Raw genomic sequence first — 57,671 nt, 5'->3', positions numbered from 1 at the left:
TCCGGTGAGCCGGTGGCATCCGTGGGGTCCGTGCCCCCGGCGGCGCCGCCAACCGTCTCCGCACCGGCCGCCTCGCCTCCGGAGCCGGTCCCGGTCTCGGGTCCGGCGTCGGGACCCTGCGGCTTGGGCCGCCCCCGGCCGCCCGGGGTGTCGCGCAGGTACGTCCCGGACTCGCCGCTCTCCGTCGCGTGCCCGCCGGCCCCCGACGCGGGACCGCCACCGTCCCGGCGCCGCAGGTACCGCTCGAACTCGCGGGCGATCGCCTCGCCCGACGCCTCGGGCAGCTCGGCGGTGTCGCGGGCCTCCTCCAGCGTCTGCACGTACTCCGCGACCTCGCTGTCCTCGGCGGCCAGCTGATCCACGCCCAGCTGCCACGCCCGCGCGTCCTCGGCCAGGTCGCCCAGCGGGATGCGCAGGTCGATGAGGTCCTCCAGACGGTTCAGGAGGGCCAGCGTCGCCTTCGGGTTGGGCGGCTGCGACACGTAGTGCGGAACCGCCGCCCACAGCGACACGGCCGGTACGCCCGCGTGCGTGCACGCCTCCTGGAGGATGCCGACGATGCCCGTGGGGCCCTCGTACTTGGTCTCCTCCAGGTCCATCGTGCGGGCCAGGTCCGCGTCGGAGGTGACGCCGCTGACCGGGACCGGCCGGGTGTGCGGGGTGTCGCCGAGCAGCGCGCCCAGGATCACCACGAGCTCGACGCCCAGTTCGTGCGCGAAGCCCAGCAGTTCGTTGCAGAACGAGCGCCAGCGCATCGACGGCTCGATGCCCCGGACCAGCACCAGGTCGCGAGGCTTCTCGCCGCCGACCCGGACCACGGACAGCCGTGTCGTCGGCCAGGTGATCTTGCGGACGCCGCCGTCCAGCCACACGGTGGGACGGTTGACCTGGAAGTCGTAGTAGTCCTCGGCGTCGAGCGCCGCGAACACCTCGCCCTTCCACTCCCGGTCGAGATGCGCGACCGCGGCGGAGGCGGCGTCACCGGCGTCGTTCCAGCCCTCGAACGCGGCCACCATGACCGGGTCGACCAGCTCGGGAACCCCCTCGAGCTCGATCACCCAGCGCCTCCTTCCGACGTGTCCTCGCGTACGTCCCAACCTTACGGCGTGCGCGGGGCCCCTCCGCAGCCCCCTTGCACGGGGGCGTGAACGGATCACTGCCCCGAACACCGCCCCCGAACACCCGTCAGTCATCCGAGCTGTGCCCGCTCCGCCCGGCAGCTCTCCGGCGAGGCCGGCGTCAGCGGCGGGCCCGCCGGCTCAGAGCGCCGACCGCAGCCACCGCTCGACGCTCGCGATGTGCACCGTGGCCCACGACCGGGCGGCCTCCGCGTCCCGGTCGCGCAGCGCCCCCAGGATCGCCCGGTGCTCGCGCAGCGTGCGGCCGGCGGCGTCCTCCCGGGTCAGTCCGCGCCAGACCCGGGCCCGCGTGGTGGGTCCGGCGAGCCCTTCGAGCAGGGAGCACAGGACCGCGTTGCCGGAGCTGCGCGCGATGGCACGGTGGAACTCCAGGTCGGCGGCGACGAGTTCCTCCACCGAGGGGGCGGGGCCGAGCGCGTCCAGCCGGGCGGCGAGGGTGTCCAGCTCCTCGTCGGTGACGCGCGGGGCGGCGAGCGCGGTCGCGGCCGGTTCCAGGATGCGGCGCACCGCGAGGAACTCCAGGACGGTGTCGTCGCGGTGGAGGTCGACGACGAAACTCAGCGCCTCCAGCAGGACTTGGGGGTCCAGGCTGCTGACGTAGGTGCCGTCGCCCTGGCGCACGTCGAGGATGCGGATGAGCGAGAGGGCCCGCACCGCCTCGCGCAGGGAGTTGCGCGACAGACCGAGTCCGGCGGCGAGTTCGCTCTCCCTGGGGAGCCGGTCACCGGGGCGCAGGGCGCCGGAGACGATCATCTCCTTGATCTTCCCGATGGCCTCGTCGGTGACGGTCATGGCGGGCCCCCCGTCGGTCAGACATCCGATGTCTCACGACAGTATGAGGGGTGCCGTGTCCTCCTCCCACAGGCTGCTCGGCGCCTCCCGCCGTACCACCGGGGCGACTTCCTCCTGGAACCGCTGAAGCGTCTCCGTCTGCTCGGCCGTCGACTGCCCGAAGGCGTCCACGGTGACGGACTGCAGGTCGTGCCGGTACACCTGGTGATACCCGAGGATCTTGTCGATGATCTGCTGCGGCGACCCGATGAGCTGCGGCCCGTCCGCGATCGCGTCCTCGATCGTGCGGAACGGCGTGTTGTAGCCCGCCCGCCCCTCCAGGTGCGGCCGGAAGGACTGCCGCACCTTCGCCTCGTACAGCTCCCGGTAGCGGGCGACGGCCTGTTGGGGCGTGTCCGCGATGAGCAGTCCGCCGGACCCCGCCGCCACCCGGGCGTTCGCCGGATCGTGCCCGTGCGCCTCGAACCGTTCCCGGTAGTGCGCGATCAGCCGGGCGTAGGCGGCCCGCGGCTGCACGGCGTTGGCCGTGAAGAGCGGATCGCCGTGCAGGGCGGCCAGTTCGGGGGAGTTGAGGGAGGTGGCCGAGCCGTGCCAGACACGCGGCGGCCGGCCGTGCGGACGCGGCACGGTGGTCACGCCCTTCAGCGCCGGCCTGAACTCACCCTCCCAGTCGACGTTCTCCTCGCGCCACAGTCGGCGCAGCAGCTCGTACTTCTCCTTCTGGAGGTCCCACTGCCGTTCCTCGTCGAGTCCGAAGAGGCCGAAGTGGCCGGCCTCGGCGCCCTTGCCGATCACCAACTCGACGCGGCCCCGCGAAAGTTGGTCGAGTGTGGCGTAGTCCTCAGCGACCCGCACCGGGTCGAGGACGGCCACGACGGTGACTCCGGTGAGCAGCCTGATGCGGCTGGTGCGGGCGGTCAGCGCGCCGAGGACGACGGTCGGGGCGGAGGACAGGAACGGCCCGGCGTGCCGCTCGCCGACCGCGTACGCGTCGAAGCCGAGCCGCTCCGCCGCCGCGCCGACCTCGACGACCTGCGCCAACCGGTCCGCCGGAGTGGGGAGTTCACCGGTCAGCGGATGCGGGGCGTGGCCGATGATGGACAGGACCTGGAACTTCACGGGGTTCCCTCCTGGATGGCGGTGGCGGTGGCGGGGCCGAGGCCGAGGTGGCCGCGCAGGGTGCGGGTCTCGTACGCGGAGCGCAGCAGCCCGCGCCGGATCAGCTCGGGTGCGACCCCGTCCGCGAGGGCGTCCAGGTCGTCGGGCAGCACCGCCGGACGGACGCGGACACCGTCGGCACCGCCCTCCCGGTGCCACTCCTCGACGAGGTCCGCCAGCTCCTCCGGCGTCCCGTGGAACACGGCCGCGTCCGAGGTGAAGGGCCCGCCCGCGGCGTCCTCCAGCCGGGCGAGCCGCTCGGCCGCACGGGCCCGGGTGGGCGCGAGGACCACGTTCAGGTCGGCGAGGACCTTGAGGGTGCGCCCCTCCCCGGCGGCGAGCCGGTCGATCTCGGCGCGCGTCGCCCGCAGGACGGCGGTGTCGGCGGGCGTGACGACGACGACGTCGCTGCGGCGGGCCGCGAAGCGGTACGGGACGGTGTCGTGGGCCAGCGAGATCAGCGGCGGACGGCCCTGCGGAGGGGCCGTCGATGCATCGGCGCCGTCCCAGGCGAGGCCCACCCGGCCCAGGAACTCGGCCGCGCGCTCGAAGAGTCCGGCCACCAGGCGGTCGCCGTCGGGTGTCCCGAGGACGGCGAGGATCCGGTCGTGCTCCACGTCGTCCGCGGCGATGCGCGGGCGGACGCCCGCCCGGCCGTGGCTGAGCAGATCGAGCGTGGCGAACCTGGCCGCGTAGGCGGCGGGCTGCCCCAGGGTGGGGCCGAGCGGCACCAGCCCGATCCGTGACGTCTCGCGCGCCGCGACGGCGAGCAGCAGGGCCGAGTCGAGCCGCCCCGGCCCGTCCTCCACGCTCACGAAGTCCAGCAGCGCCGCCTCCGAGCGCCGTACCAGCCGTACGAACTCCTCCACCGTGGGCGGCCCGCCGGGCGCCGCCGGATGCGAGCCGCGGCCGTCGAGCGCGACGCCGAGAATCAGTGAGCCCATACCCGTCTCCCGAGTCCGTCGGGCCCGTCTCCGTCCGCGCGCGGGGCCCGCCTCCCACTCTGGTCCCGGGACGTTGCGGCGGTGTGTAGGGGGCATGGCAGCGTCAGGGGGCGGGCGGCGGAGCCGGGTACGGCAGCGTCGGACGGTGGGCGGCGAAGCCGTCCGGGTACGCGGAAGGGGCGGCTCCCCCCGTGGGAGCCGCCCCTCGTCCCCGCGGGGACGCCTACTTCTTGTCGAGCAGGTCCTGCACCCCGGCGCGGATCTCGTCCGTCGCCAGGCCGCGGATCGTCAGCGTCGTACGGCGGCGCAGCACGTCGTCCGCCGTCTCGGCCCATTCGTTGTCCCGGGCGTAGACGACCTGCGCCCAGATCTCCGGGGCGTCCGGGTGGACGCGCTCGCCGAGCGCCGGGTTCTCGTTCGCCAGGCGGGCGATGTCGAAGGCCAGCGAGCCGTAGTGGGTGGCCAGGTGCCGGGCGGTGTCCGCGGCCATGCGCGGGCCCGGAGCCGGGTTGTCGACCAGGAGCCGGTGCGCCACGGCACGGGGGTTGGCCACACCGGGCAGCGGCAGCTTCTTCGGCAGTTCCTTGACCGGCTCGAAGTCCTCGCCGAGCGGGTGGCCCGGCAGCGACTCCAGCTTCTGCATGACCGTGCGGCCGATGTGGCGGAAGGTGGTCCACTTGCCGCCCGCGACGGACAGCATCCCGCCGCGGCCCTCCGTGACGACCGTCTCCCGCTTGGCCTTGGAGGTGTCGCCGGGGCCGCCGGGCAGCACCCGCAGGCCCGCGAAGGAGTACGTGATCAGGTCGCGGGAGAGCTGCTGGTCCCGGACGGAGAACGCGGCCTCGTCCAGGATCTGGGTTATGTCCGTCTCGGTGACCGCGACCTCGCCGGGGTCGCCCTCGTACTCCTCGTCGGTCGTGCCGAGCAGCAGCATGTCCTCCCAGGGGAGGGCGAAGGTGATCCGGTACTTGTCGATCGGGGTGGCCAGCGCGGCCTTCCAGGGGGAGGTGCGCTTGAGGACCAGGTGCGCGCCCTTGGACAGGCGGATGGACGGAGCCGCGTTCGGGTCCTCCATCCGGCGCAGGTGGTCGACCCAGGGGCCGGTCGCGTTGAGCACGAGGCGGGCGTCGACGCCGAACTCGTCCCCGGTCGTCCGGTCCTTGAGGTCCGCGCCGGTGACCCGGCCCCGGGTGAAGCGCAGGCCGGTGACCTCGGCGTGGTTGAGCACGACGGCGCCGGACTCGACGGCCGCGCGGACCGTCATCAGCGCCATCCGCGCGTCGTTCATCTGGTCGTCGCCGTACACGGCCACGGCCTTCAGGTTCTCGGTGCGCAGCTCCGGGACGTCACGCTGGGCCTTGGCGGGGGAGAGCAGGTGCCCGACGCCGTCGCCGAAGGCGGACAGCGCCGAGTACGCGAACACGCCCGCGCCGAGCTTCGCGGCGCCGTGCGGACCGCCCTTGTACACGGGGAGGTAGAAGGTCAGCGGGTTCGCCAGGTGGGGAGCCACCTGGCGGGAGACCGCACGGCGCTCGAAGTGGTTCTCCGCCACCAGCTTCACCGCGCCGGTCTGCAGGTAGCGCAGACCGCCGTGGAGGAGCTTGGAGGAGGCGGAGGACGTGGCGCCGGCGAAGTCGCCGGCGTCGACCAGAGCCACCCGCAGCCCGGACTGCGCGGCGTGCCAGGCGGTGGAGATGCCCAGGATGCCGCCGCCGATGACGAGGAGGTCGTACGTCGCCTTGGAGAGCTGCTCCCGGGTCTCGGCGCGGCTCGGGGCGGAGCCGGAGGCCGGGTGCGTACCGAGGGCAGGCACGGACTGCAGGGTGGTCTGGGTACTCATGCGGGTCTTACTCCTCGCCAGTGTTTCCATCGTCGAGCCAGCCCATGGACCGCTCCACGGCCTTGAGCCAGCTCTTGTACTCGCGGTCGCGGGTCTCCGCGGCCATGTTGGGAGTCCACTCCGCGGCCCGGCGCCAGTTGGCGCGCAGATCCTCGGTGTTGGACCAGAAGCCGACGGCGAGACCGGCGGCGTAGGCGGCGCCGAGGCAGGTGGTCTCGGCGACCATCGGGCGCACCACGGGTGCGTCGAGGACGTCGGCCAGGGTCTGCATCAGCAGGTTGTTGGAGGTCATGCCGCCGTCGACCTTGAGGGCCGCGAGCTCGACGCCGGAGTCCTTGGTCATGGCGTCGCTGATCTCGCGGGTCTGCCAGGCGGTGGCCTCGAGGACGGCGCGCGCGATGTGCGCCTTGGTGACGTAGCGGGTCAGGCCGGCGATCACACCGCGGGCGTCGGGGCGCCAGTACGGGGCGAACAGACCGGAGAAGGCGGGCACGAAGTACGCGCCGCCGTTGTCCTCGACCGACGAGGCGAGCGTCTCGATCTCGGCGGCCGACTTGATCAGGCCCATCTGGTCGCGCATCCACTGCACCAGCGAACCGGTGACGGCGATCGAGCCCTCCAGGGCGTAGACCGGGTCCTGGTCGCCGATCCGGTAGCCCACCGTGGTCAGCAGCCCGCTGTACGAGTTGATGATCTTGTCACCGGTGTTCATCAGCATGAAGGTGCCGGTGCCGTAGGTGGACTTGGCCTCGCCCTCGGAGAAGCAGGTCTGGCCGAAGAGGGCCGCCTGCTGGTCGCCGAGCGCGGACGCGACCGGGATGCCGCCGAGGAGGTCCCCGAGCTTGCCGCCGGTGATCTCGCCGTACACCTCGGCGGAGGAGCGGATCTCGGGCAGCATCGCCAGCGGGACACCGATGGACTCGGCGATCTTCGCGTCCCACTCCATGGTGTGCAGGTTCATCAGCATGGTGCGCGAGGCGTTGGTCACGTCGGTGACGTGCCGGCCGCCGTTCACGCCGCCGGTGAGGTTCCAGATGACCCAGCTGTCCATCGTGCCGAAGAGGATGTCCCCGGCCTCGGCGCGCTCGCGCAGGCCCTCGACGTTGTCCAGCAGCCAGCGGGCCTTCGGGCCGGCGAAGTAGGAGGCCAGCGGCAGGCCGGTCTCGCGGCGGAAGCGGTCCTGCCCGACGTTGCGGCCGAGTTCCTTGCAGAGGGCGTCGGTGCGGGTGTCCTGCCAGACGAGGGCGTTGTGGACGGGCTCGCCGGTGTTCTTGTCCCACAGCAGCGTGGTCTCACGCTGGTTGGTGATGCCGATGGCCTTGATGTCGTCGCGGGTGATGCCGGCCTTCGCGATGGCTCCGGCGACGACCTCCTCGACGTTCTTCCAGATCTCGGTGGCGTCGTGCTCCACCCAGCCCGGCTTCGGGAAGATCTGCTCGTGCTCCTTCTGGTCGACGGAGACGATGCGGCCGTCCCGGTCGAAGACGATGCAGCGGCTCGACGTCGTGCCCTGGTCGATCGCGGCGATGAAGGGGCCGGCGGTGTGTGCGTCGGTCACGGTGTGCTCCAGGAAGTCTCGGGTGGCGTACTCGGTCCGCCGTCGGCGGTCGGGCGGGGGCTCACTTGAAGGCGAGGTTGTAGAGGCCGCCCGCGACGGCGCCGCCGATGAGCGGTCCGGCCACGGGGATCCAGGCGTAGCCCCAGTCCGAACCGCCCTTGTTGGGCAGCGGCAGCAGGGCGTGCACGATACGCGGGCCGAGGTCGCGGACCGGGTTGATCGCGTAGCCGGTCGGGCCGCCGAGCGAGAGGCCGATGCCGACCACCACGAACGCGGTCGCCATGGCGCCGAGCACGCCCAGTCCGTTGCCGTCGTTGTTGAGGCCCTGGGTCAGGATGGCCAGGACCAGGACGACGGTGGCGATGATCTCGGTGGCCAGGTTCTGCGCCACGTTGCGGATCTCGGGGCCTGTGGAGAAGACGCCGAGCACCGGACCGGCGGCGGGGGCCGCCTTCTGGTCGACGAGCGCCTCCTCGGCCGGCTGCTGGGCCAGGATCTCCGGGTCCGTGAGGTGGGCCTGGAACTGTCCGTAGTACGTGATCCACACCAGGACCGCGCCGATCATGGCGCCGAGGAGCTGCGAGCCGAGGTAGAGCGGAACATCGCTCCACTCGGTGCCGCCCTCGATGGCGAGGCCGATCGTGACCGCGGGGTTGAGGTGGGCGCCGGAGACGCCGCCCGCGAGGTAGGCCGCGGTCAGCACCGCGAAGCCCCACCCGAAGGTGATCGCGAGCCAGCCGGCGTTGAGAGCCTTCGAGCGCTTCAGCGTGACGGCGGCGCACACGCCACCGCCGAGCAGTATGAGTACGGCGGTACCGATGGTCTCGCCGATGAAGATGTCGGAGCTGGACACCCGCGACTCCTTTGTCCTTCGTCCAGGGGAAGCCGAACCCCGGGTCCCTCCGGTGGTTCGTGCTCTCGGGAGGTGAGAGCGATACCGGCCCCTGGCACTGTCACACCTTAACGCTTATTGCCGGTAGGTGTTCGACAATGCCGACCGATGGACGGGAGTCTTGCTCCGCCGTCAGCAGGTCGTCAAGAGTTCTGTTATCGAAAACACGATCGTTATTGATCGCTGCGGGCTATCGGTCCCCGGCGGCCCCGAGCGGGCCTCCCCGGCGGCCCCGGCCAGGCGTCCCCGGCGGCCCCGAGCAGGCGTCCCAGGCGGCCCCGGCCAGCCCCTTTCCGACCCCGTGCCGTGCCGCCTGGGGCCCGCACGACGAAGGCCGGGACGCCCTTGGCGTCCCGGCCTCCTCCCGTGTGTCCGCGGCCCTCAGAACCGCCCGGCGCCCAGATCGCGCGAGACGGCACGGGCGCAGTCCCGCACCGCCGCGATCAGCTCCGGGCGCAGCTCCCCGTCCTTGCAGATGCGCTCCACGGCCCCGGTGATCCCCACGGCGCCGACCGGCATGCGCCGCTGGTTGTGGATCGGCGCGGCCACCGAGGCGACGCCGGTCCAGGTCTCCTCCACGTCGGCCGCGTAACCCCGCGCGCGCGTCAGGTCGAGGACGACCTCGAACTCGTCCGGCTCGCTTATGGTCCGGACCGTGAACGTCTTGCGCTCGGCCTCCAGGACCTCGCTGTGCGCCACGGGGTCGTAGGCCGCCAGGACCTTGCCGAGTGCCGTGGAGTGCAGCGGCTGCATGGCGCCTACCTCCAGCACCTGCCGGCTGTCGTCCGGCCGGAAGACGTGGTGCACGATCAGCACGCCCTGCTGGTGCAGCACCCCCAGGTACACGCTCTCGCCGCTGGAGCGGGCCAGGTCGTCCGTCCACACCAGGGCGCGCGCCCGCAGCTCGTGCACGTCGAGGTAGGTGGTCCCCAGCCGGAGCAGCTCGGCGCCCAGCTGGTACCGCCCGGACGCGATGTCCTGCTCGACGAAGCCCTCGTGCTGGAGGGTCCGCAATATGCCGTGGGCCGTACCCTTGGCGAGGCCCAGCGAGGTGGCGATGTCCGACAGGCCGAGCCGCCGCTCACCGCCCGCGAGCAGGCGCAGCATCGCGGCCGCCCGCTCGAGCGACTGGATGTTCCGTGCCATCGCCGTGCTGCCCTCCGTCCCCTTCGGCCGCCGACGGGCCTGTGCGCTACCGCCGTTCGGCAATGTCGAACACTACCGGTCGTAGCCGACCTCCCGCCAATGCCCGGCGGACATCGCCCGCATCATCTGAGCACGCCCGCGGGCCGCGCCCGGCAGGACACCCCGCCCCGACCCGGTCGCACCGCCCCTCACCGGCCCTTCGTCCCCGCCGCACGCGTCCCACGCCGTGGACGGCCCGTCCACGGCGTGGCGCTCCGGGCTACCCTGACGGCGTGCGCCTTCCATGGGAAGCGCAAAGCCGACAGCCGTCGCACTCCAGGGAGCACCCTTCATGGCCTCGTCGCCGAACCCGTCCCCCTCGTCCGCAGCCTCCGCAAGCCGGACCCGAACCGACGCCCTCCGCCGGGCGCTGGCCACCCGCGTCGTGGTCGCCGACGGCGCCATGGGCACGATGCTCCAGGCACAGGAGCCGACGCTCGAGGACTTCGAGAACCTCGAAGGCTGCAACGAGATCCTGAACCTCACCCGGCCCGACATCGTCCGCTCCGTCCACGAGGCGTACTTCGCCGTGGGCGTCGACTGCGTCGAGACGAACACCTTCGGCGCCAACCACTCCGCGCTCGGCGAGTACGACATCCCCGAACGCGTCTTCGAGCTGTCCGAGGCCGGCGCCCGCATCGCCCGCGAGGTCGCCGACGAGTTCACCGCCTCCAGCGGACAGCAGCGCTGGGTGCTCGGCTCCATGGGCCCCGGCACCAAGCTGCCGACCCTCGGCCACGCCCCGTACACCCTCCTGCGCGACGCCTACCAGCGGAACGCCGAGGGCATGATCGCCGGCGGCGCGGACGCCCTCCTCGTGGAGACGACCCAGGACCTGCTCCAGACCAAGGCCGCCGTCCTCGGCGCCCGCCGCGCCCTGGACGCCACCGGCCTCGACCTGCCGCTCATCGTCTCCGTCACCGTCGAGACCACCGGCACCATGCTCCTCGGCTCGGAGATCGGCGCCGCGCTGACCGCCCTGGAACCGCTCGGCATCGACATGATCGGCCTGAACTGCGCCACCGGCCCCGCCGAGATGAGCGAGCACCTGCGCTATCTGGCCCGCCACTCGCGCATCCCGCTCTCCTGCATGCCGAACGCCGGCCTGCCCGTCCTCGGCAAGGACGGCGCGCACTACCCGCTGTCGGCCCCCGACCTGGCCGACGCCCAGGAGACCTTCGTCCGCGAGTACGGCCTCTCGCTCGTCGGCGGCTGCTGCGGCACCACCCCGGAGCACCTGCGCCAGGTCGTCGAGCGGGTCCGCGAGCTGTCGCCGACCCCCCGCGACCCGCACCCCGAGCCCGGCGCCGCCTCCCTCTACCAGACCGTGCCGTTCCGCCAGGACACCGCGTACATGGCGATCGGCGAGCGCACCAACGCCAACGGCTCCAAGAAGTTCCGCGAGGCCATGCTGGAGGGCCGCTGGGACGACTGCGTGGAGATGGCCCGCGACCAGATCCGCGAGGGCGCCCACATGCTCGACCTCTGCGTCGACTACGTGGGCCGCGACGGGGTCGCCGACATGGAGGAACTGGCCGGCCGCTTCGCCACCGCCTCCACCCTGCCGATCGTCCTCGACTCCACCGAGGTCGACGTGCTGCGCGCCGGCCTCGAGAAGCTCGGCGGACGCGCCGTCATCAACTCGGTCAACTACGAGGACGGCGACGGCCCCGAGTCGCGCTTCGCCAAGGTCACCGCGCTCGCCCGGGAGCACGGCGCCGCACTGATCGCGCTGACCATCGACGAGGAGGGCCAGGCCCGCACCGTCGAGACCAAGGTCGCCATCGCCGAGCGGCTGATCGAGGACCTCACGACGAACTGGGGCATCCACGAGTCGGACATCCTCATCGACTGCCTGACCTTCACGATCTGCACCGGCCAGGAGGAGTCCCGCAAGGACGGCATCGCGACGATCGAGGCGATCCGCGAGCTCAAGCGCCGCCGCCCCGACGTGCAGACCACCCTCGGCCTGTCGAACATCTCCTTCGGCCTCAACCCGGCCGCGCGCGTCCTGCTCAACTCGGTCTTCCTCGACGAGTGCGTCAAGGCGGGCCTCGACTCGGCGATCGTCCACGCGAGCAAGATCCTGCCCATCGCCCGCTTCGACGAGGAGCAGGTCACCACCGCCCTCGACCTGATCCACGACCGGCGCCGCGAGGGCTACGACCCGCTCCAGAAGCTGATGGCGCTGTTCGAGGGCGCCACCACCAAGTCCCTGAAGGCCGGCCGCGCCGAGGAACTCGCCGCGCTGCCCCTGGACGAGCGGCTCAAGCGGCGCATCATCGACGGCGAGAAGAACGGCCTGGAGCAGGACCTGGACGACGCCCTCCAGGAGCGCCCGGCCCTCGACATCGTCAACGAGACGCTGCTCGACGGCATGAAGGTCGTCGGCGAACTGTTCGGCTCCGGCCAGATGCAGCTGCCGTTCGTGCTCCAGTCGGCCGAGGTCATGAAGACCGCGGTGGCCCACTTGGAACCGCACATGGAGAAGACCGACGACGAGGGCAAGGGCACCATCGTCCTGGCCACCGTGCGCGGCGACGTCCACGACATCGGCAAGAACCTCGTGGACATCATCCTCTCCAACAACGGCTACACGGTCGTCAACCTCGGCATCAAGCAGCCCGTCTCCGCGATCCTGGAGGCCGCCCAGGAGCACCGCGCCGACGTCATCGGCATGTCCGGCCTCCTGGTCAAGTCCACGGTGATCATGAAGGAGAACCTGGAGGAGCTGAACCAGCGCAAGCTGGCCGCCGACTACCCCGTCATCCTCGGCGGCGCCGCCCTCACCCGGGCGTACGTCGAGCAGGACCTGCACGAGATCTACGAGGGCGAGGTCCGCTACGCCCGCGACGCGTTCGAGGGCCTGCGCCTGATGGACGCGTTGATCGCCGTCAAGCGCGGCGTACCGGGCGCGGCCCTCCCCGAGCTCAAGCAGCGCCGGGTGCGCCCGACGGCCGACATCGTCACCGAGGAACGGCCCGAGGAAGGCCACGTCCGCTCCGACGTCGCCGTCGACAACCCCGTGCCCGAGCCGCCGTTCTGGGGCTCCCGCGTCATCAAGGGCATCCAGCTCAAGGAGTACGCCTCCTGGCTGGACGAGGGCGCCCTGTTCAAGGGGCAGTGGGGCCTCAAGCAGGCCCGCACCGGCGACGGACCGACCTACGAGGAGCTCGTCGAGACCGAGGGCAGGCCCCGGCTGCGCGGCCTGCTGGACCAGCTCCAGACCGGGAACCTGCTGGAAGCGGCCGTCGTCTACGGCTACTTCCCGTGCGTCTCCAAGGACGACGACCTGATCCTCCTGGACGAGCAGGGCAACGAGCGCACCCGCTTCACCTTCCCGCGCCAGCGCCGGGGCCGCCGCCTCTGCCTCGCCGACTTCTTCCGGCCCGAGGAGTCCGGCGAGACGGACGTCGTCGGCCTCCAGGTCGTCACCGTCGGCTCCCGCATCGGCGAGGAGACCGCCAAGCTCTTCGAGGCCAACTCCTACCGCGACTACCTCGAACTGCACGGCCTGTCCGTGCAGTTGGCGGAGGCCCTGGCCGAGTACTGGCACGCGCGCGTACGCAGCGAACTCGGCTTCGGGGGAGAGGACCCCGCCGCCGTCGAGGACATGTTCGACCTCAAGTACCGCGGCGCCCGCTTCTCCCTCGGCTACGGCGCCTGCCCGAACCTGGAGGACCGCGCCAAGATCGCCGAGCTGCTGCGGCCGGAGCGCATCGGCGTCCAGCTCTCCGAGGAGTTCCAGCTCCACCCGGAGCAGTCCACGGACGCCATCGTGATCCACCACCCCGAGGCGAAGTACTTCAACGCACGCTGAGCCGTCCCCGGGCCCGTCCCCCGGCGGGGGGCGGGCTCCGGCGCGGCCCGTGGCACGCCCGAGGGTGCCCCGAGGCATTTCGACCGGACAAGTCGTACACTGGTCGGTCCATCGCAGGCCGGCTGCCCCTTTCTCGAAAAGGGCAGCCGGCCTGATCGTCCCTCAAGGAGGTGCGCCCGGATGACCAGCACGGTTCCCGCGCTCGGTACCCGTACGGCCGAAGGCTCAGCGCTGCAGGCCGTACTCCTCGACATGGACGGCACCCTGGTGGACACCGAGGGCTTCTGGTGGGACGTCGAGGTCGAGGTCTTCAAGTCCCTCGGCCACACCCTCGACGACTCCTGGCGCCATGTCGTGGTCGGCGGCCCCATGACCCGCAGCGCCGGCTTCCTCATCGAGGCCACCGGCGCCGACATCACCCTGGCCGAGCTGAGCGTGCTGCTCAACGACGGCTTCGAGAGCCGCATCGGCCGCGCGCTCCCGCTGATGCCGGGGGCGGCCCGGCTGCTCGCCGAGCTGGCCGCGCACGGGATTCCCACCGCGCTGGTGTCCGCCTCGCACCGGCGCATCATCGACCGCGTGCTGACCGCCCTCGGCCCCCAGTACTTCAGCCTGACGGTCGCGGGCGACGAGGTCGGGCGGACCAAGCCGTTCCCCGACCCGTACCTGATGGCGGCCTCCGGCCTCGCCGCCGATCCGGCCAGGTGCGCGGCCGTCGAGGACACCGCGACCGGCGTCGCGTCGGCCGAGGCGGCGGGCTGCCACGTGGTCGCCGTGCCCTCGGTGTCGCCCATCGCGCCCGCCCCCCGGCGCACCGTCGTGTCCTCTCTCGAAGATGTCGATCTCCGATTCCTGCACACCCTCATGACGGAAAAGCGCTAGGGCTTCACCCAGCGTGCGGAACCGCGCGGGCCGAAAATCCCGAATGGCCGCCCGGAGAATTCCGAACCAGGTCGGATGGCCGAATTCCGGTACCAGCCAGCCGAGTTGACACTGTGACGTTCGTCACTGATATCGGGGTCGACATCGAGTTCGGATTGTGCTGCTCCCCCCTTTTCGGGGGTGGTTCGTGTGCCCTTGTGTCCTGATTGGTAGAACGCTGCGCGGTTCCTTCCCCTGTCGGGTTTTCGGTGCGTCCGCGCCCGGTTTCGCAGCGTGATGGGAGGGTGGCTCCCGTGCCTGTGAGCCGCCGCGCAGGTGCGGACTAATCTCGTCGCGAGAACCTCGCCACAACTCCCCGTGATCCGCAGCACCACCCCTGCATGCCGGGTACACGGACTCGACAGCTCTGGAGAAACTCGAGCATGAACCGCAAGACTTTGGTGCTGCCGGCGATCGTCGGCCTGCTCGGCCCCGTGCTCGCCGGCTGCGGTGGGTCCGACAGTGGCAGCAAGGACGGCGAAGCGATCGTCGTCGGTACCACGGACCGGTTCACCGTCACGAGCGACGCCCCCGCGCCGCTCGACCCGGCATACGCGTACGACGTCGGCACCTGGAACATCCTTCGCCAGACCGTCCAGACCCTCATGGTGCAGCCGCGTGGCGACGGTGAGCCGCAGCCCGAGGCGGCCGAGAAGTGCGGTTTCACCGACACCGGCAACGAGCGGTTCGTCTGCACCCTGCGCAAGGACCTGAAGTTCTCCAACGGTGACCCCGTCACCGCCAAGGACGTGAAGTTCTCCATCGACCGCGCGCTGTCCCTCAAGGCCGACAGCGGGGTGTTCGCCCTGCTGTCCACCGTCGACACGGTCGAGACCCAGGGCGACCGCGAGGTGATCTTCCACCTCAAGACCGCGGACGCCACCTTCCCCTTCAAGCTGTCGACCCCGGTCGCCGGCATCGTCAACCCCGACGACTACGAGAAGGGCAAGCTCCGCGACGGCTTCCAGGTGGACGGCTCCGGCCCGTACACCCTCGAGTCCGAGGTCAAGGACAAGGAGCTCGTCAAGGCGGTCTTCACCAAGAACCCCCACTACAAGGGCGTTCTGGAGACGAAGAACGACAAGGTCGAGATGCGCTCCTTCACCGGCGCCGACGAGATGGGCACCGCCCTCGACAAGGGTGACATCGACGTCATGACCCGCTCGATGACGCCGAAGCAGATCCAGCAGCTGTCCAAGAAGAACGGCGACATCGACCTGGTCGAGGTGCCGGGTCTGGAGATCCGCTACCTCGGCTTCAACACCGCCGCCTCCTCGGTCAAGTCGAAGGCCGTCCGGCAGGCCGTGGCCCAGCTCGTCAACCGCGGCGAGCTCGTCTCCAAGGTGTACGGCACCCAGGCCGAGCCGCTCTTCTCGATGGTGCCCGCCACCATCACGGGCCACAGCAACTCGTTCTTCAACGAGTACGGCGAGCCGAACACCGCCAAGGCCAAGGGCTACCTCAACAAGGCCGGCATCACCACCCCGGTGAAGGTCACCCTCCACTACACGACCGACCACTACGGCACGGCCACCAAGTCGGAGTTCGAGGTCCTGAAGCGGCAGCTCAACGCCAGCGGGCTGTTCGACGTCGACATCAAGGGCGAGGCCTGGGACAAGTTCCGTCCCGCCGAGATGGCCGGCAAGTACGACGTCTACGGCATGGGCTGGTTCCCCGACTTCCCCGACGCCGACAACTACCTGGCGCCGTTCCTCGACAAGGACAACACCCTCGGCTCGCCGTACGCGAACAGCGAGATCCGCAACACGCTGATCCCCGAGTCGCGCCGCGAGGCGGACCGGCTCAGCGCGTCGAAGAGCATCTCCGAGATCCAGGACATCGTGGCCGCCGACGTACCGCTGCTGCCGCTCTGGCAGGGCAAGCAGTACATCGCCGCACGCGACGACATCACGGGCGCCGAGTGGGCCATCAACTCCTCCTCGACCCTGCAGCTGTGGGAGCTCGGCCGCGGCCTCTGAGCAGCCGGCCCGCTTCCCCCGGCCCGGGACCCTCCACGGCTCCCGGGCCGCCCCATCCCATGACAAGGCACTTGCAAGTGAACATGCGTAACCAGTGGCCGGTCCTGTCCGTCGTGACGGGGCTGGCCGCCGGCCTGCTGACCGGATGCGGCTCGGACACGGGCAGCACCGGCGGCACCGGCTCCTCCGTGGTCGTGGGGATGTCCGACGACGTCCTCGCGACCGACCCCGCCGCCGGCTACGACCCCGGGTCGTGGCTGCTCTTCAACAACGTCTTCCAGTCGTTGCTGAGCTTCCCCAAGGGCGGTACGGAGCCCGAGCCCGAGGCGGCCGAGAGGTGCGCCTTCACGGACACCGGCACCAAGGTCTACACCTGCACCCTCAACGAGGGCCTGAAGTTCAGCAACGGCGACCCGCTCACCTCGAAGGACGTCAAGTTCTCCTTCGACCGCATGCTGAAGATCAACGACCCCGCCGGTCCCGCGATCATGTTCCCCATGCTCGACGAGGTCACCACCCCGGACGCCAGGACCGTCGTCTTCAAGCTCAAGTACGCCGACGCCACCTTCCCGAGCAAGATCGCCTCCGGCGCCGGCTCGATCGTGGACCACCGGCAGTACTCCGCCGACGGACTGCGCACCGACGGCCAGGCGGTCGGCTCGGGCCCGTACGAGCTGGACTCCTTCGACGAGGACCAGGCCGTCTTCTCGGTCAACGAGGACTACCGCGGACCCGCCGAGGCCAAGAACACCGGCGTGACCCTGAAGTTCTTCCACGGCGACCAGCCCGCCCTGAAGAACGCCCTGCTCGCCGACCGCGTCGACGTCGCCTACCGCGGACTCGCCGCGAACGACATCGCGGACCTGGACAACCACACCTCCACCGGCAAGGGCGTCGAGGTCGTCGAGGGCTCCAGCGCCGAGGTGCAGCACCTGGTCTTCAACATGGACGACCCGGTCGCCGGCAAGCTCGGCGTGCGCAAGGCCATCGCCTACCTGCTCGACCGCGAGGCCCTGGTCGGCGAGGTCTACCAGGACACGGCGACCCCGCTGTACTCGATCATCCCGGCCGGCATCGCCGGGCACGACACGGCGTTCTTCGACACCTACGGCGCCCGTCCCTCGAAGGCCAAGGCGCGGGCGGCGCTCCAGGAGGAGGGCATCACCGGCAAGGTGAAGCTGACCCTCTGGTCGACCCCCTCGCGCTACGGCCCGGCCACCGACGCCGAGTTCAAGGCGATCGCCAAGCAGCTCAACGCCAGTGGACTGTTCGACGCCACCGTGAAGTCGGTCGCCTTCGGCCGGTACGAGAAGGACATCGCCAAGGGCAAGTACGGCGTGTACGTGAAGGGCTGGGTCCCGGACTACCCGGACCCCGACAACTTCACCGCCCCCTTCTTCGGCGAGGGCAACGTGCTGAGCAACAACTACACCAACAGCACGATCACTTCGCGCCTCCTGCCCAGGACCGCCGCGCAGAGCGACCGTGCCTCGACCGACTCCGACTACGGCCGGGTCCAGGGCATCGTGGCCGACCAGGTCCCGGTCATCCCGGTGTGGCAGGCCAAGCAGTACGCGGTGGTGCGGGAGCACGTCTACGGAGTCGAGAACTGCCTGGACGCCTCGACCGTCTTCCGCTTCTGGGAGATCAGCAAGAGCTGAGCACGACATGCGTCAGGGGCGCCCCTTCCGGCCGGAAGGGGCGCCCCTGACGCATTCATGTCCGTGTCCCGGGCCGGCCGGACACGGGCGGCAACGGCTACTGGGCGCCGGGGCGCACCAGCCCGCTCTCGTACGCGTACACCGCGGCCTGCACCCGGTCCCGCAGGCCGAGCTTGGTCAGGACGTGCCCCACATGCGTCTTGACGGTCGTCTCGCTGACGAACAGGTCGGCCGCGATCTCCGCGTTCGACAGGCCGCGCGCCACCAGCTTCAGCACCTCGACCTCCCGCTCGGTCAGCGTGTGCAGGGTGTCCGGCACCGGTTCGTCGCCGGACGGCAGATGACCCGCGTACTTGTCGAGCAGCCGGCGCGTGATGCTCGGCGCGAGCATCGCCTCGCCGCCCGCCACGACCCGGATCGCCTGCACCAGCTCGTTGGCCGGAGCGTCCTTCAGGAGGAAACCGCTGGCGCCGGCGCGCAGCGCCTCCACCACGTACTCGTCGAGGTCGAAGGTGGTCAGGACGAGCACCTTCGCCGGACCGTCCCGGCCGGGGCCGGTGATCTGCCGGGTCGCCTCGACCCCGTCCATCCGCGGCATACGGATGTCCATCAGAACCACATCGGGCTGCAGGGCACGTACCTGGTCGAGTGCCTGGAGGCCGTCTCCGGCCTCGCCGACGACCGCAAGGTCCTGCTCCGCCTCCAGGATCATCCGGAAGCCGGTACGCAGCAGCGGCTGGTCGTCGACCAGTAGGACGCGGATGGCCACGTAAGTCTCCTTCGCTAGTCCGGCCCCATTCTGCCCTGCTCGGTCGCACCGGACTCGGGCGCCCTGACGGGGAGCGGATACGGCGGGGGAGTGCCCCCGAACTCCGGGCACACCGCCCGGTGGTCGCACCAGCCGCAGAGCTTCGTCGGCCGCGGCCGCCAGTCGCCCGTCTCGGTGGCCTCCCGGATCGCCTCCCACAGCGCGAGCAGCTTGCGCTCGACGCGCTCCAGGTCCGCGACGACCGGGTCGTACGTCACCACGTCACCGCTGCCCAGGTAGACGAGCTGGAGCCGCCGCGGGACGACCCCCTTCAGCCGCCAGACGACCAGGGCGTAGAACTTCATCTGGAACAGGGCGCCTTCGGCGTACTCCGGCCGGGGAGCCTTGCCCGTCTTGTAGTCGACGATCCGCACCTCGCCCGTCGGCGCCACGTCCACCCGGTCGATGATGCCCCGCAGCTTCAGTCCGGAGTCCAGGCCGGCCTCGACGAACAGCTCCCGCTCGGCCGGTTCGAGCCGGGTCGGGTCCTCCAGCGTGAACCAGCGCTCGACCAGCCGCTCCGCCTCGCCGAGCCAGCGGGCCAGCCGCTCGCCCTCGGGGTCGTCCGCGAACAGCTCCACGACCTCCGGCCGGGTCTCGCGCAGCCGGTCCCACTGACCGGGGATCAGGGACTTGGCGCGCGGGGCGGTGCGCTCCGCGGCCGGTGCGTCGAAGAGGCGCTCCAGCACCGCGTGCACCAGGGTGCCGCGCGTGGCCGCCTCGCTCGGCTTCTCGGGGAGCTTGTCGATCACCCGGAAGCGGTAGAGCAGCGGACACTGCATGAAGTCGCCCGCGCGGGAGGGGGACAGCGACGCGGGGGGCGCGGCCGTGACCGCCACGACCGGACCGGCGGCGGCCACCGCCGACGGGACGACGGCCGACTCGACGACCCCGCCCGTCCCGCCCTCGGCAGGCACGCCCTCGCCCGTGACGCCCTCGGCCGGACCGGCGCCGGGCGGTGCCGGGACGGCGGTCACCGAGGTCGGGACGGTCGCGGCGGCCTCCTGCGGCCCGGCCGGGCCGGGGCTCTCGACGGGGGCCTGCGCGGTGCCGGCCGCGACGGTCTGCGCCGCGTCCTCGGTGCTGGTGTCCATGACGACAGACCATACGGCCCGGCACCGACAGTCCCCCAGCCGCCGCTCGTCCGACGGCACGGAAAACAGAGCGGGTCCCGGGGCGGAACACGCCGCCACGGCCGCATACCATCGACCGGAGACCCTCCAGCCCTGCATGATCGGGACCGGGGAGACGCTTCGAACAAGGGGACATCGTGGACGAGAGCGGCGGGAGCGGGCAGCCGCGGTCCGGCAAAGACGAGGCGACCGAGCGTCACGCGGAACCGGCACCCGAGGCCACCGGGACCGGGCGCCCCGCGACGGAGCAGCACGCCACGCCTCCGGACGCCCCCGACCCGGCGCCCGCCGCCGACGCCCAGGAGCCGGCCCGGCCCGCCGACGAGACGCCCGCGGACACCCCCGAGCCGAGCCCGAGCGACGCCCCGGAGACGGACGCCACCGGCACGCCCCCGGCCACGCCCGGAGCAGCGGACCCCCGCACGCCCGCACCCGCCCCGCAGACCACGGACGGACCGCAGGGAGCCGCCGGCCACCGCCCCCCGGCCGCGCACAGTGAGCAGGCGCCGCCGAGTCCCGCCGACGAGGACGCCCCGGGCACCCCCGGGCAGCCGACAGCAGCGAACCCCCGGACGCCCGCACAGCCCACGCCCGAAGCAGCGGACCCCCGCACGCCCGCACCCGCCCCGCAAACCACGGACGGACCGCAGGCAGCCGCCGGCCACCGCCCCCCGGCCGCGCACGGCGAGCAGGCGCCGCCGACTCCCGCCGGCGAGCACCCGCAGCGCCCCGCCGGACAGCCGGGGGCCGCCGGCCACCGGACCCTCGCCTCGCACGGCGAGCAGGCTCCCGCGGACGACACCCACGCCGGGCAGCCCGGAGCCGCCGGGCACCGGACCCCCGCGCACTCCCACCCGACGGACCCGCGGTCGGCGCCGCACGGCCCGGCCGACCGGTCCGGAGCGGCGGGTCACCGGACCCCGGCCGCCTCCGGACGCAAGGCGCGGCCGCCGCGCCGGGGCAAGGAACCCGGCGGCGGGCTGCTCATGGGGCGGCCCTTCGGCGTGCCGGTCTACGTCGCCCCCAGCTGGTTCCTCGTGGCCGCGCTCATCACCTGGGTGTTCGGCGGACAGCTCGACCGGGTGCTGCCCGAGCTGGGCAACCTCCGCTACCTGGTGTCCCTCTTCTTCGCCGTGGCGTTCTACGCCTCCGTCCTCGTGCACGAGCTGGCCCACACCGTCGCCGCCCTGCGCTTCAAGCTCCCGGTGCGCCGGATCCAGCTCCAGTTCTTCGGCGGCGTCTCGGAGATCGAGAAGGAGTCCGAGACACCCGGCCGGGAGTTCGTGCTGGCCTTCGTCGGCCCCCTGCTCTCCCTGATCCTGGCGGGCCTCTTCTACCTCGCCCTCCTGGGCGTCGAACCCGGCACCGTCCCCGGAGTCCTGCTGGCCGGCCTGATGATCTCCAACCTGATCGTCGCCGCCTTCAACCTCCTCCCCGGTCTGCCCCTCGACGGCGGCCGGATGCTGCGCGCCGTCGTCTGGAAGATCACCGGCCGGCCGATGAGCGGCACCGTCGCCGCCGCCTGGGTCGGCCGCGCGCTCGCCGTCTCCGTCCTGATCGGCCTGCCCCTGCTCACCCAGTCCGGCGCACTCGGCGACGCCCCCGAGGACATCGGCGGCATGGACACCGTCATGGACGCGCTGCTCGCCGCGATCCTCGCCGCGATCATCTGGACCGGCGCCGGCAACAGCCTGCGCATGGCCCGGCTGCGCGAGCACCTGCCCGAGCTGCGGGCCCGCTCCCTCACCCGGCGCGCCGTCCCCGTCGAGAACAGCACGCCCCTCTCGGAGGCCCTGCGCCGCGCCAACGAGGCCGGAGCCCGCGCGCTCGTCGTCGTCGACCCCGACGGCGAACCCCTCTCACTCGTCCGCGAGGCCGCCATCGTCGGCGTACCGGAGCACCGCCGCCCCTGGGTCGAGGTCAGCGGACTGGCCCAGGACCTCACCGAGGGCATGCGCGTCTCGGCCGAACTCGCCGGCGAGGAACTCCTCGACGTCCTGCGCGCCACCCCCGCCACCGAGTACCTCGTGGTGGAGGACTCCGGCGAGATCTACGGCGTCCTGTCCGCCGCCGACGTCGAGCGGGCCTTCGTCAAGGCGATGGCGCGGCCCTCGTAACGATCACCCCGGGCCCGCCGGTCCGGGAAGCCGCCGGGCCGCCCGCCGGGCGCCGCACACGTGGTCCGCGGCCCTCTTCGGGACCGGTAGGCTGGTCACATGTCCGAACCGACCGGTGCCGCCCGCAGGCGCGGGCCCTTCAAGGTCGGGGACCAGGTTCAGCTGACCGACCCCAAGGGCCGCCACTACACGTTCACGCTCGAGGCCGGGAAGAACTTCCACACCCACAAGGGTTCCTTCCCCCACGACGAGCTGATCGGCGCTCCCGAGGGCAGCGTTGTCCGCACCACGGGGAACGTCGCCTATCTCGCGCTGCGCCCCCTGCTCCCCGACTACGTCCTGTCCATGCCCCGCGGCGCCGCCGTGGTCTACCCCAAGGACGCGGGGCAGATCCTGTCCTTCGCGGACATCTTCCCCGGCGCGCGCGTCGTGGAGGCGGGAGTGGGCTCCGGCTCCCTCAGCAGCTTCCTGCTGCGCGCCATCGGCGACCAGGGCATGCTGCACTCCTACGAGCGCCGCGAGGACTTCGCCGACATCGCCCGGCAGAACGTGGAGCGCTACTTCGGCGGCCCGCACCCCGCCTGGCAGCTCACCGTCGGCGACCTCCAGGACAACCTGAGCGACACGGACGTGGACCGGGTCATCCTCGACATGCTCGCCCCCTGGGAGTGCCTGGAGGCCGTCTCCAAGGCGCTCGTCCCGGGCGGCATCCTGTGCTGCTACGTGGCCACCACCACGCAGCTCGCGCGCACCGTCGAGTCCATCCGCGAGATCGGCTGCTTCAACGAGCCGACCGCCTGGGAGACGATGATCCGCAACTGGCACATCGAGGGCCTGGCCGTCCGCCCGGACCACCGGATGATCGGCCACACCGGCTTCCTGCTCACCGCCCGCCGCCTCGCGGACGGAGTGGAGCCGCCCATGCGCCGCCGCCGCCCCGCCAAGGGCGCCTACGGCGAGGACTACGCGGGACCGAACGCCGACGGCGGCACCGGCCGCTGAACCGGCGGGCGTGAACCGCCGACCTCTCCAACGCACCACGGCTGTGGCCGAGTTCCCGGGACCGCCCGGGAACTCGGCCACAGCGCTTTTCCGTTGACGGCCGGCACGAGTACCCACCCCGCGGTTCCGCCTCACTGTGACGTGTGGCACCATGCAGCCACCCCCCACCGGCACAGCCTTCACAGGAGACGCTCCGAGTGCAGCAATCCGCCGTCCCGGAACTGGCACACACCCACACGAGCCCCATCCACTGGCTCGCCACGGCCACCGCCCTCGCGGGAGTCGTCGCACTGTCCTCGATCCTGCAGCCCGACCCGGCGACGGCGGCCCAGGCCGCGGGTACGGACGCGAAGGCCGCCCCGGCCGCCGTGGCGCCCCCGGATCCCGCCGCGGTCACCTTCCCCGTCGAGTGCGGGACCGCGAAGGTCCTGGTACAGAAGAAGGCGTCCGGGGACCTCGACGGGGACGGCCGACCCGAGACCGTGGCCGTCGTCCGCTGCGACGCCGGCTCCGGCACCCCGCCGAACGGCGTCTACGTCCTCACCCAGGGCGAGGGCGCGACCAAGCCGCGGGTGGTGGCCACGCTCGTCGAACCACGCGACCGGCTCAGCGTCTCGGACTTCGCGCTGCGGGACGGAGCCGTCACCGCGACCCTGCTCGGCTACTCCTCGGCCGCCGTGCCCAGTTGCTGCCCGGACGTGAAGGACCGCGCCAAGTGGCAGTGGAAGGGCGGCACGTTCGTCCGCTCCACGCCCTCCGAGGCCCGCAGCGTGTGAGGAACCGGACAGAACAGTGACATCGGGTGACCCTCAGGTCACCCGGCGTCCGGCCCGTACACCTCGACCCTGTCCGAAACACGCCGGACGTGGATGCAGTCACCCGGGCACTCCTTCGCGGAGTCCGCGACATCGCGCAGCAGCGTCAGCGGCACGGGGGTTGTCGCGCCCGGCGCCTGGAGCAGCTCGTCGTCCGAGCTCTTCACGTAGGCCAGGCCGTCGATGTCCAGCTCGAAGACCTCGGGCGCGTACTGGGCACAGATGCCGTCACCGGTACAGAGATCCTGATCGATCCAGACCTCGAGCGCCTCGCCGTCGACTCCTGCCTCCTGCTGCACGGTCATTTCTCCTGCCGTTTCCTGCGTCGAGCGGTCCGAATCGCCGGCAAGTCGGGCCAGCTCTGACGGGTGTTGAACACTTCGACCCTACCTCCGTCCGCTTCCCAATCATGTTGGGTGGGTATTCCCCTGGCGTGAGGGAGAGCGCAAGGGTGAAGATCGGACACACCTCGACAGTCTTTGTGATCTAGGGGTTTCAATCGACACCCACCCAGGTAGGGTCTGGAAGCGTCCAGCTCCCCTTGGAGGAGGTGAGGACCGTGGCAGCCCACGACGACGACATGAACCGCGGCATCCGCCCGGGAAGAGGGTCCGATGACCCCGCCGGGCAGATTGCCTACCTTGAGCAGGAGATCGCCGTCCTGCGACGCAAGCTCGCCGACTCTCCGCGGCACACGAGGATTCTCGAAGAGCGGATCGTCGAGCTGCAGACCAACCTGGCCGGCGTGTCCGCGCAGAACGAGCGGCTCGCCAATACGCTCCGTGAGGCCCGCGACCAGATCGTGGCCCTCAAGGAGGAGGTCGACCGGCTGGCCCAGCCGCCGGCAGGCTTCGGTGTCTTCCTCACGGCGAACGAGGACGGCACGGCCGACATCTTCACCGGGGGCCGCAAGCTCCGGGTGAACGTCAGCCCGAGCGTGGAGCTCGAAGAGCTCCGACGCGGCCAGGAACTGATGCTGAACGAAGCCCTCAACGTGGTCGAGGCCATGGAGTACGAGAGCGTCGGCGACATCGTCACCCTCAAGGAGATCCTCGAGGACGGCGAACGCGCTCTGGTGGTCGGGCACACCGACGAGGAACGGGTGGTACGGCTCGCCGAGCCGCTGCTGGACGTCACCATCCGTCCCGGCGACGCCCTGCTGCTCGAACCCAGGTCCGGCTACGTCTACGAGGTCGTACCGAAGAGCGAGGTCGAGGAACTCGTCCTCGAAGAGGTCCCGGACATCGGCTACGAGCAGATCGGCGGCCTAGGAAACCAGATCGAACTGATCCGCGACGCGGTCGAGCTCCCGTACCTCTACCCCGACCTCTTCAAGGAGCACGAACTGCGGCCGCCCAAGGGCGTCCTGCTGTACGGGCCCCCCGGATGCGGCAAGACGCTCATTGCCAAAGCCGTCGCCAACTCGCTGGCCAAAAAGGTCGCCGAGGTGACCGGACAGGCCACCGGCAAGAGCTTCTTCCTGAACATCAAGGGCCCCGAGCTCCTCAACAAGTACGTCGGCGAGACCGAGCGGCAGATCCGCCTCGTCTTCCAGCGTGCCCGCGAGAAGGCCAGCGAGGGCACCCCCGTCATCGTCTTCTTCGACGAGATGGAGTCCCTCTTCCGCACCCGCGGCTCCGGTGTCAGCTCGGACGTGGAGAACACCATCGTCCCCCAGCTGCTCGCCGAGATCGACGGCGTGGAGGGCCTGGAGAACGTGGTCGTGATCGGCGCCTCGAACCGCGAGGACATGATCGACCCCGCGATCCTGCGCCCCGGCCGGCTCGACGTGAAGATCAAGATCGAGCGCCCGGACGCCCAGGCCGCGAAGGACATCTTCGCGAAGTACCTCACCTCGCGGCTCCCCCTGCACTCCGACGACCTCGGTGAGCACGGCGGAGACCGGGAGGCAACGGTCCACGGCATGATCCAGACCGCCGTGGAGCAGATGTACGCCGAATCCGAGGAGAACCGCTTCCTCGAGGTCACCTACGCCAACGGCGACAAGGAAGTCCTGTACTTCAAGGACTTCAATTCCGGCGCCATGATCGAAAACATCGTCGGCCGCGCGAAGAAGGCAGCCATCAAGGACTTCCTCGACGCGAACCAGAAGGGCCTACGGGTCTCCCACCTCCTCCAGGCATGCGTGGACGAGTTCAAGGAGAACGAGGACCTGCCGAACACCACCAACCCGGACGACTGGGCCCGCATCTCCGGCAAGAAGGGTGAAAGGATCGTCTACATCCGCACCCTCGTCACCGGAAAGCAGGGAGCGGACACCGGGCGCTCCATCGACACGGTGGCGAACACCGGTCAGTACCTGTAAAAGGCAGGGCGGCTGCGGGTGCCCTTCGCGGGTATCCGCAGCCGACTGCTTTTCAGCCCGGCCGGAGCAAGGCAATGACGCAAATGATCTCCCCACCAGCGCAAAGGCGTTCTAGGCTCTTTCGTACCGCCGAGTCGCGTGATGCGGGGACGGGCACCGCACACGCACCGGAGCACCAGCGGTACTTGAGCAGCGCCCCCGACCGAGGGCGCCGCCGGGCAAGGAGGGCCGCATGACCGTACGGCGAGTAATGGGCATTGAGACGGAGTACGGAATCTCCGTCCCCGGCCACCCCAACGCCAATGCCATGCTCACCTCATCCCAGATCGTCAACGCCTACGCGGCGGCGATGCACCGGGCGCGCCGCGCCCGGTGGGACTTCGAGGAGGAGAATCCGCTGCGGGACGCGCGAGGCTTCGACCTCGCCCGCGAGACCGCCGACTCCAGCCAGCTCACCGACGAGGACATCGGCCTGGCCAACGTCATCCTGACCAACGGCGCGCGGCTCTACGTGGACCACGCCCACCCCGAATACAGCGCCCCCGAGGTCACCAACCCGTGGGACGCCGTCCTGTGGGACAAGGCCGGCGAACGCATCATGGCCGAGGCCGCGGAACGCGCGGCGCAGCTGCCGGGCGCCCAGCCGATCCACCTCTACAAGAACAACACGGACAACAAGGGCGCCTCCTACGGCACGCACGAGAACTACCTGATGAAGCGGGAGACCCCCTTCTCGGACATCGTGCGGCACCTCACGCCCTTCTTCGTCTCCCGGCAGGTCGTCACCGGCGCCGGACGCGTCGGCATCGGCCAGGACGGCCACGAGCACGGCTTCCAGCTGAGCCAGCGCGCCGACTACTTCGAGGTCGAGGTGGGTCTGGAGACGACCCTCAAGCGGCCCATCATCAACACGCGCGACGAGCCGCACGCGGACGCGGAGAAATACCGCCGCCTGCACGTGATCATCGGCGACGCGAACCTGTCCGAGATCTCGACCTACCTCAAGCTCGGCACGACCGCCCTGGTCCTCTCAATGATCGAGGACGGCTTCATCGCCGTCGACCTCGCGGTCGACCAGCCCGTCCGCACGCTGCACCAGGTCTCGCACGACCCGACGCTCAAGCGACTGGTCACCCTCCGCAGCGGCCGGACACTCACCGCCGTACAGCTCCAGATGGAGTACTTCGAGCTGTCCCGCAAATACGTGGAGGAGCGCTTCGGCGCCGACGCGGACGACCAGACCAAGGACGTCCTGGCTCGCTGGGAGGACACCCTCAACCGCCTGGAGAACGACCCCATGAGCCTCTCCGGGGAGCTCGACTGGGTCGCCAAGCGGGAACTCATGGAGGGATACCGGCGCCGGGACGACCTCGACTGGGACGCCGCGCGGCTGCACCTGGTCGACCTCCAGTACGCCGACGTACGGCCCGACAAGGGCCTGTACAACCGTCTGGCGGCCCGGGGCAAGATGAAGCGCCTCCTGGATGAGACGGACGTCGAGCGGGCCCGCACCAAGCCTCCGGAGGACACCCGGGCGTACTTCCGCGGACGCTGCCTGGAGCAGTACGCGGACGACGTCGCCGCGGCCTCCTGGGACTCGGTGATCTTCGATCTGCCCGGCCGGGACTCGCTCCAGCGCGTCCCAACCCTGGAGCCGCTTCGCGGAACGCGTAATCACGTCAAGGAGCTCCTGGACCGCTGCCGTACCGCGGAAGACCTGGTCAGGGTTCTTTCGGGGCGCTGAGGGGGACAGTGTCCCCACCGGACCCGGCGGCTCCGGTGGGGTGGAAACAGGCGGCGTCCGGGAATCATCGAGATGGCTCCGGGACGTTGCAGCAACTGCGGGGCCGATGTCGGACCCTGCTTGTAGGGTCTGATCAAGAACGTCGAACCGAGCGGGGTGAGGGTTATGGCGACCAAGGACACCGGCGGCGGGCAGCAGAAGGCCACGCGTTCCACCGAGGAGGCCGAGGAGCAGACGCAGGAAGCGCAGGGCTCCGAGGACCTCAAGGAGCGCCAGGAGAAACTGAACGACGACGTGGACTCCGTCCTGGACGAAATCGATGATGTGCTCGAAGAGAATGCTGAGGATTTCGTGAGGTCATTCGTTCAGAAGGGCGGGGAGTAGGCGGCTTTGCCTTCGAAACGAAGGTGAGCGCGGGGGCTGGAGTTGACCGAGAGTCCGGAGTCGCGGCGGTGCTCGCGGTGCGAGCAGTACTTGCCGCGGGCGAGGTTCGCAAGCAACAGATCCATGCGTGACGGTCTCCAGGCGTACTGCCGGGAGTGCTCTGCCGAGTACTACCGGCAGCGCCAGGAGGCCAAGGGCAGGTCGGTGCGCGTCAAGGTGCCGGTGCCGAGGGGGCACAAGCGCTGCCCGCAGTGCACCGAGGTGAAGCCGCATTCGGAATGGGAACGCAACAAGTCCTCTTCGGATGGCTGGTCGAGCTACTGCCGGGAGTGCCGTGCCGAGCGCAACCGGATCAGCTACTTCCGTCGCAAGTACGGCCTGACTCCCGCCGAGTTGGAAGCAATGATCGCGCAGCAGCACGGCCTCTGCTGCATCTGCCTTGTAGCCCCGGCCGAGCATGTTGATCACTGCCACAGCACGGGTAGGGTCCGAGGCGTACTGTGCTTCAGCTGCAACGCCGCACTGGGGCAGTTCAAGGATCGGCCCGATGCCATAAGACGGGCTGCTGCTTACGTGGAAGGAAACGCGTGGAAGCCAACACTCGTAGCACCGGGCGTCTACCGGCTGCCTTCCTGACGCCTGGGTCGTCGTCCTTCATGGACTTCCTGTCCGAGCACCAGCCGGCCATGCTCCCGGGCAACCGGCAGCTGCCGCCCACCCAGGGCGTGATCGAGGCGCCGCACGGCACCACCATCGTCGCCGTCACGTTCCCCGGCGGCGTGGTCCTCGCCGGTGACCGGCGGGCCACCATGGGCAACGTCATCGCTCAGCGCGACATCGAGAAGGTCTTCCCGGCCGACGAGTACTCGGCGGTGGGCATCGCCGGCACCGCGGGTCTGGCCGTCGAGATGGTGAAGCTGTTCCAGCTGGAGCTGGAGCACTTCGAGAAGGTGGAGGGCGCCACGCTCTCCCTGGAGGGCAAGGCGAACCGGCTCTCCACGATGATCCGTTCCAACCTCGGCATGGCGATGCAGGGCCTCGCCGTCGTCCCGCTCTTCGCGGGCTACGACGTGGACCGCGAGCGCGGCCGCATCTTCTCCTACGACGTGACGGGCGGCCGCTCCGAGGAGCACGGCTACGCCGCCACGGGCTCCGGCTCGATCTTCGCGCGCGGCGCCATGAAGAAGCTGTACCGCGACGACCTGACCGAGGAGCAGGCCACGACCCTCGTCGTCCAGGCGCTGTACGACGCCGCCGACGACGACTCGGCGACAGGCGGTCCCGATGTCGCCCGCCGGATCTACCCGATCGTCACCGTGATCACCGACGAGGGATTCCGCAGGCTCACCGAGCCGGAGTCCTCCGAGATCGCCCGCGCGATCCTGGAGCGGCGCCTGGAGCAGCCCGACGGCCCGCGGGCCGCGCTGCTCTGACATCGCCCTCCGTTACCAAGGTGACCCTGTGACTTCGACAGAAAGGGACGGATAACCGGTGTCGACGCCGTTCTATGTCTCACCCCAGCAGGCGATGGCCGACCGGGCGGAGTACGCCCGCAAGGGCATCGCCCGTGGCCGCAGCCTGGTCGTGCTGCAGTACGCCGACGGCATCGTCTTCGTCGGCGAGAACCCCTCCCGTGCGCTGCACAAGTTCAGCGAGATCTACGACCGGATCGGTTTCGCCGCCGCCGGCAAGTACAACGAGTACGAGAACCTGCGGATCGGCGGTGTCCGGTACGCGGATCTGCGCGGGTACACGTACGACCGTGACGACGTGACCGCCCGTGGTCTCGCCAACGTGTACGCCCAGACGCTGGGCACGATCTTCTCCTCGGCGGCGGAGAAGCCGTACGAGGTGGAGCTGGTGGTCGCCGAGGTGGGGGACACCCCCGAGGGTGACCAGATCTACCGGCTGCCGCACGACGGGTCGATCGTGGACGAGCACGGCTCGGTCGCGGTCGGCGGGAACGCCGAGCAGATCAGCAGTTATCTGGACCAGCGCCACCAGGACGGCATGTCGCTGGCGGAGGCGCTCAAGCTGGCGGTGCAGTCCCTCTCGCGCGAGCCGAACGGCGGTGAGCGGGAGATCCCGGTGGAGCGTCTGGAGGTCGCGGTGCTGGACCGTACGCGGCCGCAGCAGCGCAAGTTCAAGCGGATCACCGGGCGTCAGCTCGGCCGTCTGCTGGAGGCGGGTGGCGCGTCCACCGCCACCGAGGCCGAGGACCCCGACGACGAGGAGTGACCTCGTCGGTGTCCTTCGCCGTACGTGCCCCGGCCGGTTCGGTCGGGGCACGTCGTGTCTCGGGCGCCGCTCCGGGGGCCGGGGCGGCGCCCTGCTCGGTGGCGGGGGCTCTCAGTGCGGGGGTGGGGCCGTGGAGCCCCGTACGACGAGTTCGACGGGGATGTCGCCCGCTTCGGGTGTGCGGCCCTCCAGGACGGCGAGGAGGGCCGCCATGCCACGTTCGCCGAACAGTTCGGCGTCCAGGCGCACGGTGGTCAGCTCGGGGTCGATGGCGGTGGCGAGTGCCAGGTCGTCGAGGCCGGTGACGGAGATGTCGTCGGGGACGCGGAGGCCGAGCCGGCGTACCGCCTTGTAGGCGCCCGCGGCGAGCTTGTCGTCGTCGCAGACGATCGCGGTGGGCCGCTGTCCGGGAGCGCTGAGGGCGGCTCCGGCGGCGGCGACGGCGCCTTCCATCGAGATGGGTGCCCGGGCGGTGTGGAGTTGTGTGCCGGGGACCTCGGCGAGTCGTGCGGCCAGTTCGCGTGCCCGGACCTCGAAGGTCCAGGAGGCGATGTCGGCGGCGAGGTGCAGGACGCGCCGGTGGCCGAGGGCGAGCAGGTGTTCGGCGATCTGCCGTACGCCGTCCGCGATGTCGAGGTTGACGGTGGCGGCGCCCAGGCTGCCCGCGGGGTCGCTGTCGAGCATGACGAGGGGCAGTTGGTCGCCGCGGATGACGGTGAGGGCGTCGGCGGCCATGGAGGAGGCGATGACGCCGTCCAGGGCGGCGGGGGCGGAGCCGAAGGGGTCGCGGGCGGGGCCGATGCCTTCGGGGGAGGGGTAGAGGACCACGCCGAAGCCGTGTTCGGCGGCGACCCGGGCGGCCCCGGTGTAGACGCCGGCGAAGAACTCGGTGGTGAGGGCGGGCACCACGAGGAGGACGGTCCTGGTGCGGCCGAGGCGGAGATTGCGGGCGGCGAGGTTGGGCCGGTAGCCGAGTTCGCGGGCGGCTTCCCTGACCCGGTCGGCCGTGGTCGCGGAGACGCGGCCGCGCCATTTGTCGCCGAGCACCAGGGAGACGGCCGCCTGGGACACCCCGGCGGCCTGGGCGACGTCCCGGCTCGTGGGGCGCGTGCTACCTGGTGCCACCGTCGACCTGTCTCTCTGCTGGACTCGCGGACTGGGCACATGGTACGTATGGGAGAGGGAGTTATACGTAAAACTTGAGGCGCGGACGGCCTCGGTGCTCGGGAGAGAAGGCGACATGGCCGCGGGATACCTGGAGATCCTCAGGGCGAGGCACGCCGCGCGGCTCCTCACCGGCACGCTGGTGGGGCGGCTGCCGAACGCCACCGCCGCGATCGCCGTCGTGCTCTTCATCCGCGCGGAGGGCGGCACGTACAGCCTGGCCGGGGCGCTGGCCGCGGTGTACGGGGTCGCCAACGCGGTGGGCCAGCCGCTGCTCGGCCGCCTCGTGGACCTGTACGGGCAGCCGCGCGTGCAGCTGCCCGCCGCGCTCGTCTCGGCCCTCGGGATGTCGGTGTTCGCCTTCGCGGGCACGGATCCGCTGCCCCTCGCGTACGCCTCCATGGCGGTCGCCGGTCTGTTCACGCCTCCGCTGGAGGGCGGCCTGCGGGCCCTGTGGCCGAGCGTCCTGCGCAAGGAGGAACAGGTGCACACGGCGTACGCCATGGACGCCGTCGCGCAGGAAATCATGTTCACCGTCGGGCCGTTGCTCGTGACCCTCTGCGTGTCGCTCTGGTCCGCGCAGGCCGCGCTGCTCGTCCTGAACGTCATCGGCGTCCTCGGCGCCCTCTCGGTGGTCCTCTCGCCGCCCTCGCGCGCGTGGCGTTCGGCGCCGCGCGAGGCACACTGGCTGGGTGCGCTGCGTTCGCCGGGGCTGCTGGCGCTGCTCGGTGCCTTCCTGTTCATCGGCATGGCCCTCGGCTCCATCACGGTGGCCGCGGTCTCCTACGCCGACGGCCACGGGGGCGACGCCGTGTACGGCTGGCTGATGGCGGCGCTGGGTCTCGGCGCGCTGGTCGGCGGCAGCGTGTACGGCGCGCGTCGGTGGGCGGGCGCGCCGGAGCGCCGACTGCGCGGGCTGGTGGCGCTGCTGGCCGTGTGTTACCTGCCGCTGATGCTGATGCCTGGCGCGGTCGCCATGACGGCGCTGACGGCCCTGTCGGGCGTGTTCCTCGCGCCGTGCATCGCCTGCGCGTTCATCATCGTCGACCGGCACGCCCCGCGCGGCACGGTGACCGAGGCGTTCTCCTGGCTGGTGACCACGTTCACGGTCGGCGCGTCGGTCGGAACGGGCGTCGCGGGACCGGTCGTCCAGTGGGGCGGAGCCTTCTGGGGCTTCGCCGTGCCGGGTGCCGCGGGAGCCGTGTCCTTGCTGGTCCTGTCGGTCACCGGGCGGGTCCTCGCAGCTCCCGCCGTGGGCGCGGTCGTTGCGGTCTCATCGGAAAATGATCCAAACCGTGCCGTCGAACCCCGTTTCAGCACAGGGGATCGGGCGTAATGTTCAGTCATGGACCGCCGCATTTTCGGGCTGGAGAACGAGTACGGCGTCACGTGTACGTTCAGGGGACAGCGGCGCCTGTCTCCCGACGAGGTGGCGCGGTACCTCTTCCGCCGTGTCGTGTCATGGGGCCGCAGCAGCAATGTCTTTCTGCGGAACGGTGCCCGCCTTTATCTCGACGTGGGATCACATCCGGAATACGCGACACCCGAATGTGACAACGTGACCGAGCTGGTCACCCACGACAAGGCCGGCGAGCGCATTCTCGAAGGACTCCTCGTCGACGCCGAACGCCGCCTGCACGAGGAAGGAATCGCGGGCGACGTCTATCTCTTCAAGAACAACACCGACTCGGCGGGCAACTCCTACGGGTGCCACGAGAACTACCTGGTGGCCCGGCACGGGGAGTTCTCCCGACTCGCGGACATTCTCATTCCGTTCCTCGTCACGCGGCAGCTGCTGTGCGGTGCCGGCAAGGTGCTGCAGACACCGCGCGGCGCCGTGTACTGCGTCAGCCAGCGTGCCGAGCACATCTGGGAGGGCGTCAGCTCCGCGACGACCCGCTCCCGGCCCATCATCAACACCCGCGACGAGCCGCACGCGGACGCGGAGCGCTACCGCAGGCTGCACGTCATCGTCGGCGACTCGAACATGTCCGAGACCACCATGCTCCTCAAGGTCGGTGCCACTGACCTCGTGCTGCGCATGATCGAGGCCGGCACGGTGATGCGCGACCTGACCCTGGAGAACCCGATCCGGGCGATCCGCGAGGTCAGCCACGACATCACGGGCCGTCGCAAGGTGCGGCTGGCCAGCGGCCGGGAGGCCTCCGCTCTCGATGTGCAGCGGGAGTACTTCGAGAAGGCCGTGGACTTCTGTGAGCGCCGCGGTATCCGCACCGGCACCGTCGAGCAGGTCCTGGAGCTGTGGGGCCGCACGCTGGACGCGATCGAGGCCGAGGACCTCGACCGGATCGGCACCGAGATCGACTGGGTCATGAAGTACAAGCTCATCGAGCGGTACCGGGCCAAGCACAACATGACGATGTCGCACCCGCGGGTCGCCCAGATAGACCTCGCCTACCACGACATCCACCGCCGCCGCGGGCTGTACTACCTGCTGGAGAAGAAGGGACAGGCCGCCCGGATCTGCAACGACCTGAAGATCTTCGAAGGCAAGTCGGTGCCGCCGCAGACCACGCGCGCGAGGCTGCGCGGTGACTTCATCCGGCGCGCCCAGGAGCAGCGCCGCGACTTCACCGTCGACTGGGTCCACCTCAAGCTCAACGACCAGGCGCAGCGCACCGTGCTGTGCAAGGACCCGTTCCGTTCCGTCGACGACCGTGTGGAGAAGCTGATCGCCGGCATGTGAGCCGGCGGCGTACCGCTCGATGAACGCCCGATGCCCGGTGGCTTTTGATGCCGCCGGGCATCGGGCGTTTTCCGTGTCCGCTCCCGACCCGGGGAGGGAGGGCGCGGGCGGGTGGAGGGGTGAGAGATGTCACGATGCCCCGAGAAGGGCGTAGCTGCCCGGAATGGTTGATTCCTGAACCCTCTCGCCCGGCGGCGATGACAAAAGGGGTGTTATCGCACACCCGGGGGTGAGGGTGTGCCCGGATTCGCTATCACGTACGAATGACCGTCCGCGAGCGACATGCCGTACCGCGGCCGATCCCGCTTTCGCCGTGCGGGCGTTCCCGGCGGAAATGCAGAAGACCCCGGCCGAGGCCCTTGTTTTACTGCGTCCACCGACATGGCCATGACCAGCCGGTCGGACACCAAACAGGGGGTACATCTTGCGCTGGGTCAGGACAAAGGGACGTGAGGCAGCCGTACTCACCACGGCGGGGGCCGTCGTCGCCACCGCGCTGGTGGGCATGACCGCCTCGCCCGCCGCGGCCTACTGCCGCTCCGGCATGACGAAGTGGAACAGCACCGCCAACTCCAAGACGATCGGCGCCAACACCACGTTCCCGAGCGGGCTGCGGAACGGGCTCAAGGGCGGGCTGCTGCAGTGGAACCGCAGCGGCTCCAACCTGCGCTACAACGCCCCGGCCTACACGTCCGGATGGCAGATCTACGCCTTCCGCGCCTCGTACGGCTACACCAGCCTCATGGGCTCCGCGCCCGGCTACGCGGCGGCCCAGCGGTCGGGCGGCACCCACAACGGCGGGACGCTCTACCTCTCCAACCGTTTCACCTGGGTCAACGCCAGCCAGGACATCGGCCGGAACAAGGCCGACGTCCAGACCGTCGTCGTGCACGAGGTCGGGCACTTCACCGGTCTCGCCCACCCGTGGCCCGCCCACTGCCCGGACGGCTCGGCCTACACGGACGCCGAGAAGAAGTCGGTGATGACGACCATCAACACCGGTACCCGGCGCGGGCTCAACAGCGACGACATAGCCGGCGTCAAAGCCATCTACTGACCGGGGGATTCAGACATGACCGCAGTACGCACAGCAAGGCCGCGCGCCCTCGCCCGCGCCTCCGCAGTTCTCGTCGTCCTCGTCCTCGGTGCCACCGCGTGCTCCACGGCCGCGGACTCCGGTGAGCGGGCGGCGGACGGCGGCAAGAAGAAGGTCCGCGTCGTCGAGGCGCATCCCTACGCCGTGGACAGCAGTCCCGCGGCGGCGATCGGCTTCCCGCAGAACGAGAACGTGTTCGAGGGGACGGTCGTCGAGCGGCGTGCCGACGTGCACGCCACCGACGTGCTCGACGACGGCTCGACGTTCGAGGTCGTCTACACGCCGGTGGTCGTCCGGGTGGACCGGGTCCACAAGGGCGGTCTGGAGAAGGGCGCCGAGGTCGTCGTCCGCTCGATGGGCGGCACGGCCGACGGGGTCCGCTACGAAGTCGAGGAGGCGCCGGCGAAGAAGACGTTCGCGGTCGGCACCTCCCTGGTCGTCTTCGGTACGGAGTACGCGGCCGTCGACTCCGAGACGGGCCCGGCCATGACGCCCAACTTCGTCTACCGCGCGTCCGGCGGCTCGGTCGTCGACGCCACCTACGCGAGCGGCGCGCACGACGGCGGCCCGGCCGCGCGGATGGACCGCGCCGAGTTCCGCGGCAAACTCCGCGCGCTGTCGGCCCGCTAGCCGACACGCGTGAGCGGACCGCCCTCGCGGGCGGTGCGCGTGGGGGTGAAGGTGCCCGGGTCGTCACCCGATCCGGGCACCCGCGCGTGTCGCGACAACCGTGCAGCCTTGTGCGTACGCCGTAGAGTGGCGGCCATTGCCCCGCCTCCGATCCCCAGTTGGACTGATGAACTACAACGTGAAGCGTCGCGCCGTCGCGCTGCTGGCCGTACCCGCCCTGCTGTTCACCGCCGCGTGCGGATCGGACGGTGACGACGGCGGTTCCTCCGGAGGCGTCGCCTCGGTGTCGGGGAAGGTCGGGCAGAAGCCCAAGATCTCCGTGCCCGACGAGGACCCGTCGAAGAAGACCGTGACCAAGACCGTGGTCAAGGGCGACGGGAAGGAGGTCAAGAAGTCGGACTTCGTCCGGCTGGACTGGACCGTCGAGAAGTGGGACGGCGCCAAGGAACTCGGCGGCACCTGGACCGCGGCGAGCACCGGCGGCACGCCGCGCCAGCAGGCCGTGGAGCGGATCGGCCAGCAGAGCCAGCAGCTGCCGGCCAAGGTGCTCGACGCCGTCGAGGGCGAGAAGCAGGGCAGCCGCGTCCTGGTGCAGGGCACCGCGGGCGACCTGATCGGCGAGAACCTCAACACGTCCTCCGGCATCGCCAAGAAGGACGTCCTCATCTGGGTGGTCGACGCGGTCGGTGCCGCCACCGTCGACCCCAAGGCAGAGGCCAAGGGCGAACAGGCCGCCTCCGAGCCGGGCATGCCGACGGTGAAGGCCCCGTCGCAGAAGCCGGCCGTCATCACCATCCCGAAGGACACCAAGCCTCCGAAGGACCTCAAGGAGCAGGTGCTCATCAAGGGCGACGGCCCGAAGGTCGAGGCCGGCCAGGGACTGATCGCGCAGTACACCGGCGTCAAGTGGGAGGACGGCAAGACGTTCGACTCCTCCTGGAACCACGGTGGCGCCACCGCCTTCCAGATCGGCACCGGCTCCGTGGTGCAGGGCTGGGACAAGGCGCTCGTCGGCAAGAACGTCGGCGACCGTGTCCTGATGGTCATCCCGCCCTCGCTCGCCTACGGCGGCAACCCGCAGAGCGAGCTGGCCAAGAACACCCTGGTCTTCGTAGTGGATATCCTCGGTACGGTCTGACCGCGGTGTCACTGACACCGTCCGGGACCATGCCGCGTATCAAGGAGCAATGAAGTGAGCATCGAGAAGCCCGAGATCGACTTCCCGGGCGGCGAGCCCCCGGCGGACCTCGAGATCAAGGACATCTGGGAGGGCGACGGACCGGTCGCCAAGGCCGGCGACACGGTCAAGGTCCACTACGTGGGCGTGGCCTTCTCCACCGGCGAGGAGTTCGACGCGTCCTGGAACCGCGGCACCCCGCTGCAGTTCCAGCTCGGTGTCGGCCAGGTCATCTCCGGCTGGGACCAGGGCGTCCAGGGCATGAAGGTCGGCGGCCGTCGCCAGCTGACCATCCCCGCGCACCTCGCGTACGGCGACCGCGGCGCCGGCGGCCGGATCGCCCCGGGCGAGACGCTGATCTTCGTCTGCGACCTCGTCTCGGTCTGAGCCGTCGTACGAACCGCACCCGGTCCGATCATCCCAGTATTCGGATCGCGGTCCGATCTTCGTACACCGTGTGATCGAAGTCCGACCGGACCCGATCACCTGGGCCCATGCCTGTCCGGCATGGGCCCTCGGCTTTTGCCGCGACACTCCGGAGCGGTACGGTCATCGGTCGGAAGCACCATAGGAAGGGCGTCGATGGCCATTGCCAAGGCCGAGCGGCTGATGAACCTGGCGCTGTGTCTGCTCGGGACGCGGCGGCCGCTCAGCAAGCGCGAGCTGCGCGAGTCCATCGAGGCCTACCTCGAAGCCGGGTCGGACGACTCCTTCAACCGCATGTTCGAGCGGGACAAGGACGACCTGCGCGAACTCGGCCTGGTCATCGAGACCGTCGAGAACCTCGACGGAGAGATCGGCTACCTGGCCCGCCGCGACAGCAACCGCCTGCCGCCCATCACCCTGGACGCCGAGGAGGCCGCCGCGCTGGGCCTCCTCGCCAAGGTCTGGCAGCAGGCCCGGCTGGCCGGCGCGGCGAGCGGCGCCCTGCAGAAGCTCCGCGCCGCCGGACTCCCCGAGGACGTCGACCCCTACGAGGCCCACGGCGCCCTCGAACCGCACATTCCCGTGCACGAGGCCGCCTTCGAACCGCTGATGCTGGCCTGCCGCGACCGGCGCCCGGTCGCCTTCGACTACCGCAAGGCCACCGCCGCCCGCCCCGAGCCCCGTACCGTCGAGCCGTGGGCCCTGGAGTGCTGGCGCGGCCACTGGTACCTGGCCGGCTGGGACCGCGACCGCGGCGCCGAGCGCGTCTTCCGGCTCTCGCGGATCACCGGCAAGGTGCGCACCCGCTCCGGGAAGTTCACCGCCGAGGTCCCGGACGTCGTCACCGTCCGCGTGACGGTGGCGAGCTGGGCCGGGGAGAACGCCGACCGCTCCGCCCTGATCCGGCTGCGCGCCGGCGCCGGCTACCCGCTGCGCGCCAAGGCCGTCTCCGTACGGGAACTCGGAGACGGGTGGGACGAGTTGGAGATTCCGTACGGGCACGGCCTGGACGCCTGGCTGGTGGAATTCGGGCCGGACGTCGTGGTCCTGGAGCCCGCGGAGCTGCGGGCCGACGTGGTGGACCGGCTGCGCGCCGTGGCCAAGGGCTGAGGGGACACGAAGAACGTGGCAGGAAAACCGGCCAGGCCGGCGAACGCCATCGACCAGACCCGGCGGATGCTGTCGCTGGTGACGTATCTGCGCGAGCGTCCCGGCGCGCGGGTCAGCGATGTCGCCCGCGCCTTCGGGATCAGCGAGGACGAGCTGATCTCCGACCTCGACGTGCTGCCGCTGTGCGGCACCAGCTTCCGCGGCGGCGACCTCCTCGACATCGACACCGACGGCGACCGCATCTGGTGGCACAACCCCGCCGCCCTCGGCGCCGAGGCCGCCGAGCCGCTGCGCCTGGCCGCCGACGAGGCGACCGCCCTGCTCGTGGCCGCCCGCGCCGTCTCCACGCTGCCCGGGCTGCGCGAGGGGGACCGGCAGGCACTGCTGCGGGCCACCGCCAAGGTCGAGGCCGCGGCGGGCGAGGCGGCGGGCGCCAGCTCCCGCCTCTCCGTCACCTTCGAGTCCGAGGGCGGCGTCTTCGCGGACGTCGACCGGGCCATCTCCGAGCGGCGCCGGCTGTGGATCCGCTACTACTCGCCCGCCCGCGACGAGCTCTCCGAGCGCGAGATCGACCCCATCCGCCTGGTCAGCGTCGGCCACACCTACGTCGAGGCGTGGTGCCGGCGCTCCGAGGCCCGCCGCACGTTCCGGCTGGACCGGGTCGCCGAGATCCGCATCCTCGACGAGCCGTCCGCGCCGCCCGAGATCGAGCTGCGGGACCTCTCCGAGGGCCTGGTGCAGCCCGCCGCCGAGGACCCCGAGGTGGTCATCGAGGTCGGACCCGGCGGACGCTGGGTCGCCGAGTACTACCCGCACGACAGCGCCGAGGAACTGCCCGACGGCGGACTGCGGATCACGCTGCGCGCCCCCGACCCCGCCTCGCTGCGCCGGCTCGCGCTGCGGCTCGGCGGCGACGGCCGGATCGTGTCGCCGCAGGACCTCGCGGACAGCGCCCGCCGAGCCGCCCGCGAGGCGCTCGCGGCGTACGACGAGCCCGCGCCGCGCGCGGCCCTCGGCGCACCCCGTCCGGCCGCCGGGCAGGACGGGCCCCATGGAGTCCAGGACGGGCTGTACGACAGGCAGGAGCAAGGGCTTTGAGCACGTCGGCGATCTCTGGTTCACGTGACATGTCGGTGTCCTCGGCCTTCGCCGGGATGACGAGAGTGGCTCCCGTGCTGTTCAGAGCCGCCTGCCCCGACTGCCGGGGCCGCTTCGAGCTGTCGGCGGCGGCGCTGCGGCTGGCCATCGGAGCCAGCAGCCGCACCACCTTCTACTCCTTCACCTGTCCCGAGTGCGGGGAGGCCGTGCGCAGGCCCGCCGGGGAGCGGATCATCGAGCTGCTCACCGGCGGCGGGGTGCGGACGCTGCGTCTGCACTCAAGGATCTGAGCGCAGAGGCTAGGGTCGACGACATGTTCTGGCCGATGTTCGCGATCGCTGTGGGTTTCCTGGGAATTGCCGTACTCTGCGTGCTGGCCGTCCGCGTCTTCGTGGAGGCGGAGCGCCTGGGCCGGCAGGTGGCCGACTCCGCCCAGCGCATCGGCCGGGCCGCGGAGGACCTGGAGCGCGCCGCCGTGACCACCGCGCGCTCGGTGGACGCCCTGTGAGCCGTGCGGTCCCGGGGCCTGTCGTTCCCGCCGGCCCGGCCGTGGCCGGCGGTTCGTCCCGCGCGACGCCGGCATGATCCCAACGGCGGCGCCCAGCGGCTCCAACGGCTTCCGGCCTGTCGGCCTCAGGGTGCGGCCGGGTACGCTGCTTGCAGTGGCCCGGATACGAGGCGCGGGTCGCGAACTGGGAGTACGCACAGGGATTGCCCCGCGTTCACCCCTGAGCGTTACGATCGCTGGCAGCACGACGGCCGGACACGCGTCCGACCGATCGAACAGCACCCATTCCATGCCGCCTCGGTGAGAAGGTAAAGACTTATGTTCGGAAGGCTCGGCGCCCCCGAGATCATTCTCATCCTCGTCGTCATCATCCTGCTGTTCGGCGCGAAGAAGCTTCCGGACATGGCGCGCTCCCTCGGCAAGTCCGCTCGCATCCTCAAGAGCGAGGCCAAGGCCATGAAGTCGGAGGGCCAGGACTCCTCGACCCCCGCGGGCCCGCCGAACACGGACGAGCAGCCTCCCTCTCAGCGCACCATCCAGGCCGCGCCCGGCGACGTGACCAGCTCGCGCCCGGTGGCCGAGCCGACGGACACGACCAAGCGCTGACGCAGGGCCGGACACCTCCGGCCCGCCGCACGAGATGAGGACGTGGGTTGCTCAAGCCTGCCCGCAAGAAGGAGAAGGATCCCGAGGGGCGGATGCCCCTCGCGGAACACCTTCGTGAGCTCCGCAACCGGCTCGCGAAGGCGATGCTGGCCATCGTCGCCGTCACGGTCGTCGCCGCCTTCTTCTACAACGACATCGTCAATCTCATCACCCGGCCGATCCTCGACTCGGTCGGCTGTGATCAGACCTTCGAGCAGTTGGCAAAGTCGTCGTCGGAGCCCTGTGCGCAGATCACCATCAACGGACTCCTCACGCCGTTCACGCTGGCCCTGAAGGTCTCGCTGATGGCGGGTGTCGTCCTGGCGTCGCCGGTCTGGCTGTACCAGTTGTGGGGCTTCGTCGCCCCCGGCCTGCACCGGCACGAGAAGAAGTACGCCTACGCCTTCGTCTGCACAGGGGTCCCGCTCTTCCTGGGGGGCGCGTACTTCGCCTACCGGGTGCTGCCCACCACGGCGAAGGTGCTGCTCGACTTCACTCCGGACGGTACCTCCAACCTCCTGCCGCTGGACGATCTCCTCGACCTCGTCACGCGCATGGTGCTCGTCTTCGGTCTCTCCTTCGAGCTGCCTCTGCTGCTGATCTTCCTCAACCTCACCGGGGCGATCACCGGCAAGCGGATGCTCGGCTGGTGGCGCGCCATGATCATGGGCATCACGGTCTTCGCCGCCATCGCCACGCCCAGCACGGACCCGTTGACCATGCTGGCGCTCGCCGGACCGATCTGGGTTCTCTACTTCGGCGCCGTCGCCTTCTCCCTCCTGAACGACCGGCGCCGGCGCCGCAGGGCCGCACTGGAGCCCGACGACGACGAGGCCTCCGAGCTGGACCTCACGCCCGAGGACATCGGTGCCATCGAGCCCGTGTCGGCCGGCCGGACCCTGCCCGAGCAGGCGGCGACGGACCGGGTCAACGGTTATGACGACGTGACCTGACAAGGGCCGTGACCTCGTAGGGTCGGGCCGTGACCAGCGAGATCACCCTTGTCGTCAACCCCACCGCGGGCCGCGGCCGGGGCGCCCGCGCGGCGCAGCCGGCCGCTTCCGCGTTGCGGGCGGCGGGCTTCGCGGTGCGTACCGTCCTCGGGCGGGACGCCGCGGACGCGCTCGCACGCGCCCGTGCCGCCGTCGCGGAGGGCACCGGCGCCCTGGTGGCCGTCGGCGGCGACGGCATGGTCAACCTGGCGCTGCAGGCCGTCGCCGGGACCCGTACGCCGCTCGGGCTGGTCGCCGTCGGCACCGGCAACGACTTCGCGCGCGCCCTCGGACTGCCGCTGGGCGACCCGGCGGCCGCGGGACGGCAGATCGCCGACGCCCTCAGGGATGCCCGGCTTCGCGACGTCGACCTGGGGCGTGTGGGCGGCACCTGGTTCGGCACCGTCCTCGCCTCCGGCTTCGACTCCCGGGTCAACGACCGCGGCAACCGCATGCGCCGGCCGGCGGGCCGCCTCAAGTACGACCTCGCGATGCTCGCGGAGCTGGCGTCCTTCAAGCCGTTCCCGTACCGCATCACCCTGGACGGCGGGCGGGCCCTTGAGATCGAGGCGACCCTGGTGGCCGTCGGCAACGGCTCGTCGTACGGCGGCGGCATGCGGATCTGCGCCGACGCCGATCTCGGCGACGGGCTGTTCGACGTCACCGTCGTCGGGGACTGCAGCCGCACGACCCTCCTCAGGGTGTTCCCGAAGGTCTACAAGGGCACGCACCTCTCCCATCCCAAGGTCACCGTCCACCGCGCGGCCAGGGTCGGGCTCGTGGCCGAGGGCGTCACCGGGTACGCCGACGGGGAGCCGCTCGGACCGCTGCCGCTGACCGCCGAGTGCGTGCCCGGAGCCGTTCGCGTGGCCGTGCCCTGACCCGCTGAGCTGGGCGGATCCGGGTTCGCGGACAGCGGATCCGCATAATGATCGTCCGGTTGTCGGTGGGGGCCGGTAGTCTCGAAAGCACGATGACAGAGGACCTCTCACCGGCCGAGCGGTACGCGGCAGCACGGAAGCGCGCTGCCGAGCAGGCCACCGCGCTCGCCTCCTTCCGCGAGATGTACGACTTCGGCCTCGACCCCTTCCAGATCGAGGCCTGCCAGGCGCTCGAAGCCGGCAAGGGTGTGCTCGTGGCCGCGCCCACGGGCTCGGGCAAGACGATCGTCGGCGAGTTCGCCGTCCACCTCGCCCTCCAGCAGGGCAAGAAGTGCTTCTACACCACCCCCATCAAGGCGCTCTCCAACCAGAAGTACACCGACCTCGCCCGCCGGTACGGCGCGGACAAGGTCGGGCTCCTGACCGGCGACAACAGCGTCAATTCCGACGCCCCGGTGGTCGTGATGACCACCGAGGTGCTGCGGAACATGCTCTACGCGGGCTCGCAGACCCTGCGCGGCCTCGGCTACGTCGTCATGGACGAGGTGCACTACCTCTCCGACCGCTTCCGCGGCGCCGTCTGGGAAGAGGTGATCATCCACCTCCCCGAGTCGGTGACGCTGGTGTCTCTCTCGGCGACCGTGTCGAACGCCGAGGAGTTCGGCGACTGGCTGGACACGGTGCGCGGCGACACCCAGGTGATCGTCTCCGAGCACCGGCCCGTCCCGCTGTTCCAGCACGTGCTGGCCGGACGGCGGATGTACGACCTCTTCGAGGAGGGGGAGGGCCACAAGAAGGCCGTCAACCCCGACCTCACGCGCCTGGCGCGGATGGAGGCGAGCCGTCCGTCCTACCAGGACCGCAAGCGGGGCCGCGCCATGCGCGAGGCCGACCGGGAGCGCGAGCGCCGGCAGCGCTCGCGGGTGTGGACGCCGAGCCGGCCCGAGGTCATCGAGCGGCTCGACGCGGAGGGACTGCTGCCCGCCATCACGTTCATCTTCAGCCGCGCGGCCTGCGAGGCCGCCGTCCAGCAGTGCCTGTACGCGGGCCTGCGGCTGAACGACGACGAGGCCCGGTCGAGGGTGCGCGAGCTCGTCGAGGAGCGCACGGCGTCCATCCCCACGGAGGATCTGCACGTCCTCGGCTACTACGAGTGGCTGGAGGGCCTGGAGCGGGGCATCGCGGCCCACCACGCGGGCATGCTCCCGACCTTCAAGGAGGTCGTCGAGGAGCTCTTCGTGCGCGGTCTGGTCAAGGCCGTCTTCGCCACGGAGACCCTCGCGCTCGGGATCAACATGCCGGCCCGCTCGGTGGTGCTGGAGAAGCTGGTCAAGTGGAACGGCGAGCAGCACGCGGACATCACCCCCGGTGAGTACACGCAGCTGACCGGCCGCGCCGGGCGCCGCGGCATCGACATCGAGGGCCACGCGGTGGTGCTGTGGCAGCGCGGCAGCAGCCCCGAGCACCTGGCGGGGCTGGCGGGCACGCGCACGTATCCGCTGCGCTCCAGCTTCAAGCCGTCGTACAACATGGCGGTGAACCTGGTCGAGCAGTTCGGCCGGCACCGCTCGCGTGAGCTGCTGGAGACCTCGTTCGCCCAGTTCCAGGCGGACAAGTCGGTCGTCGGCATCTCCCGGCAGGTGCAGCGCAACGAGGAGGGTCTCGAGGGCTACAAGGAGTCCATGACCTGCCACCTCGGGGACTTCGAGGAGTACGCGCGGCTGCGCCGGGAGCTCAAGGACCGCGAGACCGAGCTCGCCAAGCAGGGCGCGGCGCAGCGCCGGGCCGAGGCGGCCGTCGCCCTGGAGAGGCTCAAGCCGGGCGACGTCATCCACGTGCCGACGGGCAAGTACGCGGGTCTGGCCCTGGTGCTTGATCCGGGCCTGCCCGCCGGGCGGTCCAACGGCCACCGGGGCTTCGAGCACGTCGACGGGCCGCGTCCCCTCGTGCTCACCGCCGAACGCCAGGTGAAGCGGCTGGCCTCGATCGACTTCCCGGTGCCCGTGGAGGCGCTGGAGCGGATGCGGATCCCGAAGTCCTTCAACGCGCGCTCGCCGCAGTCGCGCCGGGACCTGGCCTCCGCGCTGCGCACCAAGGCGGGGCACATCGTCCCGGACCGGCTGCACAAGAAGCGCTCGGCCGCGGCCGACGACCGGGAGATCGCCCGGCTGCGGACCGCTCTGCGGGCGCACCCCTGCCACGGGTGCAGCGACCGCGAGGACCACGCCCGTTGGGCCGAGCGCTACCACCGGCTGCTGCGCGACACCTCGCAGCTGGAGCGCCGCATCGAGGGCCGGACGAACACCATCGCCCGCACCTTCGACCGCATCGTCGCGCTGCTCACCGAGCTGGACTACCTGCGGGGCGACGAGGTCACCGAGCACGGCAAGCGGCTCGCCCGGCTCTACGGCGAACTCGACCTGCTGGCCAGCGAATGCCTGCGCGCCGGTGTCTGGGAGGGCCTCGGCCCGGCCGAACTGGCCGCGTGCGTCTCCGCGTTGGTGTACGAGTCCCGGGTCGGGGACGACGCCATGGCGCCGAAGGTGCCGTCCGGCAAGGCCAAGGCGGCGCTCGGCGAGATGGTCCGCATCTGGGGCCGCCTCGACGGCCTGGAGGAGGACTTCCGGATCAGGCAGACCGAGGGCGTCGGCCAGCGTGAGCCGGACCTCGGCTTCGCCTGGGCCGCCTATCAGTGGGCGTCCGGCAAGGGCCTCGACGAGGTGCTGCGCGAGGCCGAGATGCCCGCCGGTGACTTCGTGCGCTGGTGCAAGCAGGTCATCGACGTGCTGGGCCAGATCTCGGCTGCCGCGCCGGTCTCCGGGCAGACCTCGACGGTCGCGAAGAACGCCCGCAAGGCGGTCGACGGACTGCTCCGCGGGGTCGTGGCCTACTCCTCGGTCGGGTAGCCGGCCGTCGTCCCCGCCGTACGGTGCGCCGTCCCCGCGAGGGGGCGGCGCTTCCGTCTTCCCGGGGCCCGACGGGCGGGGCCGCTCTTCGAGGGCGACGGAGAGGGCGAGAGCGGCCGAGGTCAGCTGCCGGACCCTGGCGGGACGGTTTTCGCATGCCTGTGCGTGGTCACACACCGTGTGCGAATGGAGCCTGAGCGTGTAAATGGGGCTGAGAGTACTCCTGTTCCGCAGGCGAATTCAGGGGCTTGCCGAATATGACTCCGCGATGATCCGGTCGGACTAAGCTCGCCCGCAGCGCACCGAGTTGGGACGTATTCGTGCGCTTGTTCCCCATAGTTCCGAAGGTCCCGAACAATCCCCCCAAACCCCAGCCGATTTGTCTCAGAGGGCATACATGGTGAGTGTTCAATCGCCTCCCGGTGGCCGTGAACTTCCCTACGCGCGCGTGCTGTTGCTGCCGGCCATACTGATGGCCGCGGTCTCCGGGGCCGCCGTCGCCCTGGTGGCGGAGCCGGCCCGGACGGCCGTCGGCTGGTGCGGTGCCGTGGCCACGCTCCTGGTGATCGTGTCCGGCGCCGAAGCGGTCCGCCGCGGCCGCGTCACCCGCGCGCTGCGTGCCGAACTCGCGCACCGGACCGCGCTGCTGGAGCAGCGCATCGCCGGCCACGACCAGGAGATCGTGCACCTCGGCGCCGAACTCCTGCCGACCGCGCTGCACCGGCTGCGCGGCGGGGAATCGCCCTCCGGGGTGATGCGCACCTACGTCGACGTCGACCCGCGCTACCGCGAACTCCCCAAGTCCCAGCGCGACTTGATCAAGGCCGTGCTCGACATCGTGGACCACGAGACGGCGCTGCGCGACTCCGCCCAGCGTGCCTTCGTCAACATCGCCCGGCGCGTCCAGGCGATCGTCCACCAGCAGGCCAAGGAGCTCCGCGAGATGGAGGAGGACCACGGCCGCAACCCCGAGGTCTTCGACGACCTGCTGCGCATCGACCACGGCACCGCCCTGATCGGCCGCCTCGCCGACTCCATCGCGGTGCTCGGCGGTGGCCGTCCCGGACGCCAGTGGCCCAAGCCCGTACCGCTGTTCAGCGTGTTGCGCGGCGCGATGTCCCGGATCCTGGAGTACCGCCGCATCGAACTCCACTCGATCGCGGAGGTCGCCGTCAACGGCGTCTCCGTCGAGCCGCTCATCCACGCCTGCGCCGAACTCCTCGACAACGCCACGCGCTACTCGCCCCCGCAGACCAAGGTGCACGTCACCGCCGTGGAGGTGCAGACCGGCATCGCCATCGAGATCGAGGACGGCGGGGTCAGCCTCAGCGAGGAGGCCCGCGGCCGGGCGGAGAACATGCTCCGGATGGCCCAGGCCGGCATCGACCTGAACGACCTCGGCGAGACCCCGCGCCTCGGCATGGCCGTCGTCGGACGCCTCTCGCAGATGTACAACATGCAGATCTCGCTCCGGCAGTCCGCGTACGGCGGCGTCCGCGCCGTCCTCGTGGTGCCGCGCGACATGCTCACCACCGGGGACGCCCCCGGACTCGCCCACGGCATCGGCGCGGCCTCCGTGCCCCGCATGGACACCGGCGGCGTCGAGGGGCCCGCCCGCAAGCCCAAGAAGCGCCGCCCGACCACCGGACCCCGCGTCCCCGCACCGCTGGACGCAGCCATGGAGGACGACACCCCCCAGGTCACCGAGTGGGCGCCCAACGGGCTCCCGCAGCGCCGCAGCCGCGTCAAGGTCTCGTTCAGCCAGCGGGTCGCCGAGGCGCGGGCCGCGGAGGCCGCCGCCGAGGCGGCCCGGGCGGCGGCGCCCGCCTGGGCACCCGAGCCCGTCCCGGAGAAGAAGGAACCCGAACCGGGCCTGTGGGTCGAGGCGTTCATGAACGGACTCAAGGGCGGTGACCCCGATCAGGCCGCCGCGGCCACGACCAACCAGCCGGCCCGTGTCGAGGCCGACGACGAGGGGGACCTCAAGTGATCCAGCAGCGAGCCAACTTCGACTGGATGCTCAAGGAGCTCTCCGACGGCGTCCCGGGCACCCAGCAGATCGTGGTGCTCTCCGCCGACGGCCTGCGCATCGCCCGCTACGGCGGCGACCCGGACGCCGCCGACCGCCTGGCCGCCGCCTGCGCGGGGCTCCAGAGCCTCGCCGGAGCCGTCGCCGGGGAGATCCCCGACAGCGACGGCCGGATGCGCATGGTCATCATCGAGATCGACGGCGGCTACTTCTACCTCATGTCGGCCGGAGCCAACGCCTATCTCGCGGTGCTGGCCGACCAGACCGTGGACGCCGGGCTGATGAGCAACCGCATGCGCGACCTCGTCGTACGGATCGGAGCACATCTGACGAGTCCGCCCAGGCGCAACGGGCAGACCGTATGACTCCTCCGCAACGCCGGCGGCGCCACCCCAAGGAAGAAGAGCCTCCCGAGCCCGTGAAGAAAGCGGGCCAGGACGAGAAGATCCCGGAGCGGCTGTACGTGCTCACGGGCGGTGGCGAGGGCGGTGAGCGCGCCTCGCTCGACCTGGTGACGCTCATCGTGGCGCACACCGACACGCCCCCGCCCAACTTCCAGCCCGAGCAGGCGGCGCTGCTCCGGCTCTGCACGGCCCCCCTGTCCGTGGCCGAGATCTCGGCCTATCTGAATCTGCCGTTCAGCGTGGTGACCGTCCTGCTCACCGAGCTGCTGGCGGCCGAACTGGTGCAGGCGCGCGCCCCGATCGTCCGTTCGGCGCTCCCCGACCGTTCCCTCCTCGAAGCGGTGATGCATGGACTTCAAAAGCTCTGACACCCTCACGGGCCCTCGCGCCGAGGACCATCTGCCGCACACGGCGCAGGCCGCCGTGAAGGTCGTGATCGTGGGCGGCTTCGGAGTCGGCAAGACGACCATGGTGGGCTCCGTCAGCGAGATCAGGCCGCTGACCACCGAGGAGACCATGACGCAGGCCGGCATCGGAGTCGACGACAACTACGGCTCGGAGACCAAGACGGCCACCACCGTCGCCATGGACTTCGGGCGCATCAGCATCACGGAACAACTGGTGCTGTACCTGTTCGGCACGCCCGGCCAGGAACGCTTCTGGTTCCTGTGGAACGGCCTGTTCGAGGGCGCCCTCGGCGCGGTCGTGCTGGTCGACACCCGGCGGCTGGAGGTCAGCTTCGACGTCATCGGCCGCCTGGAGGAGCGCGGCGTGCCGTTCGTCATCGCCATAAACGACTTCCCGGACGCGCCGCGCTACCCCGTCGAGGACCTGCGGACGGCGCTCGACCTGGCCGAGGAGATCCCCATCGTGAAGTGCGACGCCCGGCGCCGCGCCTCCAGCCGCGACGTCCTGATGACGCTGATGCGCTTCCTGCACTCGCTGACGATGACGTCGACGTCCGTGTAGCCCGCCTGCGCGCACACCCGCCAACCCCCCTGACAGCAGACCCACTTCAGCCTCGGAGCCACCACCGTGACGTCTGAATCCCACTCCCTGACCGGTATGGACGACCCCGCGCTCGGCCCGCCGCCCGGGTGCCCCGCCCACGGAACCGGCCCCGGCGGACTGCGCCGGCTGTACGGCCCCGAGGCGGAGGACCTGTCGGCGCTGTACGAGAAGCTCCGTGCCGAACACGGCCCGGTGGCACCCGCGTTGCTGCACAACGACGTCCCCATCTGGGTGGTGCTCGGCCACGGCGAGAACCTGCACATGGTGCGCACCCCCTCGCAGTACGCGCGCGACAGCCGCCTGTGGACCGCCGTCCAGAACGGCACGGCGGGCCCCGACCACCCGCTCGCCCCGCACATCACCTGGCAGCCGATCTGCTCCCACGCCGAGGGCGACGAGCACCTGCGGCTACGCGGCGCGGTCACCGGCGCCATGTCGACCATCGACCACCGGGGCATCCGCCGGCACATCAACCGCTTCACCCAGCAGCTGGTCAACGAGTTCTGCGAACGGGGCACCGCCGACCTGGTCAGCCAGTTCGCCGAGCACCTCCCGATGGCCGTGATGTGCGAGATCCTCGGCATGCCCGAGGAATACAACGACCGGATCGTGCAGGCCACCCGCGACATGCTCCGGGGCACCGACACGGCCATCGCCAGCCAGGCCTACGTCATGGGCGCCCTGGAGCGGCTGACCGAACGCCGGCGCGAGACTCCCGGCGAGGACTTCGCGAGCCAGCTGATGAGCCACCCGGCGGGGCTCACCGACGACGAGGTCACCAAACACCTGTGGCTGGTCCTCATGGCGGCGTACGAGGCCACGGCCAACCTCATCGCGAACGTGCTGCGCATGGTCCTCACCGACCCGCGGTTCCGCGCGCAGCTCAGCGGCGGCCAGATGACGGTGCCCGAGGCGGTCGAACAGTCGCTGTGGGACGAGCCGCCGTTCAGCACGGTGTTCGCCTACTTCGCCAAGCAGGACACGGAGCTGGGCGGCCAGCGCATCCGCAGGGGGGACGGACTCCTCTTCGGCATCGCCCCGGGCAACGTCGATCCCCATGTGCGCCCCGACCTCGCGGCGAACATGCAGGGCAACCGCTCCCACCTCGCCTTCGGCGGCGGGCCCCACGAGTGCCCGGGCCAGGACATCGGCCGGGCCATCGCCGACACCGGCGTCGACGCGCTGCTGATGCGCCTGCCGGACGTGCAACTGGCGTGCGAGGAGCACGAGTTGCGCTGGACGTCCTCGATCGCCTCGCGGCACCTTGTCGAACTGCCGGTGCAGTTCGCGCCCAAGGCGCAGCAGGACGTCCAGCAGCGTCCCGCCGCGCATCCGGTGCCGGCGCCCCGGCCGGGCTGGCAGGTCACGACCGCCCCGCCTGAGCCGCGGCAGACGGCGCCCGACCCGGCCTCCGCGCCCGTACCGGAGACGGCGTGGAGCGCGCAGCCGGAGCAGCGGGAGCCGGCGCACGGGCTCGGCGCCTGGCAGCGGTTCCTGCGCTGGTGGCGCGGCTACTGAGCCCAGTCGTCGGGGGCGGACCAGGCGCCGAGCACCCGGCCGCTGGTGAACCGGTGCGCGCGGCCGGTGACCGGATCGGTGAACTCCAGCGTCCGCGCCAGCAGTTGGAGCGGGCGCCGGAAGTCGCCGGCCGGGACGGGGCCGGTCACCACCGGGTAGAGGGGGTCGCCGAGGATCGGCACGCCCGACGCGCTCATGTGCAGACGCAGTTGATGGGTCTGGCCGGTGGCGGGGACGAGCCGGTAGCGGCCGAGCGCGGCGCGGTGCTCGAGCAGCTCGATCCGGCTCTCGGCGTTCGGCTCGCCCTCGACCTCGCGGGCGGTGAGCACACCGCGTTCCTTGACGATCCGGCTGCGGACGGTGCGCGGCAGTTCCAGGCCGGGGGAGTACGGGGCCACCGCCTCGTACTCCTTGCGGACCAGCCGGTCGCGGAAGAGCGTCTGGTACGCGCCGCGCTCCTCGGGGCGCACGGTGAAGAGCACCAGGCCGGCCGTCAGCCGGTCCAGGCGGTGTGCGGCACCGAGCGTGGGGATGCCCAGCTCGCGCCGCAGCCGGGCCAGGGCGGTCTCGGCGACGTGGCCGCCGCGCGGGGTGGTGGCGAGGAAGTGCGGTTTGTCGGCCACGACGATGTGCTCGTCGCGGTGGACGACCTCGATGGGGAACGGCACCCGCTCCTCGTCGGGGAGGTCACGGTGGAACCACACGAACATCCCCGGCGCGTAGGGGGTGTCGGCGCGGACGGGCCGCCCGTCCGCCCCGACGATCAGCCCGTCGCCGAGCATCGCGTCGATCACGCCGTCCCCGGCCGCGAGCCGCTCCACCAGGTGCTCGCGCACGGTGGGCCAGCCGCCCTGGGGAAGCCTGATCCGTACGGGATCCACCCCCGCGCGCTGCGGCAGGGGGGAGGGCGGGATCCGGGGCTTGCGTCTCATCGCGGTCAATCGTACGAGGCACGGTGGGGGCCGCTCGGTGACGGACCCGGGCGTCGAGGAGGGCGCCGGGGTCGGGGCGGGTGCCCGGGGTCCGTCGGGGTCCCGTCCGGCCGTCAGGCGGAGGTCCGCTCCTGCTCCGCCTCGACCTGCGCGTTCCACTCCCGCTTGGAGGCCTGCCAGCCGTCCTCGTTGTGCCCGAGCCGCCAGTACCCGGAGATGGACAGGTCCTCGCGCGGGATCTGGAGCTCGACGCGCAGCATCCGGCGCAGCTCCTTCACGAAGCCCGCCTCGCCGTGCACGAAGGCGTGGAGGCGGCCCCGCGGGAACTCCAGGGCGCGCACGGCCTCCACCAGGGCCGCGCCGACCGGCCGGTCCCCCCGGTGCAGCCAGACGATCTCCGCGTCGGAGTCGATCTTCTGCTCCTCCTCGGGTCCGGAGACCTCCAGGAAGGCCCGGACCTCGGCTCCGTCGGCCAGGGACTCCAGCGCGGCCGCGATGGCGGGCAGCGCGCTCTCGTCGCCGGCGAGCAGGTGCCAGTCGGCGCTCGCGTCCGGGGCGTAGGCACCGCCGGGGCCCAGGAACCGTACGACTTCACCCGGTTGGACGCGCAGCGCCCAGGGGCCGGCCAGTCCCTCGTCGCCGTGCACCACGAAGTCGAGGGTCAACTCGCGCTGTTCGGCGTTCCAGTGGCGCACGGTGTACGTCCGGGTCACGGGCCACTGGTCGCGCGGGAACTCCGCGCGGATCCGCTCGATGTCGAACGGCTCGGGGTAGGTGACGCCCTCCGCCCCGAACAGGAGCTTCACGTAGTGGTCGGTGCAGGTGCCCACGGTGAAGTCGGCGAGGCCGTCGCCGCCGAGCACGACCCGCTGCATGTGCGGGGTCAGGCGTTCGGTCCGCACGACACGCGCGGAGTGGGGCTTCGGGGTCCTGCGTGCCGGACGCTCTGCCATGACGGCCTCCCAGTCGGTGCTTAGGCTTACCTAAGTTAGCATCTGCTCCCAGTTAACACCTCACTCCTGAAGTGTCGCGAGCAGCCGCTGCAGGGATCCACCCAGACTCCAGCGCGAGGCCAGCGCCGCCACAGCCGACGGATCGCGGGGCGCGTGCGGCAGCGCGGTGTCGACGTCCGGAAGCGGAACGTCCCCGGCGACCCGGACGACCTTGGGCGCCACCTCCACGTAGGGCCGCGCCTCGTCCAGGCGGCGGCGCTGCGACGGCGTCAGCCGGGACTTCGGGTCGTCGACCGCGGCCATGATGCCGGCCAGGTCCCCGAACTCGGCGAGCAGCTTCGCGGCCGTCTTCTCCCCGATGCCCGGGACGCCCGGCAGCCCGTCGCTGGGGTCGCCGCGCAGCAGCGCCAGATCCACGTACCCCGCGCCGTCGACCCCGTACTTCTCGCGCAGCCACGCCTCGTCGGTGAGCTGGAGCGAGGCGACGCCCTTGAGCGGGTACAGGACGCGGATGCCCCGGTCGTCGTCGACCAGCTGGTACAGGTCGCGGTCGCCGGTGACGATGTCGACCGGGCCCGTGGCGCGCCCGGCGAAGGTGCCGATCACGTCGTCCGCCTCGTACCCCTCGACGCCCACGCGGGCGATGCCGAGCGCGTCGAGCACGGCCTCGATGACGGGGACCTGCGGCGACAGGGTGTCCGGCACCTCCTCCTCGTCCGGGCCGAGCGCGCGCTCCTCGGCCACCCGGTGCGCCTTGTAGGACGGGATGAGGTCGACCCGCCACTGGGGTCGCCAGTCGGCGTCCATACAGGCCACCAGGTCGTCCGGCCGGTGGTCCTTGACCAGGCGGTCGATGAAATCGAGGAGTCCGCGCACGGCGTTCACCGGGGTGCCGTCCGGTGCCTTCACCGAGTCGGGGACCCCGAAGTAGGCCCGGAAGTACAGGGAGGCGGTGTCGAGCAGCATCAGGCGTCTGGTCACCCTCCGCATCATGCCGTACGCCACCGACAGTCACCGGCCGCGCGGAGCCCGGTGCCCCGGCGGGGCGCGAGGCCCCTCTACAGGGGAAACGTGGACGCGCTGTGAACTGGGCCACTCCCGCGTTTGGCTCGCACAAGCAAGGGCAGGTGCCGGGCCGGAGCAAGCCGGTCGCATCTTCAACAACTGCTGACGAACGCCATCCGGCCGTGCGGACAGAACCCGCCTCGCTCCACGGCCCGCCGGCGGGGGAGGCGGGCCGTCGTTGTTTCGACATGAGAGGCGCCCGTGGCATCCAGGCTGGAAGCGGAACATCTGTACAAGGTGTTCGGCAGACGACCCGAAGAGGCGGTGCAACGGCTCCGTGCGGGAGCCGACCGCGAGGAACTACGGGAGAACGGCGCCACCGCCGCCGTGATCGACGCCTCGTTCACGGTGGAACCGGGCCAGATCTTCGTGGTCATGGGCCTGTCCGGGTCGGGCAAGTCCACGCTGCTGCGCATGCTCAACGGGTTGCTGGAGCCGACCTCCGGACAGGTGCGCTTCGACGGCCAGGACCTGACGGGTCTCAGCCCGCGGGCCCTGCGCGAGGTCCGCTCCAGGAAGATCAGCATGGTCTTCCAGCACTTCGCGCTGTTCCCGCACCGCAGCGTCCGCGAGAACGCCGCCTACGGCCTGGAGGTCCAGGGCGTGCCGGCCGCCGAACGCAGGGAGCGCGCCGGGCAGGCGCTCGAACTGGTCGGCCTCGCCGGCTGGGAGGACTCCTGGCCCGACGAGCTGTCCGGCGGCATGCAGCAGCGCGTGGGCCTGGCCCGCGCGCTCGCCACCGACGCCGATCTGCTGCTGATGGACGAGTCCTTCAGCGCGCTCGACCCGCTGATCCGGCGTGACATGCAGGACCAGCTGACGGAGCTGCAGAAGAAGCTCAAGAAGACCATCGTCTTCATCACGCACGACCTCAACGAGGCCATGCGGCTGGGCGACCGGATCGCCGTGATGCGCGACGGCCGCATCGTCCAGACCGGCACCGCCGAGGACATCCTGGTGCGCCCCGCGAACGACTACGTCGCCTCCTTCACCCAGGACGTCGACCGCTCCCGGGTGCTCACCGCGGAATCCGTGATGGACACGGACGTGCACGGCGACGAGGCGGACTGCTCCTGCGAGACCGCCACGCCGGACACCTCGTTCACCGAGCTGTGCGCGATCAGCGCCCGGCTGTCGCACCCGGTCGCGGTGCTCGACGGGAAGCGGGGGCTGGTCGGCGTCGTACCCCGGCAGCGGCTCGTCGGCTTCCTCGGCGACCAGCAGGGGGAGCCCGCGTCCTGCGGCACCCCGGGCGGCACCGGCGTCCAGGCGGTGAAGGCCGGTGCCTAGGATCCCCTTCGGCGACTGGGTCAACGACGCGGTCGACTGGCTGCTGAACCACATGTCGTGGCTCTTCGACTTCCTCAAGACGGTCTTCCTGGGCACCTTCGACGGCATCGACGCCGTCCTCCAGGCCCCCGAACCGCTGCTCCTCGCCGGTATCTTCGCCGTGATCGCCTTCTGGCTGCGCGGCACCTCCGCCGGTGTCCTCACCTTCGTGGGCTTCGCCTTCATCGACTCCCTCGAACTGTGGGAGGACGCGATGGTGACCCTGTCGCTCGTCCTCGTGGCCACGCTCATCGCCCTGGTGATCTCCGTGCCCGTGGGCATCTGGGCGGCGCGCTCCGACCGGGTCAGCGGACTGGTCCGGCCGGTCCTCGACTTCATGCAGACGCTGCCCGCGATGATCTACCTCATCCCGGCGATCCTCTTCTTCGGCACCGGAGCCCCCGCGGGCATCGTGGCCACCCTGATCTTCGCGCTGGCACCCGGCGTGCGGATGACGGAGCTCGGCATACGCCAGGTCGACAAGGAACTGGTCGAGGCAGCCGACGCGTTCGGCACCACACCCGGCAACACCCTGCTGCGCATCCAGCTGCCCCTGGCGCTGCCCACCGTCATGGCCGGCGTCAACCAGGTCATCATGCTGGGCCTGTCCATGGCCGCCATCGCCGGCATGGTCGGCACCGGCGGTCTGGGCGGCGACGTCAACGAGGCCATCGGCCAGCTCAACGTGGGCCTCGGCTCCGAGGCCGGTGTCGCCATCGTCATCCTCGCCATCTACCTGGACCGCATGACGAGCGCCCTGGGCACCCAGGTCTCGCCGCTCGGCCGCCGCGCCGCCGCCAAGCTGCGGGCCGCGCGGGGACTCACCCTCTGGTCCTACCGCCCCCGCCCGGCCGTCGCCGTCGTCGGAGTGGTCGTGCTCGCGCTGGTCGCGGGCGGCATGGGCGTCTTCGGCGGGTCCGGGGACGGCACCACCGCCGCCTCCGACGGCAGGAACGTCGGCCAGGGCAAGAAGATCACCATCGGCTACATCCCCTGGGACGAGGGCGTCGCCTCCACCTTCCTGTGGAAGGAGATCCTGGAGGAGCGCGGCTACGAGGTCGACACCAAGCAGTTCGACGCCGGACCGCTCTACACCTCCCTCGCGCAGGGCGACATCGACTTCCAGACCGACTCCTGGCTGCCGACCACGCACGCGGAGTACTGGAAGAAGTACGGCGAGCAGCTCGACGACCTGGGGTCCTGGTACGGCCCGACGTCCCTGGAGCTGAGCGTGCCCGCGTACATGAAGGACATCGACTCCCTGGCCGATCTCAAGGGCCGGGCGGACGAGTTCGGCGGCAGGATCACCGGCATCGAGCCGAGCGCCGGGATGATGGGCCTGCTCAAGAGCAAGGTGCTCAAGGAGTACGGGCTCGACAAGGAGTACGAGGTCGTCGACAGCTCCACGCCCGCGATGCTGGCCGAGCTGAAGCGCGCGTACGCCAAGAAGAAGCCGGTCGCCGTCACCCTGTGGTCGCCGCACTGGGCGTACAGCGACTACCGGCTGAAGAAGCTCAAGGACCCCAAGGGCGCCTGGGGCAAGGGCGACGGAGTGCACACCCTCTCCCGCAAGGGCTTCGCCCAGGGCGACCCGGTCGTCGCCAAGTGGCTCAAGGACTTCCGGATGACCGAGAAGCAGCTCACCGGTCTCGAGGCGGAGATCAACAAGGCGGGCAAGGGCAGGCAGCAGGACGCCGTGCGCGCCTGGCTGAAGCGGAACCCCGGTGTCGTCGACAAGCTGGCCCCGGTCAAGAGCGCCTCGGACGCCCCGGCCGAGGCGAAGCGCGCGGTGAACGTCGCCTGGTTCCCCTGGGACGAGGACGTCGCCGTCACCTACCTCTGGAAGAACGTCCTGGCCCGGCGCGGCTACACGCTGAACCTCAAGCAGATGGACGTCGGCCCCGTCTACACCGGCCTCGCGAGCGGTGACCTCGATGTCAACTTCGACGCGTGGCTGCCCTACGCGCAGAAGAACTACTGGGACAAGCACAAGGACGACCTCAAGGACCTGGGCACCTGGTACGAGCCCACGTCGCTGGAGGTCGCCGTGCCCTCGTACGTCAAGGGCGTGAAGTCCCTTGAGGACCTCAAGGGCAAGGCGGGCACCTTCGACGGGAAGATCATCGGAATCGAGCCGGGCACCGGCGAGATGAACCTCCTGAAGAAGAAGGTCCTGCCCGGCTACGGCCTGGACAAGGAGTACAAGGTCGTCGACGGCTCCACGCCCGCGATGCTGGCCGAGCTGAAGCGCGCGTACGCCAAGAAGGAGCCCGTCGCCGTCGTCCTGTGGTCCCCGCACTGGGCCTACAGCCAGTACGGCCTCACCAAGCTGAAGGACGACAAGAAGCTCTTCGGCGAGGGCAACACGATCCGCACGATCACCAACGAGAAGTTCCCCGCGCGGTATCCGCAGCTCACGAAGTGGATCAAGAACTTCAGGATGAGCGAGGACGAACTCGGCAGCCTGGAGGCCGAGATCAAGGACCGCGGCCAGGGGCACGAGGAGGACGCCGTCGCCGCGTGGCTCAAGGACCACCCGGACCTGGTGGAGCGGATGACCCCGCAGTAAACGCGGGCTTCGCGCCCGGCCGAGGCCGGTCGTCGAGGGGTGGGTCTCGCCGCACGGCTCCCGTG

50 protein-coding genes (1 of these 50 running past the window's edge) are annotated in these 57,671 nt (G+C 70.9%); 34 read left to right on the top strand and 16 right to left on the bottom strand.

All coding sequences use genetic code 11. The features are described 5' to 3' along the window. From ACWGIS_RS30130 to ACWGIS_RS30095, 8 genes are all read right to left on the bottom strand, one after another. Positions 1–1,058, bottom strand: the 5' portion of a protein-coding gene (locus ACWGIS_RS30130) for a PAC2 family protein (RefSeq protein WP_453365629.1). Its footprint begins 106 nt before the window's first position; 1,058 of the gene's 1,164 nt are visible here — the first part of the coding sequence; the start codon lies at positions 1,056–1,058; the stop codon falls past the left edge of the window. A 201-nt stretch (positions 1,059–1,259) separates the two neighbouring features. Continuing rightward, on the bottom strand, positions 1,260–1,931 hold the full coding sequence (locus tag ACWGIS_RS30125) for a FadR/GntR family transcriptional regulator (protein ID WP_453365628.1): 672 nt from the start codon (positions 1,929–1,931) through the stop codon (positions 1,260–1,262). A gap of 33 nt (positions 1,932–1,964) precedes the next feature. Then, a complete protein-coding gene (locus ACWGIS_RS30120) occupies positions 1,965–3,050 on the bottom strand; it encodes an LLM class flavin-dependent oxidoreductase (RefSeq protein WP_453365627.1) in 1,086 nt (361 codons plus the stop codon). After that, positions 3,047–4,033, bottom strand: a complete 987-nt coding sequence (locus ACWGIS_RS30115) for an LLM class flavin-dependent oxidoreductase (protein ID WP_453365626.1) — start codon at positions 4,031–4,033, stop codon at positions 3,047–3,049. The genes ACWGIS_RS30120 and ACWGIS_RS30115 overlap by 4 nt, the downstream gene beginning before the upstream one ends. Before the next feature lie 223 nt (positions 4,034–4,256). After that, positions 4,257–5,873, bottom strand: coding sequence for an FAD-dependent oxidoreductase (locus ACWGIS_RS30110; protein ID WP_453365625.1), 1,617 nt, complete (start codon positions 5,871–5,873; stop codon positions 4,257–4,259). 7 nt (positions 5,874–5,880) lie between these two features. After that, entirely contained in the window at positions 5,881–7,431 is a 1,551-nt protein-coding gene (gene glpK, locus ACWGIS_RS30105) for a glycerol kinase GlpK (protein WP_453365624.1), read from the bottom strand. 61 nt (positions 7,432–7,492) lie between these two features. Next, positions 7,493–8,284, bottom strand: coding sequence for an MIP/aquaporin family protein (locus tag ACWGIS_RS30100; RefSeq protein ID WP_453365623.1), 792 nt, complete (start codon positions 8,282–8,284; stop codon positions 7,493–7,495). 420 nt (positions 8,285–8,704) lie between these two features. Next, entirely contained in the window at positions 8,705–9,469 is a 765-nt protein-coding gene (locus tag ACWGIS_RS30095; protein ID WP_453365622.1) for an IclR family transcriptional regulator, read from the bottom strand. Positions 9,470–9,800: 331 nt separating this feature from the next. Here ACWGIS_RS30095 and metH point away from each other — a divergent pair, with 331 nt between their 5' ends. The 4 genes from metH (at position 9,801) to ACWGIS_RS30075 (ending at position 17,889) form a co-directional block, all read left to right on the top strand. After that, positions 9,801–13,328, top strand: coding sequence for a methionine synthase (metH, locus tag ACWGIS_RS30090; RefSeq protein WP_453365621.1), 3,528 nt, complete (start codon positions 9,801–9,803; stop codon positions 13,326–13,328). A 180-nt stretch (positions 13,329–13,508) separates the two neighbouring features. Further along, positions 13,509–14,210 carry an HAD family hydrolase gene (locus ACWGIS_RS30085; protein WP_453365620.1) on the top strand — a complete coding sequence of 234 codons (702 nt, stop codon included), beginning with the start codon at positions 13,509–13,511 and terminating at the stop codon, positions 14,208–14,210. Positions 14,211–14,632: 422 nt separating this feature from the next. Next, positions 14,633–16,228, top strand: a complete 1,596-nt coding sequence (locus ACWGIS_RS30080) for an ABC transporter substrate-binding protein (protein WP_453365619.1) — start codon at positions 14,633–14,635, stop codon at positions 16,226–16,228. A gap of 77 nt (positions 16,229–16,305) precedes the next feature. Then, positions 16,306–17,889 (top strand): ABC transporter substrate-binding protein, encoded by a 1,584-nt coding sequence (locus tag ACWGIS_RS30075; RefSeq protein WP_453365618.1) that lies wholly within the window; start codon positions 16,306–16,308, stop codon positions 17,887–17,889. A 97-nt stretch (positions 17,890–17,986) separates the two neighbouring features. Here the strand turns inward: ACWGIS_RS30075 and ACWGIS_RS30070 are convergent, their stop codons facing one another. Both ACWGIS_RS30070 and ACWGIS_RS30065 read right to left on the bottom strand, forming a co-directional pair. Continuing rightward, positions 17,987–18,658 (bottom strand): response regulator, encoded by a 672-nt coding sequence (locus ACWGIS_RS30070; protein WP_453365617.1) that lies wholly within the window; start codon positions 18,656–18,658, stop codon positions 17,987–17,989. A gap of 14 nt (positions 18,659–18,672) precedes the next feature. After that, complete coding sequence (locus tag ACWGIS_RS30065) at positions 18,673–19,791, bottom strand: RecB family exonuclease (RefSeq protein ID WP_453365616.1); 1,119 nt, start codon at positions 19,789–19,791, stop codon at positions 18,673–18,675. Between the two features lie 176 nt (positions 19,792–19,967). Between ACWGIS_RS30065 and ACWGIS_RS30060 the strand changes: the two genes are divergently transcribed. From ACWGIS_RS30060 to ACWGIS_RS30050, 3 genes are all read left to right on the top strand, one after another. Continuing rightward, positions 19,968–21,947, top strand: a complete 1,980-nt coding sequence (locus ACWGIS_RS30060; protein WP_453365615.1) for a site-2 protease family protein — start codon at positions 19,968–19,970, stop codon at positions 21,945–21,947. Between the two features lie 99 nt (positions 21,948–22,046). Further along, on the top strand, positions 22,047–22,949 hold the full coding sequence (locus ACWGIS_RS30055; RefSeq protein ID WP_453365614.1) for a tRNA (adenine-N1)-methyltransferase: 903 nt from the start codon (positions 22,047–22,049) through the stop codon (positions 22,947–22,949). 197 nt (positions 22,950–23,146) lie between these two features. Further along, entirely contained in the window at positions 23,147–23,725 is a 579-nt protein-coding gene (locus ACWGIS_RS30050; RefSeq protein ID WP_453365613.1) for a hypothetical protein, read from the top strand. Positions 23,726–23,763: 38 nt separating this feature from the next. Here ACWGIS_RS30050 and ACWGIS_RS30045 read toward each other — a convergent pair whose 3' ends face one another. Further along, positions 23,764–24,069 carry a ferredoxin gene (locus ACWGIS_RS30045; RefSeq protein ID WP_453365612.1) on the bottom strand — a complete coding sequence of 102 codons (306 nt, stop codon included), beginning with the start codon at positions 24,067–24,069 and terminating at the stop codon, positions 23,764–23,766. Between the two features lie 254 nt (positions 24,070–24,323). Between ACWGIS_RS30045 and arc the strand changes: the two genes are divergently transcribed. The 3 genes from arc to ACWGIS_RS30030 all read left to right on the top strand — a co-directional run bounded on the left by arc (position 24,324) and on the right by ACWGIS_RS30030 (position 28,218). Continuing rightward, complete coding sequence (arc, locus tag ACWGIS_RS30040; RefSeq protein WP_121404178.1) at positions 24,324–26,090, top strand: proteasome ATPase; 1,767 nt, start codon at positions 24,324–24,326, stop codon at positions 26,088–26,090. Positions 26,091–26,322: 232 nt separating this feature from the next. Next, positions 26,323–27,834: a depupylase/deamidase Dop gene (dop, locus tag ACWGIS_RS30035; RefSeq protein ID WP_453365611.1), complete on the top strand. Its 1,512-nt coding sequence runs from the start codon at positions 26,323–26,325 to the stop codon at positions 27,832–27,834. Positions 27,835–27,999: 165 nt separating this feature from the next. Then, the gene (locus tag ACWGIS_RS30030) at positions 28,000–28,218 is read left to right on the top strand and encodes a ubiquitin-like protein Pup (protein WP_453365610.1); all 219 of its coding nucleotides are present in this window, start codon (positions 28,000–28,002) and stop codon (positions 28,216–28,218) included. Here ACWGIS_RS30030 and ACWGIS_RS30025 read toward each other — a convergent pair. Beyond that, complete coding sequence (locus ACWGIS_RS30025) at positions 28,200–28,343, bottom strand: hypothetical protein (protein ID WP_453365609.1); 144 nt, start codon at positions 28,341–28,343, stop codon at positions 28,200–28,202. The genes ACWGIS_RS30030 and ACWGIS_RS30025 overlap by 19 nt on opposite strands. Here ACWGIS_RS30025 and ACWGIS_RS30020 point away from each other — a divergent pair. Genes ACWGIS_RS30020 through prcA form a run of 3 tightly spaced genes read left to right on the top strand, consistent with a single transcriptional unit; the run spans position 28,342 to position 30,456 of the window. Continuing rightward, positions 28,342–28,854, top strand: coding sequence for an endonuclease VII domain-containing protein (locus ACWGIS_RS30020; protein ID WP_453365608.1), 513 nt, complete (start codon positions 28,342–28,344; stop codon positions 28,852–28,854). The genes ACWGIS_RS30025 and ACWGIS_RS30020 overlap by 2 nt on opposite strands. Then, on the top strand, positions 28,806–29,651 hold the full coding sequence (gene prcB, locus ACWGIS_RS30015) for a proteasome subunit beta (RefSeq protein ID WP_453365607.1): 846 nt from the start codon (positions 28,806–28,808) through the stop codon (positions 29,649–29,651). The genes ACWGIS_RS30020 and prcB overlap by 49 nt, the downstream gene beginning before the upstream one ends. Positions 29,652–29,709: 58 nt before the next feature. Then, positions 29,710–30,456 (top strand): proteasome subunit alpha, encoded by a 747-nt coding sequence (gene prcA, locus ACWGIS_RS30010; RefSeq protein WP_453365606.1) that lies wholly within the window; start codon positions 29,710–29,712, stop codon positions 30,454–30,456. 111 nt (positions 30,457–30,567) lie between these two features. Here the strand turns inward: prcA and ACWGIS_RS30005 are convergent, their stop codons facing one another. Next, positions 30,568–31,581 (bottom strand): LacI family DNA-binding transcriptional regulator, encoded by a 1,014-nt coding sequence (locus tag ACWGIS_RS30005; RefSeq protein WP_453365605.1) that lies wholly within the window; start codon positions 31,579–31,581, stop codon positions 30,568–30,570. A 115-nt stretch (positions 31,582–31,696) separates the two neighbouring features. Here ACWGIS_RS30005 and ACWGIS_RS30000 point away from each other — a divergent pair, with 115 nt between their 5' ends. The 19 genes from ACWGIS_RS30000 (at position 31,697) to ACWGIS_RS29910 (ending at position 50,758) form a co-directional block, all read left to right on the top strand. After that, a complete protein-coding gene (locus tag ACWGIS_RS30000) occupies positions 31,697–32,956 on the top strand; it encodes an MFS transporter (RefSeq protein ID WP_453365604.1) in 1,260 nt (419 codons plus the stop codon). A 9-nt stretch (positions 32,957–32,965) separates the two neighbouring features. Then, positions 32,966–34,327: a Pup--protein ligase gene (gene pafA, locus ACWGIS_RS29995; protein WP_453365603.1), complete on the top strand. Its 1,362-nt coding sequence runs from the start codon at positions 32,966–32,968 to the stop codon at positions 34,325–34,327. Between the two features lie 505 nt (positions 34,328–34,832). Further along, entirely contained in the window at positions 34,833–35,384 is a 552-nt protein-coding gene (locus tag ACWGIS_RS29990; RefSeq protein WP_453365602.1) for a matrixin family metalloprotease, read from the top strand. Positions 35,385–35,399: 15 nt separating this feature from the next. After that, positions 35,400–36,053 (top strand): hypothetical protein, encoded by a 654-nt coding sequence (locus tag ACWGIS_RS29985; RefSeq protein WP_453365601.1) that lies wholly within the window; start codon positions 35,400–35,402, stop codon positions 36,051–36,053. Positions 36,054–36,219: 166 nt separating this feature from the next. Continuing rightward, the gene (locus tag ACWGIS_RS29980) at positions 36,220–37,191 is read left to right on the top strand and encodes an FKBP-type peptidyl-prolyl cis-trans isomerase (RefSeq protein WP_453365600.1); all 972 of its coding nucleotides are present in this window, start codon (positions 36,220–36,222) and stop codon (positions 37,189–37,191) included. A gap of 54 nt (positions 37,192–37,245) precedes the next feature. Beyond that, positions 37,246–37,617 carry an FKBP-type peptidyl-prolyl cis-trans isomerase gene (locus tag ACWGIS_RS29975; RefSeq protein ID WP_121404199.1) on the top strand — a complete coding sequence of 124 codons (372 nt, stop codon included), beginning with the start codon at positions 37,246–37,248 and terminating at the stop codon, positions 37,615–37,617. Between the two features lie 195 nt (positions 37,618–37,812). Continuing rightward, entirely contained in the window at positions 37,813–38,766 is a 954-nt protein-coding gene (locus ACWGIS_RS29970; protein ID WP_453365599.1) for a helix-turn-helix transcriptional regulator, read from the top strand. A gap of 15 nt (positions 38,767–38,781) precedes the next feature. Further along, positions 38,782–39,864, top strand: coding sequence for a helix-turn-helix transcriptional regulator (locus ACWGIS_RS29965; RefSeq protein WP_453365598.1), 1,083 nt, complete (start codon positions 38,782–38,784; stop codon positions 39,862–39,864). A gap of 29 nt (positions 39,865–39,893) precedes the next feature. After that, positions 39,894–40,154, top strand: coding sequence for a hypothetical protein (locus ACWGIS_RS29960; protein WP_356172563.1), 261 nt, complete (start codon positions 39,894–39,896; stop codon positions 40,152–40,154). Positions 40,155–40,177: 23 nt separating this feature from the next. Continuing rightward, a complete protein-coding gene (locus ACWGIS_RS29955; protein ID WP_453365597.1) occupies positions 40,178–40,372 on the top strand; it encodes a hypothetical protein in 195 nt (64 codons plus the stop codon). Between the two features lie 318 nt (positions 40,373–40,690). After that, positions 40,691–40,978, top strand: coding sequence for a Sec-independent protein translocase subunit TatA (tatA, locus tag ACWGIS_RS29950; protein WP_453365596.1), 288 nt, complete (start codon positions 40,691–40,693; stop codon positions 40,976–40,978). Positions 40,979–41,025: 47 nt separating this feature from the next. Beyond that, positions 41,026–41,970, top strand: a complete 945-nt coding sequence (gene tatC, locus ACWGIS_RS29945; RefSeq protein ID WP_453365595.1) for a twin-arginine translocase subunit TatC — start codon at positions 41,026–41,028, stop codon at positions 41,968–41,970. A 29-nt stretch (positions 41,971–41,999) separates the two neighbouring features. Then, positions 42,000–42,890, top strand: coding sequence for a diacylglycerol kinase (locus ACWGIS_RS29940; RefSeq protein ID WP_453365594.1), 891 nt, complete (start codon positions 42,000–42,002; stop codon positions 42,888–42,890). 47 nt (positions 42,891–42,937) lie between these two features. Next, positions 42,938–45,796 carry a DEAD/DEAH box helicase gene (locus tag ACWGIS_RS29935; protein ID WP_453365593.1) on the top strand — a complete coding sequence of 953 codons (2,859 nt, stop codon included), beginning with the start codon at positions 42,938–42,940 and terminating at the stop codon, positions 45,794–45,796. 397 nt (positions 45,797–46,193) lie between these two features. Beyond that, the gene (locus ACWGIS_RS29930) at positions 46,194–47,786 is read left to right on the top strand and encodes an ATP-binding protein (RefSeq protein ID WP_453365592.1); all 1,593 of its coding nucleotides are present in this window, start codon (positions 46,194–46,196) and stop codon (positions 47,784–47,786) included. After that, positions 47,783–48,190: a roadblock/LC7 domain-containing protein gene (locus ACWGIS_RS29925; RefSeq protein WP_355782039.1), complete on the top strand. Its 408-nt coding sequence runs from the start codon at positions 47,783–47,785 to the stop codon at positions 48,188–48,190. The genes ACWGIS_RS29930 and ACWGIS_RS29925 overlap by 4 nt, the downstream gene beginning before the upstream one ends. Then, positions 48,187–48,597, top strand: coding sequence for a DUF742 domain-containing protein (locus ACWGIS_RS29920; protein WP_453365591.1), 411 nt, complete (start codon positions 48,187–48,189; stop codon positions 48,595–48,597). Before ACWGIS_RS29925 ends, ACWGIS_RS29920 begins: the two co-directional genes overlap by 4 nt. Beyond that, a complete protein-coding gene (locus tag ACWGIS_RS29915; RefSeq protein WP_453365590.1) occupies positions 48,578–49,198 on the top strand; it encodes a GTP-binding protein in 621 nt (206 codons plus the stop codon). Before ACWGIS_RS29920 ends, ACWGIS_RS29915 begins: the two co-directional genes overlap by 20 nt. A gap of 66 nt (positions 49,199–49,264) precedes the next feature. Beyond that, on the top strand, positions 49,265–50,758 hold the full coding sequence (locus ACWGIS_RS29910; protein WP_453365589.1) for a cytochrome P450: 1,494 nt from the start codon (positions 49,265–49,267) through the stop codon (positions 50,756–50,758). Here the strand turns inward: ACWGIS_RS29910 and ACWGIS_RS29905 are convergent. The 3 genes from ACWGIS_RS29905 to ACWGIS_RS29895 all read right to left on the bottom strand — a co-directional run bounded on the left by ACWGIS_RS29905 (position 50,752) and on the right by ACWGIS_RS29895 (position 53,633). Further along, positions 50,752–51,690 carry an RluA family pseudouridine synthase gene (locus ACWGIS_RS29905; RefSeq protein ID WP_453365588.1) on the bottom strand — a complete coding sequence of 313 codons (939 nt, stop codon included), beginning with the start codon at positions 51,688–51,690 and terminating at the stop codon, positions 50,752–50,754. The genes ACWGIS_RS29910 and ACWGIS_RS29905 overlap by 7 nt on opposite strands. A 113-nt stretch (positions 51,691–51,803) precedes the next feature. Next, positions 51,804–52,643, bottom strand: coding sequence for a siderophore-interacting protein (locus ACWGIS_RS29900; protein ID WP_453365587.1), 840 nt, complete (start codon positions 52,641–52,643; stop codon positions 51,804–51,806). Between the two features lie 60 nt (positions 52,644–52,703). After that, entirely contained in the window at positions 52,704–53,633 is a 930-nt protein-coding gene (locus ACWGIS_RS29895; protein ID WP_453365630.1) for a 5'-3' exonuclease, read from the bottom strand. A gap of 276 nt (positions 53,634–53,909) precedes the next feature. Here ACWGIS_RS29895 and ACWGIS_RS29890 point away from each other — a divergent pair, with 276 nt between their 5' ends. Then, positions 53,910–54,998 (top strand): quaternary amine ABC transporter ATP-binding protein, encoded by a 1,089-nt coding sequence (locus ACWGIS_RS29890; RefSeq protein ID WP_453365586.1) that lies wholly within the window; start codon positions 53,910–53,912, stop codon positions 54,996–54,998. Then, positions 54,991–57,606, top strand: a complete 2,616-nt coding sequence (locus ACWGIS_RS29885; RefSeq protein WP_453365585.1) for an ABC transporter permease/substrate binding protein — start codon at positions 54,991–54,993, stop codon at positions 57,604–57,606. Before ACWGIS_RS29890 ends, ACWGIS_RS29885 begins: the two co-directional genes overlap by 8 nt. The last annotated feature ends 65 nt before the right edge of the window (positions 57,607–57,671 follow it).

The sequence above is a fragment of the Streptomyces sp. NPDC054842 genome (genome assembly GCF_053611025.1).
The sequence above is the reverse complement of the archived record's forward strand: the minus strand, read 5'-3'. Positions and strand labels throughout refer to the sequence as shown.

What these genes read in the sequence shown, in the direction of transcription:
- ACWGIS_RS30125 (WP_453365628.1), bottom strand. Translation starts at nt 1,931, where the DNA reads ATGACCGTCACCGACGAGGCCATCGGGAAGATCAAGGAGATGATCGTC.
- ACWGIS_RS30115 (WP_453365626.1), bottom strand. Translation starts at nt 4,033, where the DNA reads ATGGGCTCACTGATTCTCGGCGTCGCGCTCGACGGCCGCGGCTCGCAT.
- ACWGIS_RS30110 (WP_453365625.1), bottom strand. Translation starts at nt 5,873, where the DNA reads ATGAGTACCCAGACCACCCTGCAGTCCGTGCCTGCCCTCGGTACGCAC.
- ACWGIS_RS30095 (WP_453365622.1), bottom strand. Translation starts at nt 9,469, where the DNA reads ATGGCACGGAACATCCAGTCGCTCGAGCGGGCGGCCGCGATGCTGCGC.
- metH (WP_453365621.1), top strand. Translation starts at nt 9,801, where the DNA reads ATGGCCTCGTCGCCGAACCCGTCCCCCTCGTCCGCAGCCTCCGCAAGC.
- ACWGIS_RS30085 (WP_453365620.1), top strand. Translation starts at nt 13,509, where the DNA reads ATGACCAGCACGGTTCCCGCGCTCGGTACCCGTACGGCCGAAGGCTCA.
- ACWGIS_RS30080 (WP_453365619.1), top strand. Translation starts at nt 14,633, where the DNA reads ATGAACCGCAAGACTTTGGTGCTGCCGGCGATCGTCGGCCTGCTCGGC.
- ACWGIS_RS30065 (WP_453365616.1), bottom strand. Translation starts at nt 19,791, where the DNA reads ATGGACACCAGCACCGAGGACGCGGCGCAGACCGTCGCGGCCGGCACC.
- ACWGIS_RS30055 (WP_453365614.1), top strand. Translation starts at nt 22,047, where the DNA reads ATGTCCGAACCGACCGGTGCCGCCCGCAGGCGCGGGCCCTTCAAGGTC.
- ACWGIS_RS30045 (WP_453365612.1), bottom strand. Translation starts at nt 24,069, where the DNA reads ATGACCGTGCAGCAGGAGGCAGGAGTCGACGGCGAGGCGCTCGAGGTC.
- dop (WP_453365611.1), top strand. Translation starts at nt 26,323, where the DNA reads ATGACCGTACGGCGAGTAATGGGCATTGAGACGGAGTACGGAATCTCC.
- ACWGIS_RS30030 (WP_453365610.1), top strand. Translation starts at nt 28,000, where the DNA reads ATGGCGACCAAGGACACCGGCGGCGGGCAGCAGAAGGCCACGCGTTCC.
- ACWGIS_RS30020 (WP_453365608.1), top strand. Translation starts at nt 28,342, where the DNA reads ATGCGTGACGGTCTCCAGGCGTACTGCCGGGAGTGCTCTGCCGAGTAC.
- ACWGIS_RS30025 (WP_453365609.1), bottom strand. Translation starts at nt 28,343, where the DNA reads ATGGATCTGTTGCTTGCGAACCTCGCCCGCGGCAAGTACTGCTCGCAC.
- ACWGIS_RS30000 (WP_453365604.1), top strand. Translation starts at nt 31,697, where the DNA reads ATGGCCGCGGGATACCTGGAGATCCTCAGGGCGAGGCACGCCGCGCGG.
- pafA (WP_453365603.1), top strand. Translation starts at nt 32,966, where the DNA reads ATGGACCGCCGCATTTTCGGGCTGGAGAACGAGTACGGCGTCACGTGT.
- ACWGIS_RS29990 (WP_453365602.1), top strand. Translation starts at nt 34,833, where the DNA reads ATGACCGCCTCGCCCGCCGCGGCCTACTGCCGCTCCGGCATGACGAAG.
- ACWGIS_RS29985 (WP_453365601.1), top strand. Translation starts at nt 35,400, where the DNA reads ATGACCGCAGTACGCACAGCAAGGCCGCGCGCCCTCGCCCGCGCCTCC.
- ACWGIS_RS29980 (WP_453365600.1), top strand. Translation starts at nt 36,220, where the DNA reads ATGAACTACAACGTGAAGCGTCGCGCCGTCGCGCTGCTGGCCGTACCC.
- ACWGIS_RS29970 (WP_453365599.1), top strand. Translation starts at nt 37,813, where the DNA reads ATGGCCATTGCCAAGGCCGAGCGGCTGATGAACCTGGCGCTGTGTCTG.
- ACWGIS_RS29960 (WP_356172563.1), top strand. Translation starts at nt 39,894, where the DNA reads ATGTCGGTGTCCTCGGCCTTCGCCGGGATGACGAGAGTGGCTCCCGTG.
- ACWGIS_RS29955 (WP_453365597.1), top strand. Translation starts at nt 40,178, where the DNA reads ATGTTCTGGCCGATGTTCGCGATCGCTGTGGGTTTCCTGGGAATTGCC.
- tatA (WP_453365596.1), top strand. Translation starts at nt 40,691, where the DNA reads ATGTTCGGAAGGCTCGGCGCCCCCGAGATCATTCTCATCCTCGTCGTC.
- ACWGIS_RS29935 (WP_453365593.1), top strand. Translation starts at nt 42,938, where the DNA reads ATGATCGTCCGGTTGTCGGTGGGGGCCGGTAGTCTCGAAAGCACGATG.
- ACWGIS_RS29930 (WP_453365592.1), top strand. Translation starts at nt 46,194, where the DNA reads ATGGTGAGTGTTCAATCGCCTCCCGGTGGCCGTGAACTTCCCTACGCG.
- ACWGIS_RS29920 (WP_453365591.1), top strand. Translation starts at nt 48,187, where the DNA reads ATGACTCCTCCGCAACGCCGGCGGCGCCACCCCAAGGAAGAAGAGCCT.
- ACWGIS_RS29915 (WP_453365590.1), top strand. Translation starts at nt 48,578, where the DNA reads ATGGACTTCAAAAGCTCTGACACCCTCACGGGCCCTCGCGCCGAGGAC.
- ACWGIS_RS29905 (WP_453365588.1), bottom strand. Translation starts at nt 51,690, where the DNA reads ATGAGACGCAAGCCCCGGATCCCGCCCTCCCCCCTGCCGCAGCGCGCG.
- ACWGIS_RS29900 (WP_453365587.1), bottom strand. Translation starts at nt 52,643, where the DNA reads ATGGCAGAGCGTCCGGCACGCAGGACCCCGAAGCCCCACTCCGCGCGT.
- ACWGIS_RS29895 (WP_453365630.1), bottom strand. Translation starts at nt 53,633, where the DNA reads ATGCGGAGGGTGACCAGACGCCTGATGCTGCTCGACACCGCCTCCCTG.